Below are 46,577 nucleotides of genomic sequence, written 5' to 3'. Positions count from 1 at the left end.
TCGGCGGGTTGAAGCCTTCGCCCCAACAGTGGTTACCATGGAGCACCCCACGAAAGCCGCAGATCACCGGTCCGGCCTACGCTGCCGCCACCCACATAACTGACTGACAAATCCACAAATTAACTATTTTTTTGTCAGTAAGTGTTGACACCGTCCCCAGAGTCAATTATATTTAACTGGTTAATTAACCGGTTAATTAAAACGATGTTGGTATGTTAACGCAGAAATTGGGGAGATTGACTCATGCAAAAGAAACGCATCTGGTGGGCGGTTGCAGTGCCGCTGGTTTTGATTGTTGTGGCATTGGGATTCGTGATTAATCGCGGTCTGTCGCAGCAGCAACAGGGCACCACCAAAAAGGATATTCACATTGTAACGAGTTTGGATTTTTACGGGGAGATGGCTAAAGGCGTGGCGGGGAAGTACGCTAGCGTGACGGCGGTCATTCAGAACACCAAGGTGGACCCCCACGATTACGAACCCACTTCCGACGTCGCCAAGGAATACGCGGAGGCGGACCTGATTATTTCTAACGGCGGTGGTTACGACAAGTGGAGTAGTCAGTTTGCCAAGCAGAACACGGGGGCGCAGTCGATTAACGTTGCTACTTTGACGGGCTTTAAGACGGGTGGCAACGAACATCTATGGTACAAACCCACCACGCCTAGCAAAGTGGTCAACGCGGTCAAGGCCAAGCTAATCAAGATTGACCCACAGCACCGTCAGCAGTACACCGCCAACGCCAAACGGTACTTGGCGAAGTTCGGTAGCCTCACGAAGCTGCAGCAACAAGCCAAGCAGCAGTTGGCGGGCAAACGGTACCTAGCAACAGAGCCGGTGTATGATAACATGTTAACGGCACTGGGCGCGCAAAGTGACTCCACCGGCTTTGCCGAGGCTGTCGACGCCGAAAATGACCCGACGGCGAACGATATTCGTAAGTGGCAGACCGACGTTCAAAACCACACGGTCCAGTTTGTGATTAACAACCCGCAAAATAGTGGGCGGCTGGTGAAGTCGGCGGTGGCGTACGCCCGGAATCACGGGGTGCCAGTGGTGAACATCACGGAAACCAAGCCCGCTGGCGAAACGTACATCCAGTGGCAGACAAAGGAACTAAAGGCGGTACTCAATACGCTGAAGTAACGCATTAACACGACACGGAGGTCAAAAATGGCAGACACAAAGGTATACGCGGAACGGCTAGCCAACCTGTTAAATGAGGTACGGCGGGTGGTGCCAGAGAATCAGCAGGAAGTCCTTCTGGGCGAAAGTACGGGGCAGGTCACGGGCACGCAGGGGCACGCGTTGATGATGTTGCTGCAAGGACCGCAGACGAACTCGACTTTGGCCAAGGAACTGGACATTTCGGCGGCTGGTGTTACCAAGGCGATGCGTGGACTACAAAAATTGGTGCCTGCCGTCGTGTCGCTGACGCGTGACCCCGATGATGCGCGCAGCAAGCAGTGGTCACTGACCGACTTTGGGCAGCAGCTGGCCGCCGCACACGCGCAGAACCACCAGGATACACTCAAGGCGTACATGGCGGTGCTCAACGATTTTTCCGCGGACGAGCAGGCCGTGATTGGGCAGTTTATCCATAAGCTGACTGTTTGCCTCGACGTGTAGTGTTGATTAGATAAAGATAGAAGGTATTTAAGTGCGTATTCTTACTGGTAAGGACGTCGGTATTCAGTTTGCCGACAACAAGCGCTGGCTCTACCGGCACGTGGACTTCCACCTCGATAGCAGCCAGATTCTCGCGCTCGTGGGCGACAATGGTGTGGGTAAGACCACGCTCATTCGGGCCATCATGGGCCAGCGGGCACTAACGGAGGGGGAATTGGTGCGGGATCACGCCCAAGACCTGCGGATCGGATACGTACCCCAGTATCACGACGATATCGGTGCCTTTCCGCTCCACATCGCCGACTTTGTTGGGCTCAGCTACGACCGCGGGCTCTTGCCGTGGTTACGGCGGAGTGAGAAGGAGCACCTGGAGCACGTACTGAACGAGGCTAACCTCACGGAGATTGCCAACGAACGGATTGACCGCGCGTCCGGTGGTGAGAAGCAGCGGGCCTTTCTCGCTCAGGCAATGATTCAGGACCCGGACGTGCTGATTTTGGACGAGGCCACGGCCAATTTGGACAACGTGGCCAAGTTTGCCCTGATGGACGTTGTTAAGCACTACCGTGACCACCACGACCTGAGCGTCATCATGGTGAGTCATGATTTGGATATCGTGGAACGGTACTCCGATAATTATTTACTGCTGAGCCCGGATGGGGCGGAGTTTGGCCCCATTGCGGACCTGGATACCAGTAAGCTTGAGGAAGGGGGCCGCGACCATGTTTAATTATCCATTTATGCAAAACGCGTACGTCGTTGGTACGCTCATTGCCATCGTCAGCGGCTTCATTGGCGTGTTTGTCGTCGCCCGGAGCATGTCGTTCCTGGCCCACGTGCTGAGTGAAATTGGCTTTGCCGGCGCGTCCTTTGCCCTGTTCATGGGCTGGTCACCGCTGCTGGGGATGCTCGGATTTACCCTCGTGTCGTCAGCCAGCATTGGGCAGCTCGACATGGGCGACGAGCGCCGGAGTGAGTCGACCGTGTCGGCCGTCAGCTCCGTGGCGATTGGGCTGGGGATTGCGTTCCTGGCGCTGTCGCAAAAGAATGCCAGTTCGGCCACCAGCATCCTGTTTGGTTCCATTTTCAGTATCAGTCATGCGAACATCGTGCAGGTGATTATCCTAACGCTGGCGGTGCTCCTGGTGGGCGTCGTATTGTACCGGCCATTGCGCCACGTGGCGTTTGACCACGCGACGGCCGTCGATTCACTGCCGTACGTCAAAATGGTCGATGTGGTCTTTCTGGTGTTGATGGCAACCACGGTGGCGGTCTCCGCGCAGGTGGTCGGCTCGTTGCTGATCTTCATCCTGATGACGTTGCCAGCTAGTGCCGCAATGCGCTGGGGTCGGCGGGTGTCCCACATGATTGGGCTCGCCATTATCTTCGCCTTAGTCGGCGTGTGGGGTGCACTCGCGCTGTCGTACTGGACGAACGTACCGGTCAGCTTCTTCATCGCCATGATTGAGTCCATGATTTACTTCGCCTCTACCGCCGCACGGTAGCGGCAGTTGGTGCTACAATTACGTACAGTTCAAATACGCAAAATTAAACAGGCGGGTTGACCGCCAAAGTAGGAATCGGTGCTCACCACGAGTGCCGATTCCTTTTGTTTGGGCGGCGAGGGCACATAAATTTCGTTCGTGACTTGACGTCGTATACGCAAAAATTGTCGATAAACACTGTTTTACCCCTCCATGTTTGTTATTATCTTGGTATAAGAATGGCTAATGCGAGGTAACTATATTTTTGTGGAGATGTTGGTGATGAAGCGCTGGATTCTAGCGGTGGGCTTAACGTTGATTGTGCTGGGTACGGTCGCTTGTGGCCGGTCGACCGCGCATGTTGCTGTGCCCAAAGCGGCGCCGACCGCGATGGTGCCGTCGACTAGTTATGGTCGTGACAGCACGCAGCGCCAACGGTTGGTCCGTTTTACGCAAGCAAAGATGGTCCGCAAGCAGGGTGTGTACACGAACTACCGTGACACCCAGCAACGGCAAGCATCTGCGGCCACTGGGCACGAGATGCTGAGTGAATCGTCTGGCATGTGGCTGCTTTATCTGGCTGAGGCGCACCGTTGGCGGGACTTCCGCGAATTTTACGGCGTCACCAAGCGGACCTTCTACAAGGATGGGCAGTTCAGCTACCGCTACGACCCCCGGTCCGGCAAGCGCTACGGGGTGAACGCGACGCTTGACGACCTGCGCATTATTCGCGCGTTACTGGCGTACGACCAGTTGCGCGGTACGCACCACTACCGACGCACCGCGGCGACTTTGTACGCACATCTCCGCACCGGCGCGTTGGGCAAAGGCGAGGTGACTAATTATTACGATCCCGCCGCCAAATCCGGCACACGCACCGGCAGCCTGGCTTACTTTGATTTGCAAGTACTGCGTTACTACAGCCGTGAGAATGCCACCACGCGGCGGCAGTACGCCCGGCAACTTCGTGTGGTCAAAGGCGGCTACCTGGGCGACGCGTTTCCGCTGTATGCGGTCGACTACAACTGGCAGACCGGTAAGTATGGTCACCAGAACCTGAACACCACGGAGGCCATGGAAACGTTGCTCCACCTGGCGCAAGTCGGTCAGCTACGGGCGACAACGCGGCGGTGGTTGGTGCAACGCGTGAACCGTGGCGATTTGGCGCTTAGCTACAGTACGGCGGGTGAGGTTGTCAACGCCGGTCAGTCGGCTGGTAGCTACGCGGTGTGCGCGCAGATTTTCCGTGTGCTTCATGACCGCGAGCATTACCAAGCGGCGATGCGGCGGGTGTGGGCCGATCAGGTTACCAAGCCGCAATCACCGCTGTTCGGTGGCATTGGGGATGCCACTACGCAGGACGCATTTTCTTATAACAACTTAGCGGCGTTAGTGGCCGCGTTTCAGTAATCACTAGCGTTGGGGGACGCTAGTTTCACCAAAGGGGGTGTCACCGCGTGCGATTAATGGGGAGTGTATGGTCACGCTTTTGGCGTGGCTTTCAACGATTCGTGTCACCGGGATTGTTCATGGTCATCGTGAGTCTACTGGTTGTGTGCCCATTTTTATTCGGGCCAGTCGTTCACGGCTATGCCGATAACGGTGATTTTTGGCGTGTCATTTATTCTAACGGCATGTACCCGTTTGCCGCTGGTTCCCGTAGCGACTACTTTGCGTACCTCCACCCGCAATACCACATCATGCAGTACTTTAACGAGCATGCGGTGGTGGTGCATTCCTCCCAGACGCTCTTCGTCAAGCTAGCCCAGCTTCTGAACGGCCTGCTGTATAGTCACAAGATTTTCGATATTCGGTTTATGGGCATCGTGAACTTTGCCCTCTACCTCGGTGCGCTGTACTTGTTGACGGTGGCCTTAACGCACCCAGTCCGGGGGATCCGGAGCTACATCATTGCTTTGATGGTGGTGTTTGTTTTTGATGATTCTGCCATCACGTTATATATGAATAGTTTCTTCGCCGAGCCGGGGGGCTTGACGCTTTTGCTGTACGCCGTGGCGGCAATTTTACTGCTGAGCCGCAACGTGTACCGACGCAGGTGGCCCCTCGTGGTGCTCTACTTTGTCAGCAGTGCCCTGATGGTGTTTAACAAGCAACAAAATGCGCCGCTCGCCCTCAGCATGGCGGTGGTCACGCTCGGGTTGCTGTTTATTCCCCAGTGGCGGCGCGTACGGCCATACATACTCGGGGGTATTGCGGCGGTGTTGCTCACCGGCGTGGTCACCTTTGCCTTAATCTCCAAACAGTTTAACGACATTAATATGTACCAGACGTTTACTTACGGCGTGCTGGTGGAACAGCAGCACCCGGGGAAGGCGATTGCTGGCGCCGGCATCAACCGGCAGTACGCGCTGATGCGTAACGGTGCTTACAACCCGCCGGAGTACGCGTCCGTGCTACCAACGAATAAGGCCACCACGAAGCATTTGACCAGCAAGCTCTCGACCGGTTGGGTTGTGGCCTATTACATAAAGCATCCCCAACAATTCATGGCGCTGATGGACGTCACGGCCAAGAACCTCATGGTGGTTCAGGTGGGCGCGGTGGGCGACTACCCGCAATCGGCCGGCGGGTCCGCCCAGCAGCAGGCGCACTACTTCACCGGGATGAGCACGCTGATGCGCGCGTTCTACCCGCGCCGGTTTGCGTTCAACATCCTGCTGGCCGTGGTGTTAATCCTCGTTTTCTCGGTGGGTTTATACGCGGACATCCGGGCGGGGGCAACGGAGGGCGTGCTCCGGTTCATGCTGGTACTCGGGCTCCTGTCGATTCTCATTGGGGTACCCATCGTGTCGGTTATCGGCGATGGTACCGCGGACCTCGCCAAGCACATGTTTTTGGCGCCAATGTCGCTGGAAATTATCCTAGTAATTCTGGTGGCCGACGCGCTGAACGGACGGCTCTGGCACGCGTACCGTGAGGGGGCTGAGCAGGACGTATGAGTAGATTAGTGAGGTTACTCAAAGTAGCACTTGTGAGCGCCGCGGCGGTGGTTGTGGTCGCAACCGTACCACGCACCCCGGTCCATGCGGACACCACGCCCAAAGTCATGTTGGCGTACGATTCCGAGAATGTGTCTGGCGGCCAAACGGGCGACCTGTACGCAGTGGAGCGGTTACTTACGACGGCGGGGGTACGTATTCAGACGGTCAACATCGCCAATTATCGTCGGGGGATGTTGAGCCGTGGTCATTACGACGGTGTGGTCACACTGATTAATTGGCCACAGTTACGGTTAACCAACCAGTCGTTTATGCGGGATCGCGACCAGTTCACCGGTGTGCGCGTTCACTTGGGACCTAACGTGACGGCTAACGAGGCCCAAGCCGCGGGGGTGACACTACGGACGGTTTACCGCCAGCAGTTTATCCTGCATGATGCGCAAAGTAACACCCAGCAACTGTTACCGTTTAGCGCGGACCAGCAGGTGATTACCAGCACAACCGCCGACAGCACCACGCTGGGCACGCTCACGCGGCAGAACGGCACTACACAGTACCCGTTCACCGCCGTTCACGGGCAGACGGCCGTGATGCCCTACTTCACGACTAGCGGTATGAACATCATGCTGGCCGAGGAAATGTTCGCAGCCGTTTGGGGGCGCCACACCACCAGCGCACCGTTACTTACAATCACCGGCGTCACGCCGTACACCAATATGCGGGTGCTACGGCAATTGGCCACCTACCTGCAGAATCGCGGCATCAACTTTGCCGTCAGCGTCGCGGGCGTGTATACCAATACCGACCTGCCGGAGCTCGACCGTTATGCCCGCACACTGCGGGCGGTTGAACTCGCTGGTGGTGTGGTGCTGCTGCACAACCTGGCCGTTGGCGATCCCGGTAATAGTAGCGCGAGCCGGCAAGCCTTGCGGAACCACACGCAGGCGATGGTGACGGCCCTGGCGAACCGTGGCGTACTACCGGTGGGGATGAGCGTCGAGGCGTACTGGAACCAGGACGCCGTGTTACGCACAGACGGATTGGGTCAGCCCCAGACCGTGGTTCTCATGGGGAACGAGCAAACGGTGGTGAACGTTGATCACGACGGTCGCGGCCGCACCTTTGCCAACGCGTACTACGCTTTGCCTGGCCGGAAACTGACGTCGACCAAAATGGGTTCCGCATTGGCAAAGTCGTCGCTCCAATTCGCGCTGCCTACCGCCATTACCTTTGGCCTGCCAGATAGTGGTCGCGGTTTATCTGACCTCGAACGAACGATTAGCCGGTTTAACGGGTCGTGGCAGTCGCCCGACGCTAGTTGGCGGACCCAATTCACGGTGGGTAGCACAACCATTGCGTACAATCACGGTCAGTGGCAGCTTAACGGGCAAGCCCAGAGCATTACCGCCGGTCAAAGTGCTAGTGCTGGTGCGACCACGCCGGCTAAACCCCGCGAGGCTTGGTATAACCGTTACTTCCAACTGCAAAGTACGGTCATGTGGGTGTTCTTTGGCGTGACACTGACCATTATGTTGGTATTTATTGCGGTTGGTCGCAGTATTTACCGGCGCATGTACCGGCGAAAGGGGGACGAACCTCATCACCATTCTTGATGGATTTTTATTCATAGCGATTTTTGCAATTTGGGCGATTCTCATCGTCAACGTGATACTGACAATCGCCGGTTATGCGTACTACCTGAAATGGTCGAGGACGACGCCGCCGACGTTGCCCAGCACGCCCCCCTTTGTCTCAATTATGGTGCCGGCGCATAACGAGGGTATCGTCATTGTCAAAACGGTGCAGGCGTTGCTGGCACTGGACTACCCGGCCGACCGCTACGAAATTATTGTGATTAACGATAACTCGAGCGATAACTCTGCCGACCTACTCAAAGCCTTGCAGCAACTGCACCCGGACCGTAACTTAACGGTGGTTAACACCGACAAGACCAACGGGGGCAAAGGTAAATCCAACGCCCTGAACATCGGGTTACAGCATGCGCGAGGCTCCGTTATTTCAATCTACGATGCCGACAATACGCCCGAGCACGACGCGCTACGGTACCTGGTGGCGGAACTACTCAGCTACGATCACTACGGGGCGGTTATCGGTAAGTTTCGGACCCGGAACAAAAACGCCACCGTCCTCACCCGTTTTATCAACGTGGAGACCCTGTCGTTTCAGTGGATGGCCCAGGCCGGACGCCAGTAGTTGTTCAAACTGTGCACGATTCCGGGAACCAACTACGTCATCCGGCGTGATTTGTTGGAGCAAATCGGTGGGTGGGACGTCAAGGCGCTATCCGAGGATACCGAAATCAGCTTTCAAGTGTACGCGCGGAATTACCGCATTAAGTTTCAGCCGCTGGCAGTCACCTGGGAGCAGGAGCCGCAGACGCTGGACGTTTGGTTTCACCAGCGTACGCGGTGGGTGAAGGGCAACATCTACGTGGTGTTGAAGAACGCCCACAAAATTTTTACCAAGGCGGGCCGGCACATCCGGTTCGACCTCATCTACTTCATGTCGATTTACTTTTTGTTGATGACGTCGCTCATACTGTCGGACTCCGTGTTTGTCCTGTCGGTTGCGGGCGTGGTCCACTCCGACATCAACGGGTTCAGTAATGGCCTCTGGTTGACGGCGGTGCTGGCGTTTGTCATTAGCACCTTTGTGACCATCACGACCGAAAAGAGTGAGATGAAGTTTAGCAACCTATTGGTGATCATTGCCATGTATTTAATCTACAGTCAGATGTGGCTAGTTGTAGCGGCATACGGGATGGTGAATTATGTTCGAGAACAAGTCTTTCATCAACAAGCAAAGTGGTACAAGACAAAGCGTTACAAGTAACTTAATGATGGCCCTGGTGGCGCTAATCGGGGCAATTATGGTGCTGGTGGCACCGGCACATACGGTCCGCGCCGATGACGGTGATCAGACCTACACGCAGAACTTCCAAAACGACACGATGACCCTCTCCGGTAAGTCGGTCACGACGAGCCTGAACTTCACGAAGGAAGATTATTGGGACATCCATAAGGCCCAGTTTAACTTTAGTTTTCAGGTGTCCCAGCTCTCCAATCGGCAAACTTCAGACATTACGTTGAGCCTCAACGGGGTGAAGTTTTACTCGTTCCGGCCCGATAAGACCAGTGGCCTGCAAAGTAAAACCGTGGACCTACCGTTAGACCTGCTGCGGGGTAGCAACGTGCTAACCATCAACGGCCAGATCATCAACCAGGCGGGGCAAACGAGTGATCTAGTGACGACGCCGGCTAACTGGTTAACGCTGAGTAGCGGGGCCAACGTCAACTTTACTTACCACCTCAATGAGGCTAGTGAGGACATCAATTCCTTCTACGCCCACTTTATTGGGATGGATACCATCGTTAATCGGCGGAGTGCCATCGTGATGCCGCATGGTGCCAATGACGCGGAGTTAACCGCCAGTGCCTACGCTTTTGCCGGGGTGGCGCGCGTTATTGTGACAACGGACGGGAAGTTGAACCTGACGCGTTGGGGCAGCAGTATTGCCCAGCAGGCCGATTACCGGCTGGTGGTCGCCCAATATGACCGTTTACCGGCAGACTTGAAGCGTTTCGTCCAAGCCGACCAGGTAACCGCGCAGCGTGCAGTATTGCAAACGGCCACTGACGGGAGCACCCATTATCTGATTGTGACGGCCAGGACGGGCGGCCTACTGAAGAAGGCGGCGCAGTTTGTGGCCAACCAAGAGTTAATGAAGGAAACCACCGGTCCAACCGAGAGCGTGACGGCGCAGACCAGTACGTCAACGTCGGTCCTCCAGTATCAGGGTTCGCGACAACTAACCACGGGTACGGACCGGGTTAGTGGCACCGGGCAGCACACCCTCACGTACGTACTGAGTGTGCCCATCGACCGTACTAACTCGCAGGGCTCGGTTGTCCACCTGCACTTGCGTTACGCGGACAACCTGAACTTCAAGAATTCGTTGGTCACCCTGAAGGTTGGTGACCAAAGTGTGGGCAGTGCCCACCTAGACCGCGCCCGGGCCAACGGAGGCACGTACAATTTCCGCTTGCCGACCAAGCTCACCCTGGGTAATTCGTTCACGGTCAGCGTGGTCTTTAACCTGCAATTGGCGGGGAGTGGTGGTACGACGGATGTGACTACCCCGTGGGCCGAGCTGGACAGTCAGTCGACGGCGGCCATTAAAACCACGCCGCAAAACTCGCTCCTCTTTACCAATTACCCGAGCACCTTTATCAGCAACCAGACGTTTGACAACGTTGTGGTCGTGCGGCCCCGGAGTATGAACGACGATGACCTGGCCGCGCTAACGAACATCATGAACCTGCTTGGTAACTACGCCCAACAGAATACCGGGAGCATTCGTTTTACCACGCAGGTGCCTAGCACCGCGCGGATGAAGCAAAGTAGCGTGATTGCCTTTGGCACGTACCACGATAATGCGTTGGTGCGGAAACTCAACGGGCAGTTGTACTTCCGCTTTGCGCGGGGTGGCAACCGGATTTTGAGTAACGAAAAGTTGAGTATCGAACACCGCTACGGTGCGACGATCGGTACGGCGCAATTGTTGCGGTCCCCGTACAACCAGCAGCGGGCGTTGCTGGTCGCCACGGCGGCGCACAGTAGCGACGTGGTTAATGCCACCACGCAGTTGAGTACCCAGGCGGACGTGTCGGGATACAAGGGCGACGCATTGGTCATCGACCGGGATAATAACCACTACTCGTACTGTTTCAAGAAGAACGCAGCGGCTGACGTGAACGCCGCCAAGAAGCAGAAGCTAACCCGCAACCGGCAGGTGATTATTTACCTGGTCGTAGCGGCGGCCGTCATCGTGGTGGTTGTGGCGATAATGGTCCTGATTTTGCGGAAGAACGGTATGCTACGACGGAAGGAGACCGGCGATGAAAAATAGTGATGGCCGCGCCGCCACGATGAGTGACGTGCTGCTGATGGTGTTTCTGGTGCTGGTTTTCTTCGTTGCCGCAGTCACGGCGGTTACGCACACCGTTTTGTTGGGGGCCGTGTACCTTATCGTGACGGTGGTGTTGATTCTCATTGGCTACTTTTTCGGCACCATTCCGGGCCTCGCCGCCGACCTGTTGTTCCTATTGGGGCAGACGCTATTTATAATCTATCTGGCCGAGATGCAGCGGACGTTCAACGTATGGGTGATGCTGTTCTGGTTGGTGGCGCCGGTGTTGCTGCTGCTGAGTTTTAACGGCATGACGCAGCAATTGCGGATTTTACAGACGGATAATGCCCGGATGCGGGCGGACATGGTGGAGCGGGGTGCGTTGGACGAGCAAACCAACCTGCGGACGATGGTCTCCTACATTCAGGATGTGGGGGTGTTCACCGAGACGAACCGGCGCTTTAACTTGCCGGTCACCACGGTGGTGATTCAGGTCCGCTACTTTACCGACCTGCAACGCATGATGAGCACCGAGCGGGTGGATGAGTTAATCAAAGTAGCGTCGGCTGCAATTAACGACGCTACCCGGGACAACGACATCGTCTACATGCTGGACGATACGAACCCCACGTGGGCGGTGCTACTGTACTCGGATTCGGCGGGCGCGGGTATTGCCGCAACGCGCATTAAGGAACGCTTTGTGGAGGCCACCGCGGCATCGGTCGCGTTACAGAGCGTCGACCTCTCGTTGCGTGCGGGCATCGAACAGTGGGACGGTCAAACGATGCACGACCCGCACGACCTCATGAATGGGGCCATCAAGGAATTGGAGTACGACGTTTAGGGTGTTGATGTTAGCCATGGGGGTGGCAAAATGATCAAAGCAATTAAGGTAATGACGGTGTTTGGTACGCGTCCAGAGGCCATCAAGATGGCGCCCATCGTGCAGGCGTTGCAAAGGAATCCAGCGTTTGTGCCGGTTACGGTCGTTTCGGCCCAACACCGCGAGATGCTCGATCAGGCGCTGCAAGTATTCAATATTCACCCCGACTATGATCTTGATATCATGCGGGCGGGGCAGAGTCTTGCGCAAATCACTAGCCGGGTGCTGCTGGCTCTGGGTGATGTATTGACGCGTGAGCAGCCGGACATCGTGCTGGTTCACGGTGACACCACCACTACCTTTGCGGCGTGCCTAGCTGCGTTCTATCAGCAGGTGCCGGTGGGCCACGTGGAGGCAGGGTTACGGACGTGGGCAAAGTACAATCCGTTTCCGGAGGAGATGAACCGCCAACTGACCGACGTGTTGGCCGACCTCTACTTTGCCCCTACCGCGCAGAGCCGCGATAATTTATTGCTGGAACACCATGCGGCTGCGCATATCTTCGTGACGGGGAATACCGCCATTGATGCACTCCACGAAACGGTGAACGCGCAGTACCACCACGACGTACTGGACAAGATACCCGCTAACCAGCGGATGATCCTGGTCACGATGCACCGGCGTGAGAATCAGGGGGAGCCCATGCGCCGCACCCTGAACGCCATGCTGGACGTACTGCGGGCTCACTCCGACGTGAATATCGTGTATCCGGTGCACTTGAGCCCAGCGGTGCAGCGGGTTGCGCACGCGGTGTTCGACGGTCAGGAGCGGGTACACCTAATTGAGCCGTTAGACGTGGTGGATTTCCACAACCTGGCTGCCCGGAGTTACTTCATTATGAGTGATTCCGGCGGTGTTCAGGAAGAAGCACCGTCACTGGGCAAGCCGGTGCTCGTGCTGCGGGATACCACTGAACGGCCCGAGGGCGTTGCCGCGGGGACCCTGCGGCTGGTTGGAACGGACCCGGACCGGGTGCGCACCGCCATGACGCAGTTACTGGACGACCCGGCGGTGTACAACCAGATGGCTGGGGCCCGTAACCCGTATGGGGATGGGCACGCGACGGAGCGCATTTTGGCGGCCATCCAGTACCACTTTGGGGTGACGGTTACGCGACCCGCTGAATTTAGCTAAAAAGTGCACAATACGCGTCCAGCGGAGATTTGGTCCCGTTGCCGACGCGTATTTTATTATCCCCAGAACACGTTGCTTCCATTATAATGTAAGCCTTTGCAAAACTATCCTGGTAGTGCGATGATTAACTACGTAGACCGTTAACCGTACGTATACGTTTGGGGGTATTGATAATGAAGATAACTGCTGCAGTTGTGGACCACCAGGGCGCCGACTTTGAATTGCGGGACGACGTGGAACTGTGCCCAATGGGTCCTGATGACCTACAAATCCACATGGTCGCCACGGGTATTTGCCACTCGGACGAGGCGCTCCGGGTGGGGGACGCCACGATTGATTACCCGATTGTCCTTGGCCACGAGGGTTCGGGTATTGTCGAGAAGGTTGGCCCCGAGGTGACCCAGTTTCAGCCGGGTGACCACGTGGTGCTCAGTTTCTACGCGTGTGGGCAGTGTGCTAACTGCCTGCGCGGGGTGCCTACCCAGTGTTTGAATTACGCACATAATAATCTGTCTGGTGTCCGGCCCGATGGTTCATCGCACTTTACCCTCGACGGACACCACGTGGCGGATATGTTTGACCAGAGTTCCTTTACCACCACGACCGTTGTTCGGGAGCGGAACGCGGTCAAAGTACCCAGGGAACTCGACCTGCGGATGCTCGGGCCACTGGGTTGTGGCTACGTAACCGGCTCCGGTACCGTGTTGAACACGTTGCAACCACATCCGGGCGACACCATCGCCGTCTTTGGTACCGGCGCGGTCGGCCTGGCCGCCATGATGGCCGGCCGGATCTCGGGTTGCACCAAAGTGATTGCCGTGGACATCGTGGACAGCCGGTTAGCCCTGGCCAAGGAGCTGGGCGCGACGGATACCATCAACAGTCGCAACACGGATGCCGTCCAGGCCATTCGCGATTTGACCGGCGGTTACGGTGTTGACTGGGCCGTCGATACCACCGGCGTGACGGCCGTGATGGAGAGTTCCATTCAGGCCCTGGCGCAGGGTGGTACGACGGCGACCATCGCGGTCACGGCGCACCATATTGACGTCGATACCTGGAACGACCTGTGTACCTCTGACCGGAAGATTGTGGGGGTTAACATGGGCGACTCGATTCCACAAATCGACGTGCCCCGACTGATTAAGTTTTACCAGATGGGGATGTTTGACTTTGATAAGACGGAGAAGTTCTACCCGTTCGACCAGATTAACCAGGCCAACGCGGATTCACGCAGTGGCGATACCATTAAGCCGGTATTGATTATCGATCCCGACTATCAGCCGGGCGCATAAATGCGATAGGGTCAAAGCGGGAGTCGGCGCACACGTGCCGGCTCCCTTTATGTACGTGACAGATTATGACTAACACCAAGATTGTTATGAAATCATCATGTCAGGTGCGTTATACTGGAAACCAATTGACACACCACGTGAAAGGACGTGCATCATGGCGCAAATTTCAATGTTAGTCGTAATGGTTGCGGCGTTAATGATTCCATTATTCATGGCGCGCTTCAAAATCAACGGGATTCCCACCGCGGTCGCCGAGATTGTGGTCGGGATTATTCTAGGCAAAACGGGGTTCGGTTTCGTGACCACCACTGCTGACCTGACGTTTTTGTCGAGCCTCGGGGTGATTGTGCTGATCTTCCTGTCGGGGATGGAAATTAACTTTGACCTCTTCGTACAAAAGCCGCGGCCCAAGCAGGACGGGACGACGGAACGGTCGCCCGTCTTTATGGCCGGCGTCGGCTTTGCCGGTGTTGTGGTCACCGCGTTAATCTTGGGCGTTGCCCTCAAGTTCTTCGGCCTGTTTAGTGACGTAATGCTGGCGACCATCCTGTTTTCGACCGTTGCGTTAGGCGTGGTCATTGCGGCTCTGACCGAGCAGGAGTTGCTCAGCAAGCCGTTGGGGCAGACGATTCTGCTCACCGCGGCACTGGGTGAAATCGTGCCGTTGCTCGCGCTAACCGTCTATTCGACGATTAATGGCGGGCACGCGGCCCGCATCTGGTTAGTGTTGCTGATATTTGTGGCGGCCATTATCCTGTTACGCCGGTTCAAGTCGATTTACCGGTTCTTTGCCCGTATTGACAAGTCCACGACGCAGTTGGACATCCGCCTGGCGTTCTTCCTCATCTTTGTGCTGGTGACCATCGCCGAGAACGTGGGCGCGGAGAACATTCTGGGCGCGTTCCTGGCGGGCATCGTGATGAAGCTCCTCCGGCCGAGTGAGGTGACGCGCGACAAGCTGACGTCCATCGGCTACGGTTTCTTCATTCCCATCTTCTTCATTATGACGGGGGCAAAGTTGAACCTGCGGACCATGATGGGCAATCCGCAGGCGCTGATGTTGATTCCCGTATTTTTCCTGTGCTTCGTGCTGGCCAAAGTGGTGCCGTACGTTATCTACCACCAGCGGTTCAACGCCCGCAACTCGGCCGCAGGTGCCGTGCTGGCGTCAACAACCATTACCTTGGTGATTCCGACGTTAACCATTGCCCGCAACCTGAACGCCATTACTGCCGACCAGTCGGGGGCGTTTACCCTAGCGGCCGTGCTGAGCTGCGTGCTGGCACCGATTGTGTTCAACAAGCTGTACCAACCGCAACCCGAAGACGAGGTCAAGACACGCGTGGTGTTCGTAGGCGCGAACATCCTGACCGTGCCGGTGGCGCAACAGCTGGCAAAGGGGCTGTACGACATTACGATGGTGACCGATTCGGAGAAGAATTTCCGGACGTACAATAGTCAGGTCAACGTCAAGCTATTATCCACATTGGACGAGGACGCCCTCGTGTCGGCGGGGGCCTTTGACGCCGACATTATGGTGCTGGGCTATATGGACGCTGACCGCAACTACCGAATTGCCCGCATGGCGGTGGATCACCAGGTGCCGCGGGTCGTTGCACGGTTTGAAACGCGCGAGGCGGGTAACGAGCGCATCGAGGAATTGGCCGCCGATGGTGTGGAACTGTTTAACACGTTTACCGTGAACGTCAGTTTGTTGCGGGGGATGATTGAGTCGCCGTCGACGTTGAAGCTGCTCACGGACACGGAGGCGGGCCTGTACGAAGTCGAAGTGCACAATCACCGGTACACGGGCAAAACGTTACAGAGCCTGCCGGATATCGGCGCAATTACGGTCAGCCGGATATACCGCAACGGTAACTTTGTGGCCCCGCATGGCGACACGTTAATTGAGCCGAATGACCACCTGATTTTTACGGGTAGCAAGGACGCCGCCCGGGCGCTGCGCAGTGAGTTGGGGGCGCGAAATTAGGGTTTGTTACGCGTGAAACGGTTTTATGATTAAACAGAGACGTCAACACGTAGAGTGTTGGCGTCTTTTGCATTTGAATTAAAGTAATTGATTAATTGTCTGAAAACTAATGATTTTTTGTGTAAAATCGGATAACTTACGCTAATGTAAGCCACGTAACAACCACGATAATGGCCTTAATATCGCGGCATTTATGGAGAAACAAGAGCTTAAAACTTTGCGGTCGGTGCTGTTCAGAAGGACGAGTATTGGGTATAATTTGGTAGTCGTAAACGATTGCATATCGGAATGTTTAGGAGGTGGCATCGTGGAAATAAGTAACAGAAAATTGAGTCGCCTGTTCTCTCCCTCGACTCTAAGAAAGCTTGTCGATGATTCATCGCATTCGTTTATTGACCAGATCAAGCAAGAAAGTGACTCTTTCATAGTTAATGGTGAATTTTTCGATCAGGCATACGCCCTGATGTCTAAGCGATACCGTAATGAGTATTTCTTTAAGAACACACTACTCAACAAGATATTACTAGGGAGGCACAGTGTCCGTACTTCTACTGCAATCAGAGAATTACCAGTGGGTGGATCAATTCTGGATTTTTTGATCATTAATGGTGTCGGTCAGGTATATGAGATCAAGACAGAATTAGATAATCTTGAACGTTTACCAAGTCAAATCATTAGTTACTACCAAGCCTTTAAGTATGTCTCGATTGTTACCGATAAAGCCCATGCGGATGTGCTAAGAAAACGATTACAGGGAACGGATGTCGGCCTGATTGAGTTAACAAATCGGCAGACATTAAGCACGCTAATCGAGCCCCATGAGCATTTGAGTGGTCTTAATCAAACCTCCATGTTCAAAATTTTGCGGAAGCCAGAGTATGAAACTGCGCTTATGGAACATTACAATACTCTGCCTAATGTCAGCCAATTTGACTATTATCGGGCCTGTCAGATGTGGTTCGAGAAAATGGATGTAGAGACTTGTCATCGGTATTTATTGCGGTTTCTAAAAGCAAGAAATACCGTTCGCCAGCATGAGTGTGCGTTTAAAAAAGTGCCAATGAGTATCAAAGAGCTAGTGTACTTTCAAAATTACAAAGAGAATGAGTACAGTAAATTGTTTGCAATGTTGGGTCGGAAATAATGGGGGTTTCTCAAATGTACTATCCATATTTACGTGGAAAGCAGTTCGAATTAATTGCCCTACGCGAAATGATTACTAATGGAACACTAACTGCTTCTATAGTGCCGATTATCGAGCCCGTTAAGGCTAGTAGTACGCTAAAGACGGTGCTTCAGTTGTTTGGGCGGGAATCGCATAGCCTGGCTGTTATTCAAAATCCACAGGCCACCCCGTATACCCCTTTTGCAAATGACGAGGAAGTGGATGAGTTAAAACAAGAGCCTTTTTTTATTCCAGCCGTAATAGGGACATCGCAGGAAGCAGTTGATACCCTAGGTAAATATAACAGCCCTAATTCTATGGTAGTACTACCGAAAACGGTTCATCCAGAGCTTGAATGGGAAAGTCAACCCTTGAATAATGCTCTCAAGGTTATTGCTCCTGATAATCGATCATTTTTGCGCCGTTCACATGGTAGTAGGGTGGTCGTTCTCGATGACGCCTTTACGAAACGGCCTCGCAATGTTGACTACGCTAATAATGAGGATGAGTTCTTTTCGGAAACGCATATGTATTATAGCGAGGATGGATATATTGGCTTCAGCGACTACTCCGTAATTGGCTCCGAGTACATTGATAGTGGCTATGCACCTAGGGCTGTTGCGATTCACATAGTATATTTTCGAGCTGATGGTCAGCTACGTATTCGTCATTTTGTGTCCACTACAAATGATGATATTACCAATGTCGCGGGTAAATTTGCTGAGGCGTTGGAGGCGTTCATGCAGTGGTATCAGTCGCCCGAATTTAATCGCGATCAAAATGATTCCACAGCATTGGTAGAGTTTAAACGCATGTATGATCAGCAACAATACTCGGGCCTCGGAGTAGTAAAAAAACTTTCCATCGAACATCATCTTGAAATTATGGGCAGGTATTTAAACGAGAGGGCGGATTCATGAAATGTTGTGTTGAGTGTTTTCGTGATGAGCAAATTCGTAAATGGATTCGCGCTGTTGGTACAGAGGGTCGATGTGACGTAAGTATAGAACATAAGGACCATTTGAATAAGGTCATTGATCTGGATGCACTTCAAAACGATGTCAATTTTCAAGGCTTTCAGTCTGAATTTATCGAGATTTTTGACTTATATGATACAGGCTCTACCCGCATGGCACAAAAACTATCGACTCACCTTCGTGATCAATGGGGGATTTTTAACCTTAAATCAGATGAAATAGAACTCTTACTGGAACATTTTGCGCCGGATTATTTCAATGAAAACCAGGAAATGCTCCACGGCCTAGTTGTACCGCTATATAGTCTGCATGGCGAGTATCAACAGAATATGGGTATCTTTTCTGGAAAGAGCTGGTCGGAGTTTGAAACTGTAATACGGCAAAAAAATCGTTATCATAACAGTTTAATGGTCACTGAACGATTGGAATATTTTTTGCGACTCTTGGTCACCTCCCTGGAAGCGGACGATACACATTATTTTCGCTCACGAATAATTAATGATACTGACAGATCCAAGAATGGCCTACACGGTATGTCCGCCATCGGCCCCGCTCCTGAAAGGCAATCAAAAGCCGGACGGTTAAATGCTCCGGGGTTTTCATACTTATACTTGGGTAGTGATGTTGGAACGAGTCTGGTTGAAATTAGGGCATCAATTCAGGATATTGTTGCAGTAGGCACATTTAAGTTGAGAAGTCCGATACAGGTTGTTGACCTAGATAAATTGGCTGAATTGAGCCCATTTGCTGGAGTTGATAAAATGTCATATTTGATTAATCGTTCAATTTTAATTGACATTGATAAGGCGATGCGACGTAAAACTGGCCGGAACCGCTCTGAGGTGGATTATGTTCCGACCGAGTATATCAGTGACCTAATAAAGACTATGGGTGTCGATGGTATGGTTTATGCTAGTTCGGTAAGCCCGACTGACGCGGTTGACTTGGTTTTGTTTGACACGAAAAAGGTTGAACTACTTGGGGATATTAAACTATACGAAATTGAGCAAATGAACTTCACCTTTAAAAAGGTTGCTAATGACTAATACTTTCTGGGCTGAGTGGTGATTCGGGAATCAGAGGCATTCCACGCACTATAAAGTAAGAGGCAGGTGCGCAACAACAGTGATTATTTTTTTAGAACTACTATGTCCTAGTTTAATTTTGGCAATGCTTGGGTATATGCCTGTATCAGCTAAACCAGAGTGGCAGGTTATTAGGGTGTTTCTAACATAACGAAGAAGTCAATTTAGAAAGAGTGCTCCGGCCGGTAAATTTGAAAAGCCTACGTTTTTTAGCTCTGAAATCAACACCGTGAGGGTGATGTGATTTGAGAGCCTTTTTTTGTTGTGACCAAAAAGAATTCCGCTGTAATGTTTGGTCGCTTTTTGTTGTCGCTTTTTGTTCGTGGCGATTGATCAAATTTTTTTGGCGTAGTTTCGAAGGTCGCATGATCCTAATTGATGTTGTCACAGTTAGCGGCCCCTGAATCCATGAATGGGGGCGGGGATATAGTGTGAAGGAAGCATGATTTATTGTTATGCACGCATAAAGAGTTGATATCACAGACAGTATCCGTTAATTGCATGGAGTTGTGACCGATATTGGTGGACGCCGCTTGACCAAGACGGAGATATCTTCTGAGATGTTAAGTCAGTGTGGCAAACAAGGGTCGCTATCGACAATCAGCGATTAGTGACCAATAAGAGTACAGGCTACAGCGATAAATTGACTGTTACGTTATTCTACGGTTGAATTTTCTTCTAAAATCAAGACCATTTTTGCAGGGAGAGATGACAATCTATACTCCACACCAGCCATTAAGCTGAATTAGCGCATTCAGTTCTCAACTAATTTGAGAGCTTTTTTCGGGCAAAGCTACTAAAGTGAACTGGGTCAAGTGGCATGTGAGTATTGTTCATTTATTGACAGTGTAGATTGAACAACTTTACGCTAATGTTTTATGTGTCTATTGAGTAATGGTAAGTGCCACGAGAGGGAGACTGTTAGTATTAATTAGATAATCGTAGCATAAATAAAAGCGTAAGTACTTGCCTTATGACTTGGACGCATGTCGGTTAATATTGACCGATTTGATGGGCAATAGCAAATTTCTTTATGTTTTTAAAAAGGGATTTCAATAACTATCTCATAATCGTGGTTACACTGCTGAATATGTATCTATATAGTTATTGAAATCCCTGTCATTTAATCCAACACTTAATAATTTTTTGTTGCGTTATTGATTTGGCCAGGTTATGCTTTAAATAAGCCAAACGACAAAAGCAATAACGTTTGCTAATGACGCATGGTGGAGTAATTATATTTATGGGTTGTGTTACTGGTGAAGGCCATAACCTTCAAACGATGCAGATGTTACTTGATTCACAATACTATAAGATGGGTACGAATACCCACAAGGAGGAAATCGATATGCATAATCAACACTTAGATGTTACACGAACGAATTTCAAGATGTTCAAGGCCGGGCGCCGCTGGGTTTTCGCATGTGCAGTATTCTTTTCAGTACTTGGTGCATCGGCATTCGCATCATCCGAAACTGTTAGCGCCGACACTGTAGATACTCCTGCAGCTGCAGTTGTTACCAATAGCGGTAACGAAGCAACTAGCAGCGCTGCAAGTGACCAATCAACTGAAACTACTGCTACTTCATCAGCCGCACCGACCACTGAAACAGCATCTTCCGCAACGAGTGATGCTAGTTCAGCTCCAGCAAAGACGGCTGAAGCTGCCACGGTGGAGGCCACGGACACAACAAGTTCTTCTTCTGCCAGCGACTTGAAAGCGCTTAACGGTGATGCTGCTGCAACTCCTGCTACATCTGCAGCATCAGAAACATCAAGTGCAGCGTCAACGACCGACGCACCTGCTGACACGGCAACCGAGACTACAACCGCTTCAGCAACCACAGAAAATTCAGATGTACAAAACTCAGAAAAGAGTAGTGACGTTGTTGCTGAAACTGCTGTAGTTGAATCAGCAGCTACTAGTGAAACTACGAAGGTAGACGCTGTGGCCGCTCCAGCTCCTGCCGCAGATGAGGCTGTTATGGCCCCACTTGCAGTGGCTGCTGATCCTGAAGGTGGTATTGGTGGTTCATTCTTTGCCAATGGTACTATCACCGCTAGCGGATCCGGAGTAAATGGCCTTAAGAAGAACGCTGACGGGACGTATACCGGTGTTATTACCTTGGACTACAGTGGTTCAACGATTGGGCTTGATGCCACGACGTCTAAATATGTAATTAAGGTGCCTGCAGAATTATCACCTTTAATTCTTCAAGCAGATAAGAGTGATATCACCGGTACGTTTACGGGTGGAATTCTTGGAACACCACACGAATACACCGCCAGTGATTTCACCATTACACAGGATACTGACGGTTCAGCCATCATTACTTTCAGCAACCCGGCAATGCTCACCGTTGCCTACGCTCCCGTTGATATCACTGTCAACTTAAACGTCGGCGATATGGTTAACAAGTCTGGTATGGTCATTGACCCTTCAGACTCCAACTACTCCTTCGATGGGGCTGTGGTTCTGCCAACTTCAATTATTGACTGGGACGTATTCTCAAACTGGGCATCAACTACCGCATTGCAGACTAACCACCTGATGCCTGCTGAGGTGTCTCAAGGCATTCAAAAACCGTACGTGGTTCAACCGGTTGAAGACAACGATACTGTTGTGAGTGGTACCGGTGTCCCTGGAGCTTCTGTGAAGGTTTACAACGAAGACCGGATGACAACACTGGGTATCGGCACGGTTAACTCTAACGGCTACTACAGTGTAACGATTCCACTGCAAAAGCAAGGAACGGTACTCAACGTTACTCAGACGACGGCCGAAGATGGTGAAAGTGACGCAACTACAGTTACGGTTCGCCACGCACCAGTTGAACTGCAGCAACCAACTATCAGTCCGCTATATTCTGGTGAGACTACGGTTTCAGGGGCTGCTAACAATGCTCCAGGAACTCAGATTACGATTACTGATCAGAGTCAAAATGCTCTAGGCTATGGTTACACCGACGCCAACGGACTCTACAGCATCAATATTAATCGTGCACTACGCGCCGGTGAGATTATCAGTGCTGTTGCCTCGAATGGTACGGATAAGAGTGCTCCAGCCGAAAGAGGAGTTCTGGAAACAACAGAAGTTTCCATTGCCGCTCCACATATCAATGATGTGTACGCCGATCAAACAATTGTTACTGGTACCGGCCAAACTGCTGGTGACACGATTACCATCGAAAATTCTGCTCGCCAGGTCATCGGTACTGGTACGGTTAATAGCGATCGCACTTGGAATGTCGGAGTTAACACTATCCTCGAAGAAGGCGACATCATTTACGCCATCGAAAGCGATAACAAGGGCAACGCTAGCCCGGATACAGCCGCGGCTGTTAAAGCTCAGCAAACCGTTACGATTCTCGCTCCAACCGTAACAACGCCAGTTTACAACACCGCAGAGACTGTTCATGGTCAAGGGCACACAGCCAACAACACCATCCGGATCACGGACAACCAAGGTAACGTGATCGGTACTGGGTTGGTTGGTAGTAACCTCAACTACGTGGTCGCATTAACTCGGGCACTGAACACTGGCGAAATCATCTCCGTTGTGGAAACTGACGGTAAGAACACCAGCTCAGCAACCAATGTGACCGTGACTACGCAGACGGCAACTGAAATTCATGCACCAGCGATTGATCGTCCAGTGTACACTACTGATACGACGCTCAAAGGGACAGGGTCAACTGCCGGGAATACAATTGAAATCACGGATTCAAATGATAACGTTGTTGGAACTGGAACCGTTAACACGGACAAGACCTTTACGGTTGAGCTTAATCGCCCACTAATTGAAAATGAATACCTCCTTGTAACTGAAGGTAACGGTACCGTCACAAGTAATCCTGCAGTGGCAGTAGTTACTAAGGAAACAGTGACAACCATTCATGCACCAGCCCTAGATCGCCCAGTGTACACTACTGACACTACAGTTACTGGTACCGGGTCAACTGCCGGCAACACGGTAACAATTGTTGATCAGAATGGCGATACGCTTGGTACGGCCACGGTTGGTAATGATCTTAAATTCACCGTGCCACTGAATAGAGCATTAGTAGAAGGTGATGACCTGCTGGCTACTGAAACAAACGGCACAGTTACAAGTAACCCATCAGTGGCGGTTGTTGAAAAACCAGCGGTTACGGAGATTCATGCACCTGCATTAGATCGCCCAGTGTACACTACTGATACGACAGTAACGGGTAAAGGTTCAACTGCTGGTAACACAATCAGCCTTACTGACCAGAACGGAGCCTCCCTTGGTACCGCCACGGTTAACGATGACCTCACCTTTACAGTTGAATTGACTCGCGCACTGAAGGAAGGCGACGATATTCTTGCTACTGAAAGTAACGGTACTGTTACTAGTAACCCATCAGTAGCAGTGGTTGAAACTCAAGTGACTACTGAGCTTCATGCGCCAGCCTTAGATCGTCCAGTATACGCAAACGCCACAACTGTTACGGGTAAAGGCACGACTGCTGGCAACACGATTAACATTACCGATCAAGATGGTAAGACTGTAGGTACAGCGAAAGTGAATAATGATTTGACTTTCAGCGTACCGCTCAATCGTCAATTGAAGGAAGGCGATGATCTTCTCGCTACTGAAACTGACGGAAATAAGACTAGCAATCCATCTGTTGCAGTTGTACAGGCTGTACCGTCAATCAAGGCACCAACCATCAATGACCTAACCGAAGGAGATACGACGGTTACAGGTACTGGCTCCACACCAGGCAACACTATCATTGTTATCGATAATGCTGGTAACACCATTGGAACTGGCAAAGTTGACGATAATGGCAAGTACAATGTAGCGGTTGACCAACCACTGGTTGGAGGGGATACTATCGCTGTTGAAGAGTCAAATGGTACGCTAACTAGCGCACCAGCAAGTAAGACAGTTAAGGATAAGGAAACGACACCCACTGAGCTTGCCAAACCGACTATTGATCTTACCAGTGTTACTGATGGATCTTCTACCGTAACAGGAACAGTAACAGGAACTGGAGTTGCTGGCAATACCGTCACTGTTAAGAACTCTAGTGGTACAACACTAGGTACAGGAATCGTTGACGACGGCGGTAGCTATAGTGTTCTATTGAATACAAAGCTTAAACCAGGCGACAAAATCTCAGTTACTCAAAGTAAGGGGACTACCGAAAGCCCGGCAGCGAATGCAACTGTACCAACCGCAACAGAAACCACTCTACCTAAGCCTACCAGTGATGGGGTAAGAGGTGGAGCTACACAAATTATTGTTAATGCAGGTCAAAACTCGGAAGGTGGTTATAATGTAGGTAATTTAATCCGAGTTACGAATGGTGACGGGGTTGTAATAGCCGAAGAAGAAATTCCCGCTGATGGTGTTGTTACTATTGATTTACCTGATCAGGCAGTCAAGGGTACTGCATACGCGATTGCGGAAACAAATGCAGATAGGACCGTAAGTTCGCCTTCGTCTATTGTTGTAGTTTCTTAATCGTTATACCTGAATAAAATAGAGAGGCACTCCGCACTGAAGAGCTCAGTACGGAGTGCTTTTTTGAATTATTATACATTTTTCTAAGTGTACTTAGAAAACCGAAATTCCGTCGTACTTTTTACCCGTACTCAGGAGTAATTTCTAAAACGTCGAATTATTTTAAATTGTTGGTGGCGCTTCTTTACGACCAATAGTAAGGCCAATAGAGGTTAATTAAAAGATTTTTTAACTGTCATGTTTTTCTTGATTTTTGGAAAAAGTGGACAGTCAAAAGTTTACGGATAATCCAGTATTCAGCTCCGATTCGGCGTATTATATAGTTATAATTGTCTCATTTTGTGTATTTATACAATTTGTGACTCAAGTGAGGGGGGCGAGGACGTTTATGTACTACGATTTTATGTTGAACTCTGGGGATAGTGCGTGCCTAAGTATCTTGATGCTGCTTGCCAAGGAACCATCGCACAAGGCCAAACGTGAAAGCATTAGTGAGAAATTGGGACTTACTAACTATCACCTTAATAAATACCTTGTGATTATGAATGAGGATTTGGCTACGGTTTCTGAAAACGAACCAAGTTTCATTGATGAAACTACGAAGGGAACCTTTGTCGGCCATAACATTACAACTTTTATTAATCAAAAAATCTATCTATTGTACTTACGGCGATCAAATTTATTTCCTGCCTATGAATTTCGGGCGTTCTATGATCAACAGGACATTAAGATTAGTGTTTATGCACGTGAACATTTCCAAACAGAGTCTACGTTCTACAAAAACGACCGCAAGCTAAAGAAGGAATTAGATGACCATGACTATTACTTGATTGCAGGTGTTAATCAGGATCCTGAGTTTATTTCTCGATTACGGCTTTTTCAGTTTTACTACACAACATTTACTGGTATTGAGAAACCTTTGCCGCAACTAAACCTGATAAGTGATGAGTTGTGTGCTCGACTGGAAGGGCTTTTCCCCGGTGAACTTAACCCGACTCAAGTCGTCAAGTTAGAAACATTGCTCAAGGTTTGGATTCTTCGTCAGCAAAACCACCGATTTATTCAATCTGAATTGCTAGACGATAATTTGAGAGACAGAACTTATCAAACGGTGTACGAAACGTTACAAGACGGTCTAAAAGATCGGCTTCATATAGATACGGCAGAAGCTGATTATATCTTTAGTTTCCTGTTAACCCAAGGCTTCTTAGGATTAAATGATGTTCAGTATGTTGAGCATAACTTTCCGACGGCCACTACTATTTCTAAGAAGTTTGTAGAGATGGTACTCGCAAAAGAGGTTCTAACAGAAAGAACAGATATCCACAGTACTGACTTATACAACCAACTACTTTCAGTAAACCTTCAATTCACAACCTTTTATGTTGAGCCAACGACATTTATTAGTCCGGAACAGGTAACTTTTTTCCGGGATCTTTACCCTACGTTTGACCTAATCATTCGTGATTTCTTGGGGGCGTTGAAACATATGATTTCATTCGATCTAAGTGAACGAATGATTGTTAATTTGTACTTCTCGTACATGTTTTGTTTGATCAACAGTATTCCAACGACGAGTATGAAAGATCGTGTTTTCATTTGCGTTGATTTTTCTGAGGGCCAACTATATACAAACTATGTGATTAAATCATTGAAAGCATTTAATCATGCCCATATCGTGATTCAAAAAAACATAACGGATGATACTGATATCTACATTTCAGATTTTCATTCCATGGAAGTTAGTGCACCACAGGTTATCTGGTTGGATCCACCAACATCGCAAGACTGGTCTGAACTTGCCGACTTAATTTTGGAGATTAAGCATAGGCGCCTGGGTCAATTGTTCCCAAATTATAAGTGGCAAAATGGATAGTATTAACTATTCGGAAAGAAGGCGTTTCGTATGAATTCACCAAGCAAACCTACAAATCAACGTTCATCAGCTGCTTTTTATGGTGTGGGAACAGCATTGGGAGTGATTGTTGCCACTACTATGTTTTTTTCAAATAATTTTAGCTTTTCTACTGTTATTGCCAGCACCACAATCCAAAATGACAATGAAAATCAAAATAGCTCCGATCAATTTGATACCTCAAAAATTGAGTTAGGCACAGGGGATTATGCTTTTCAATCCACAGATGATAGTGTGGTCCAAATTAATGGTAACAGTTCTAATAGTTCTTTTGTTACGAATGTTAAAAACGTGAATGGTAGCGTTATATACAGTGAATCCAGTCAGTTCATTTCTATTTATAATACCGGCGAAGATTTAAGTGGTGCAACATACACTATTACCAACACTAGTAATAGCGCTGTAATTACTAGTGGACGCTTTACACAAGTTAATGTTGGTGGTAACTCGTACTATGCATTGTGCTTGCCAAGCTCAGTTATTCAGGCTGGATTTGATGCTGCACAAACTAGTCAAGGCAAGCTACACATCAATATTACTAATGGCTCCACAAAGACATCGTATCTAACAACTCTTAATATTAAAACCATGTCTAGTACTGCGTCTATCCAATTACCAACAGTGGCGGATACGGAAGATGATCAAAAGGCAAGTACCCATTTTAAAGATCAGACGGGAACAATTATTGATGCCAATAATCAAAAAATTGGGAGCGTGTTCTTAGGCAGTAGTGATATTACTGTTGCTCAGGATGGAACTGATCCAAAAGAGTACACTTATTCCCTTAGCAACTCTGGAGTAGAAAAAGTTAATACGGCTCTTAATACGATTAATCAGAAGGCACTGACTTCTGGTGGTTTGTACTATACTGCTGACACATCTGACACAGGGAAGATTAGTCTTACACCAGCTGCACCGGCCAAAGCGACTCTGGCTATTAAATATGTGGATGACCAGGGCAAAACTGTTAAGACAGATACAGTAAGCGGAAATATTGGTGATAAGGGAAGCTACGCTGCCAAAGCACCTACTGGTTATGCCTTAGCTGATGGTCAGAGTCAGGCTAGCTCCTACACACTAGCCAACTCAACTAATCAGTTGACTATCAAACTCAAGAAAGTTGTGCAGCCTCAGGCTACGTCGTTAACAATTAACTATACTAATACTAATGGTGTCTTGGTTAAAACCGATACAGTAAAAGGCAACGTTGGCGAACAAGGCACCTATACTACCAGTACTCCAAATGGATATGATTTGGCAAAAGGACAGAATAAAACTGTTCCATACACTTTATCGAGCTCAAATAAGCCAATTAATATACAAGTTAACCAGACATCGAATAAAAAGCCAGTAACGCAGAAAATTGATTACGTTGATGAAAATGGAAAAACTATAAAAACAGATACTATCAATGGACTGACAGGTGATTCTGGATCATACAACCTTGTTGTACCATCAGGATACAGGTTAGTTAACAATAACCAAACTCACATTGCGTACACTCTTACTACAAGCGGAACTCCATTATCGGTTGCAATAGAATCAATTACAACGAAATCGTCCGTAGTTAACAACAACCGTGATCATTTGACCACTGCATTCCCAATTATCCCGAGCCACGGTGCTGCTAATTCACAAAAGCAACTTACGGAGTCAAACACGACCATGCGTTCAAAGGGACATCTGTCAACAGCCACGATTATGTATGTTGATGGCGCGACGGGTAGGACTTTAGGTACAGAAATTTTAACCGGTAAAATTGGAGAACGAATAATTTTCGATACCTACAAACAAATAGTTAGTCTTCAACGCGAGGGTTACTATATTGTCCGTGATGACACTATGCGTTTCACTGCAGCCTACTTTACCAATGTACCAATAACTTACCAAGTAGTGCTAGAGCAACAGAGATTGACGAAAGATGATGCTGGTGTGGGACAAACACCACGAACGTCTGACACCACCAGAAAGCATACTAAGCAGTCTGAACCGATTACTAATGCAAGCAGTCATCATAACCATGACGGACACAAACGACGGACTAACCGTACGAAGAAGCAAGATCACAATGAACCAGTCATATTTGACAAGGAAATTGACGCTATCCTCGCATCATCTGGTCGAGGTGGCGGGAATGATGAACCGGACATATCAGAATTGGGTAAATTCTTTATCAGCCTTTCCGGAACCATCAATTTTGGCATCCGAAATAATTAGAACCATTCAGCCGACATGGACTTGTTGGCTGAATGGTTCTTTTGCTATGCTTCTAGTTCGTGTTTAACCCGGTAAACTAACGTATTACTACAACCAGTCGCATGCATAATATCCGTAAGACGTTCATGGTTGGTCACCATTTGTTGAATTTGAAGGTATTTATGCCTGCGTTCTGGATCCTCGCTGTCAGCCGTGTAGAGTTTCTGACCACCGTGGAAGGCACCCCGCTTTTTTGCCAGTTCAATTCCTTGTCGCTGACGTTCTTTGATCTGAGCGCGTTCTTCAGCAGCAAAATACGTCTTCAAAGACACGATTATATCCTCTAGTAGATGACGAGTATTAATGTTTGACACCTCCTCAAACCGTGGCATGTCCAGAACCACTAATTTGGCTCGCTTTACAGATATTCTAAGCATTAGTTGTGACAGCTGCTCAGTGTCGCGACTAAGGCGGTCTAGGCTGATTACAACTAGTTCATCGCCTTCTTTGAGATGCGCCATTGCCGCCGCTAGTTTTGGGCGATCCTGTTCAACACCCGAAACCTTTTCCATAAAAATACAGTCTACCTCTGCATCATGTAGCCTAACCAATTGACGTTCAAGATTTTGATCTCTACTACTAACTCGCGCGTACCCGTACCTCATTATGTAACCTCCTAAATATATATTATTCAGGCTACATCATTTCGGTTTTCTAAGTACACTTAGAAAACTTGTATAATTACATTTCTGCAATCGACTTTTAATGCTTGGTAGTGCTCCTAAATTCAACAGGGTTTTTAGGAGGAGAAGATATGTCAAAACAGGTTATACATGCTCATGACAAATTAGTCGGAGACATGGTCGATCGAAAAAAACATTTCAAGCTTTACAAATCCGGAAAGCAATGGCTGATCGCCGGGGCTGTTGTAGCAAGTCTTACGGGGCTGGGATTCACCTTGAGCGATGGTAATGTCGTTAAAGCCGACACAGTTGATGATTCCGGGGCCGCTGTACAAACCAGCGATGATACGACATCTTCTGCAAGTCTGCAGAAGAAAAATGTAGTACTTAGTCAAAGCAATAGTGCAGCAGATGACACGCAAACAGCCACTACTAACAAGGGTAGTGCTGCACCGTCAAGTGCCAGTTCGTCAAAAACCGACTCGCAAGCAACGAGTCCACAAACACAGTCCAGTGCTGCCTCTAATGCACCGCAGTCTGCACCGGTAGATACAACTAACGCTAAGCCTGTTGCAAGCAGCGCAGCTCAATCAAGTGTTGCCTCTGCATCAGATACAGTTAAGTCTGCAACAACATCTGATGATAATGATAGTGCTCAGCCGATGGCTAACGCAACGCAACCGAATAATACTGACTCTGATGTCCTCAGTAGTCAAAATAATGCAATAACAAAAAACACAGAAACTCACGAAAATGTCGATTCGGCAAAATCATCTACTTCATTAGCTTCAGCTGATATTCAAGATTTAACTAAAGCTATCGGATTGACTGATGCTAAAGCGACACTTGATGGCAATCAAATCACTCTCACTGACTATAGTGGTGACGATCTTTCAAGTACCGATAAAGCTTTAGTTACGTCATATGCCAATTCTAATGGTTTGCAGGCCAGTTATGCACGGGTTGATGCTAAGGCCGTAAAACCTGGGCTTCCAGAATCCACAGGAGGCGTTACCTACACTGATCTTGGGGTTGATGCTGATGGTAATTACGTTTTTGAAGAACAAGCAGATGATCCTACCGATCTAACAGAATTAACTAATTGGTTTTCTGTTAGATCAAAAGTAGGCCAAGAAAATGGGCAAGTAACCAGTGATTTGAGTCAGGCCCAGGTCGGCGTCTTTTTCAGTCACGTTCAATACAATGGTGCAAATAGTACACTTATGAAAGTGTATCCCGATTCCAAAATTGTCGTATTAATGATGAAGGGTGAAGCATTTACCCGTTTTTACTTGGGCTCAAAAATGGTTGTTCAGGCCAACAACAACACATTTGAGAAGAATGACGACGGAACTCTAAAAATAGCCAGTAACGGGGAATACATTCCAGTTGATTCAGCTTCATTAAAGCCATTGACAACAATAGCCGCGGATGCGGTAAAAGCGGGCGGAAGTGCAGTTTACGGATATGAACTAACACCCGAGGAGACAACCGCAATTATTCGAGCTTTGGCCTTTGCAGCGGATAATGGTTTAAATAATCAGGTTCAAGGATCAGATGGCGCTGCACCTGGGAATTCTGCTGGCCTGTATGCCTCTACTAATGGATTTACTGATGACTTAACCTCAAATCAAACCACAGCAACCTATAAAACACTTGATGCTCCAATTAATTCTACCGGCGTAGACTTCGCTGCTAGTGCTAAGGTTCAGATTCAGCGTGTTGATGCTGATGGGAACCCCACTGATAAAGATGGAAACACCGTGGCTGCTGACGATCCGGCATCAATAGTTTTCACAACTGACGTTTCAGTTGAAGGTGGTAAATTGAACAACACCGGGCTGAATGAACTAAGCGCTACAGCAGCTGACTTTCAAGATGATAGTCAAGATGATTTAGCAGAAAAGGATATTAACGTCAGTGATGCTTTGACTACAGCACTTAAAGGTGACGGTACAACTACGTATAAATTAGTTGATACTCAAGCAACTCCTGTTGATGACACCAATCAAAAAGAAGGGTTTTACGATGTTAATGATGATGGAACAGCTAAAATTGCTCTGGACTATAAAACAGCCAAGTCATTGACCAAAACGCCCACCTTGACTTACACGATTACAAAAAACATTGAAACGCCAGTAGCTGATTCTTATATGGTTAACTACGTTGATGAGGATGAAGACAATCGAAAAATTATTCAGGTCAAAGTGATGGTTGATCCAGGTAATCCCCACGCAGTGTATGGAACAACTACCGGCAATGTTGTTAATGATGATGGATCACTTGCACCCGAGATGGGTGTTTCAAGTGCACTTTTTAAAAACTACAACTTCGATTCAAGCAAGATGAGTGAGACCTATCCGGATGGTACTGTCGAACAGGGGGAATCCGATGGACGGTTTGAATTGATCAGAAACACTGAAGCGGGTGCCACATACACAATTCAGTTAACTCACAAGATTACACCAGGCGAAGCAAATGCAACTCAGACCATTAATTATGTTTATGCTGATGGATCACCGGCCTCAAAATCGACCACAACTAGTGTACCGTTTACTATTCAAACGGACGAAGTATTAAAGGCTGCCGGGCAAGATACTTATACCAAAAAAGATGGTACAGTCCTGCAGCAAGTCACTTATACAAACACGAATAATCAGGAAGAATTTGATGCGGTTACCGCACCTACTATCGAAAACGCAACGCCGGATAAACCAAACATTCCAGCTATTAGCACAACTGACGACAATGGTATTCCTACAGATAACACCGAAACCATCACGTATACACCTAATAATCGAACTCCAGTAACTAACCCTAGCGATACTGATCTCAAGAAGATGGTTACTGAAACGGTCAACTACGTAGATGCTAGTGGCGCCACGATTAGTTCCATTAAGGATATTGATAATGTAACCTTCTACCGTACAGCAACAGCCAAAGAAGATGGAAGCAACGATTGGAATTATACTGATTGGACAACTCAACCTAGTGGTGTTTCACAATCAGATGCTGATAAGGAAGGTGTCATTGAAGCGCTGAACCCTGGCTATTTAGCAAGTCCAGAAGGATTCACTTCTAAGTACCTCCGCACTGATGTTGATGGCACACAAAAAGGCACAACCAATACCGACGTTACGTTGGAAGGTACTGATAACAATACTGAAGTTGTACGGACAATTCAGCAAACACCAGTTACCTACACACCAACGAACAACCCGAACAACCTGGAATTAACGCACAAGGTCACTGAAACTGATACTTACGGTGATCCTGTTGGTACCACCTCAACAAAGACCGTCGCAAGTTTCTATCGGACAGCAACGCTTAAGTCTAACGATGCTGATCCATCTAAGGATGATAGTTATGACTACACAGCTTGGACAACTAACGAAAACGGTGTCGCAACGACAGGTGACACATCGGTAACTGTTGGTTCGGCTGAGGATAAGACCCCTACTGGCTACACAGTTAAGGCCACAACCCAGGTTGATGATGCAGCAGCAACCAATGACAATGCTGACGTCACGGTTACTGAAGCAAACGACACGATCAAGCGAAACTTCAACTACGATAAGATGACTGGAACAGTCAACGTTCACTACGTCTACCAGGGTGCAACTGGCGTTAAGTTACAAAAGGATGATATGATCACTGGCGACTACGGTTACGATTATGTACCAGACCTAGACAATGATATAGATAACTTTACGAAGTATGGTGACGGTACGACTGCAGTTACTGATTTGGATGGTAACGAATTAGATGATGCCGATGGCGCACTTAACACGTCGAAGCTACACTTTGTGGGTATTGATGACAACTACGGTTACATGGTCAATGGTATTGCCGATGATACTGGTGTTGACGCCGAATTCGGCACAACCGGACAAGACGTTTGGTTGATCTTTGATGCTGAACCAAAGGCTGGCGAATCAGCTTACGATGTTTGGCATAAGACTCACCAAGGAACTGAAGTCGACTTCTTACAATCATTGAAGGGTAAAGATGGTAAGAGCCCAGTCGTTAATGCGGTTAAATATACGAACGCAGACGGCACGACCGGGACGCAACTGACCATTCGTCAATATAGTGATGACGGCACGAAGTCAACTGATCAAGTGGTTGATATTCCTGATGGTAAGACGCCGACGCTACAAGAACAAACGGATAAAGACGGTAAGGTTACTGGTTACATCATTATGCTTGATGGCAAGCCCGTTGGTGAGGTTAAGAACGGGACTGATGGCATCAACGGTATCAATGGTACTAATGGCGATACGATTCAAACCCGCAAGTATACTGACAACGATGGTAACGAACACACCCTCATCGTCACAATTAGCGGCACGGATGGTTCAATCCACACGCAGATTATTGACGACGGTAAGGATGGTACTAACGGAACCAACGGCGATACAATCCAAACGCGGAAGTATACCGATAACAATGGTAATGAACACACTGCCATTGTGACAATTAGTGGTAAAGATGGTTCAATTCACACCCAGATTGTCGATGACGGGAAAGACGGTACCAACGGAACTAACGGCGATACGATCCAAACGCGGAAGTACACCGACAATGATGGCAACAAGCACACGCTCATCGTCACAATTAGTGGTGCTGATGGTTCAATCCATACCCAGATTGTTGATGATGGTAAAGACGGTGTCACGCCAGTTATTACACCGACAGATAAACTCGATGGTGACGGTAACGTCATTGGTACTACGATTACGATCACAACGCCAGGCTCTGGTAAGGATCCAGAAACATTTGACGTCCTGAATGGTCAAGATGGTAAGACCCCAACCGTTAAGGACAACGGCGATGGCACCTTCACCTTTTATATTGACGGCAAGCCTGTAGGCACGGTGAAGAATGGTGTTGACGGTAAGACCCCAACCATTACGCCGTTGAACGGTACTGATGGTAAAGTTCTTGGCTACACGCTGACAATTGACGGCCAGACTCCGGTTACCGTATTGAACGGTAAGGACGGTATCAACGGAACCAATGGGACTAACGGAACGAATGGTACCAACGGCACAACGCCTATTATTACCACAACACCAACGTTGGACGGTGACGGTAAGGTCATCGGCACAACACTGACTATCACAACGCCAGGCTCCGAGAAGGATCCACAAGTGGTTAATGTTACTAATGGTACTGACGGTGTCGATGGTAAGACACCAAAGGTCACTGACAACGGTAATGGTACCTACACCTTCACAATTGACGGCACACCAGTTGCCACGGTTAAGGATGGTAAAGACGGCATTAACGGCACTAATGGCTCTGTTGTCACGACCGAAACAGTCAAGGATCCTAGTGGTAAAGTCATTGGTTACACGCTACTCATTGACGGTAAGGATTCCGGCACAGTGCTCAACGGCGCCGATGGTAAAAATGGCACTGACGGTAAGAATGGTATCGACGGCGTTTCACCAGTCATCACACCAGAAAAAGACGACGACGGCAACGTTATCGGCTACATGATTACCATGAACGGCGTTGAAACCGGTGAAATTAAGAATGGTAAGGATGGCGTCGATGGTAAGACACCTGAAATCACACCTACTACTGACGGTGACGGCAATGTTACTGGCTACACCATCACAATCGATGGTAAGCCAGGTGTCACCATTAAGAATGGCGTTGATGGTAAGGATGGCATTACGCCGGTCATTACCACTGCGCCAACGACCGATGGTGATGGCAACGTTACTGGCACTAAGATCACAATTACCACACCAGGTTCCAATAAGGATCCACAAGTCATCAACGTCACTAACGGTGTTGATGGTAAAACGCCAGAAGTTACTGACAACGGCGATGGTACCTTTACCCTGACGATTGATGGCAAGCCAGTTGCCACTGTCAAAAATGGTAAGGACGGTAAAGATGGTGTTGACGGTAAGACGCCAACCATCACGCCGCTAACTGGCACTGATGGGACGATTCTTGGTTACACCATGACGATTGACGGTCAAACTCCTGTTACTGTGATGAACGGTAAGGATGGGACCGACGGCAAGGATGGTAAAAACGGCGCAACACCAGTTATAACTCCAGAAACTGACGGTGACGGTCACGTGACGGGCTACACAATCACGCTGAACGGTGTGGACATGGGTGAAGTCAAGAACGGGACGAATGGTGCCGATGGTAAGGACGGCTCAGTCATCACTACCGAGGAAGCCAAGGATCCTAGTGGTAACGTTATTGGTTACACGCTGTTAATTGATGGCAAGCCTTCCGGGACAGTCTACAACGGCTTGAACGGGAAAGACGGTGTCGATGGTAAGGATGGCGTTGACGGTGTTTCGCCAGTCATTACGCCTGAAACTGACGCCGATGGACACGTTACTGGTTACGTCATTACCCTGAACGGTGTAAAGACCGGTGAAATTAAGAACGGTGTTGATGGTGCCGACGGTAAAACGCCTGAAGTTACCCCAACCACTGATGGCAACGGCAATATCACTGGTTACACCATCAGTATTGATGGCAAGATACTGGGAACCGTTAAGAACGGTACCGATGGTAAGGACGGTGTTGATGGTAAAGATGGTGTAACACCAATTATCACAACGACACCTGAGGTTGATGGTGAAGGCAATGTAATTGGTACTACCCTAGTTATCACGACTCCAGGTTCTAGCCAAGCACCACAGGTCATCAATGTGGCTAATGGTAAGGACGGCAAAGATGGTGTCGATGGTAAAACACCTGAAGTCACTGATAACGGTGATGGCACCTACACCCTAACCATTGATGGTAAGCCAGTTGCCACTGTCAAAGATGGTAAGGACGGTAAAGATGGTGTTGACGGTAAAACGCCAACCATTACCCCAATTACTGATACTGACGGTACGGTGCTCGGCTACACGTTGACAATTGACGGCCAGAACCCTATCACCGTGATGAACGGTAAGGACGGCAAAGACGGTAAGGACGGTGCTACACCAGTCATTACGCCTGAAACTGACGGCAACGGGAACACGACTGGCTACACGATCACACTGAATGGTGTGGACATGGGCGAGGTCAAGAACGGTACCGATGGTAAGGACGGTTCAACCGTCACTACTACTGAAGTTAAAGATCCTAGTGGCAAGGTCATCGGTTACACCATCCTTATTGATGGTAAGCCTTCCGGTACGGTGCTGAATGGGATCGACGGCAAGGACGGTAAAGATGGCGTGGACGGCACCTCACCAGCTATTACACCAGTCACGGACGGTAACGGTAACGTTACTGGTTACGCTATTACAATTGATGGCAAACCAGCCGGTGAAATTAAGAACGGTACCGATGGTAAGACACCTGAATTCACGCCAATCACTGATGAAAATGGCAAGACTACGGGTTACACCATCACCATTGATGGTAAGACAGTCGGTACTGTGCACAACGGTAAAGACGGCGTGGACGGCAAGACGCCGATTATCTCCACTACGCCAGATGTTGATTCTGATGGTAAAACCATTGGCACCATCATCACTATCACGACACCAGGCTCTGAAGACCCAACACAGGTCATCACGGTGCACAACGGTAAAGATGGGAACGATGGTAAGACGCCAGAAGTCACTGATAATGGTGATGGCACCATCACGATTCATATCGATGGTCAAACTGATAAGACCATTCGGGTCAAAGGTGACAAAGGCGATAAGGGCGACAATGGTCAAGACGCCAAAATTACTGATCATTACACTGACGAGGACGGCAACACGGTACTTGTCTTCGCTGATGGCACTGAAGTTAAGGTTGCCAAGGGTGATAAAGGTGACAAGGGTGACGACGGTAAAGATGCCACAATCACCGACCATTATACCGATGAGGATGGCAACACGGTCATCGTCTTCAGCGATGGTTCCAAGGTCAAGGTTGCTAAAGGCAATGATGGCAAGGACGGCGCTGATGGTAAGGATGCTAAGGTTACCGATCATTACACTGACCAAGACGGCAACACGGTACTCGTCTTCGGTGACGGCACCAAGGTTACGGTTGCTAAGGGTGATAAAGGCGATAAAGGTGACAAGGGTGACGACGGCAAGGACGCTGAAATCGTTTCTGAAACTAAGAACGGTGATGGCAGTATTGTCCTAGTCTTCGGTGACGGCAAGACCTTGACGATCCCAGCCGGTTCCAACGGCTCGGATGGTAGCAACGGTTCTGACGGTGCCTCTGGTAATACACCTGACATCAATATCAACAACAACAATAACAATAACAACAATAATTCGAACAACGGTGGCAACATCAACATCAATACTGATGGCGATGATGGCAACAAGGGTTCTGATGGTGCATCGGGTGATACTAACACGACTACGACCGGAGGCTCAAAGACCACCAACACTACTGACAACGGTGGTGGTTCGGATAAAGGTACTGGCACGACGATCACTAATGAAGGCGGTGACGGTGGTAATGCCACGAACGGCAATAACACTCAAACCAACAATAATGGTGGTGGCAGCAATGGTACCGACGGTAGTAACGGTGCCGATGGCAACAACGGTACTGATGGTGACAACAATGGGGCGCCAGACACTGACAACAACGGCGGCGTAGATGGCGGCAACAATAACACGACCGACAATGGTGGCAATGGCGGTGACCACACCACTACTACAACTGACAACGGCGGTAACGGCGGTGATCACACAACTACCACAACCGATAACGGCGGCAACGGTGGCGATCACACCACTACTACAACCGACAATGGTGGTAACGGTGGTGATCACACAACTACGACGACCGACAACGGCGGTAACGGTGGTAGCAAGACTGGTACCGATGGTGGTTCGCCACGTGGCACGCTGCCAAACACCGGGAACTTTGGTGGTAACGGCGGTAACAACAACGGTACTGACGGTGCAACGACGGTCGGTCTGGCCTACAACGGTAACAACAATGGTAATGGCGGTAACACCACTACGACCAGCACCATGACCTCTGCCGGACGCGTGGTTGCCTCTGGAGCTATGACTGGCAACGCAGTTGCGGCCCGGACACTGCCACAAACCGGTGATGATTCGGACAATGAATTTGTTGTTCTGGGTCTTGGATTAACCGCAGCGGCTGCTTCCATGGCTTACGCCTTTGCTAGTCGCAAACGTCGTGAAGACGACGATGGCGAGGGTCTGTACTAGAAATAGGGTTACTTTCCACCCGATGAATGTTTTCTGACAGAGATCCCCCCTCAATCGAAAATATATGATGTACCAGACAGCTCGCTACAGACTTCGCGGTAAGAACTAGGCAGACTGCACAGCTGAATCAATGGCTGTGCAGTTTGTCGTACATAGGGACTTTGATCCCACATATAGCTTCACTAATTCATAGTCCGGAACTTAATTCCGGACACATACATATAGCTCGTTGAGGGCTAAACAATCACTACTTTGGAGGAGAGCACATGAACAAACGCATTAGCATCATCTTACCCGTGAACAACGTTGAGGAGAGCGACCTGAGTATCCCCATCTCGTCGATCAACAACCAGATTGGCATTGATTTTCATGATGTCGAGTTGCTACTAATTGATAATGGCCCCTATAAATTGGAACATCCAGAATTCTTTGACCTATTCCGCAACGTTGACCTGCGTTACCTGATTACGGATCAGGTAATGGAGAGTAATAGTGCCATCCAGTTCGGCATTGACGCGGCCCAGGGCGATTACGTGACCATTCTGGAACCAAATAATCAGTTGCACCAAGCCCCAACACTACAAGGCTACTTCACGATGAGTGATGCCCACCCGGATGCAGATTCGATCAATGGGATTGTTACCACTCAGTACTTTGATAAGCAGCGGGTGGCCCACTATCAAGTTGGCCGGATGGTCCAGAGTATCGCTGGTCGCTGGATCAAGCGCAGTTTCTTGCAAGACAATCAGATCCGGTTCAAGGACGACTTTGGGCCCTACGCCGAAGAATACGTGAGTCGGTTGGTGAACAAGCTCTCGAACGACGCTGTCGATTTAGACGACTACGGGGTCATGAAGTTTATGAGCCGGGCATTGCCAAATAATAATGCGCTACAGGCGCCAATTAACGTGACCTGGATGAAGATGATGTCACTGTACTTCCAGCAATTACAGAATGCCGACCAAGTGGCCTACATGAACGAATTCGCGAAGTTCACTATCCGCTTTTACACGCAGCTGAAATCGGTACCGGTTGCCGACCGGTCGAGTCTCCAAAGCATCATGAAGACGATTGTTGGTACCAACGCACTAGCCTGGGCGCCTACCCTGGCCTACGTGAAGCAGGTGCGGGCCAAGGATCAATCACCCGCCGCGCCATGGAATGCCGAAGCGCAGCAGTTTGATAACTATCTGAATGGCCTGAGTCAACATTTGAATGCATATGGCCTACAGATGAACATTAACCAAGAGAGGAGCTGATTCCCATGCAGAAGCAAGTTTCCATCATCGTGCCGTTTCATGGCGAGACCGAAGCCCAACTAGGGATTTGCTTGTCGTCCATTAACAATCAGATTGGTATCGATTTTAAACAGGTCGAGGTTATCTTGATTGGCGATGGTGGCCTAAAGGTTGATGATCAAGATCCCTTTCCCTACCTCGCTAATTTAGATATCAAAATTTACGAGTACGACGTCGTTAAAGGCCCTGGTTTTGCCCGCTCGATGGGCATGTTTATGGCTACCGGCAAGTACTTTATGTTTGTGGACGCCGATGATCAGCTACATTACGTGGGCGCGTTACTGGACTTCTTTAATGCCATTAAACATGGAGACCATCAGGTAATTATTGGCCGTTATATTAACCAAATACGCAATGATCAGGGTGATTTTAAGTACTACACCCACGGCTATAACGATTGGAATGTGGCCTACGCCAAATGGTTTAATCGCGATTACCTAGATTCAATCAAGCTGTCATGGAGTGAACGTCTGCAAGTACACGAAGACACTTACTTTGTCAGCACGGCCTGTGAATTGGCAACAGATATTGCGACCTTCAATCCCATTGTCTACACCCACTTGTGGAACGAGCATTCTATCACTCACGAGGATGACGGTCAAAAAGTTCACCGCCAACTAGATCAATGGGTATTCGCAAAACGTCTGTATCTCGGCAAGATTGCGAAGTACCGGCCAGAGAACCTTACGGCCGATTACTTGGACTACATGGCCGACATTTACCTGCGGTATCAAGCATCCCCACCGCTCGACGCTCAAGCCTTCCGGAAGGAACACAACCAGCTATTCTTTGAATTTGCCGATCAGTGGGAACAAATCAAAGATAATATGCCAGATGCCGTCAATGCACGGATTCAGGGCAATATCCGCTATCGTTCCTTCACCACCAAGGGCTTGGGTAAATTTATCGAGTCACAAGATGCTGTACTACAAGAACATGCCGCCCAGGTACGATAGGTAGTTTCCTAGAGGGCAGCATATCCTGAAGAAAGGAGGTGCCCGGTCATGAGCAGTAAGGATGGTAATTTAGAAACAGCACTACGTCCATCGATGCTTGCTGATCTCACTGACCAACAGTTTGGAGAGTTAACAGTCAAGCAACGTTTGGGATTGGACGATGGGGGCATTCAGATATGGTTATGTCAGTGTTCGTGTGGGCAAACGGTCATCATTACGCAAACGCACCTACTTAGTGGCAAAACAAAGCACTGTGCTTCAGCCGTGCACCATAAGCGTCTGATTAACCTAACGGGACGACGATTTGGCCGCCTAACGGTGCTCCGCCAGGCCCCACAGACATCATCTAGTGGGAATGCACGCTGGCTCTGCAAGTGTGATTGTGGTAATTATACCGAAGTTGATAGTTACAACTTGCGCCATGGCGTTACCAAGAGCTGCGGATGTTTGCGGATCGAGAACTCACGAAAATTGACGCAGCATAATGACGGATTTAGGAAACACATGGGTAATGTACAAGCATTGAAGAATGATGAAGGAATTTATATCAGCTCGGTAAATCTATCGAAACGTAACCACACAGGCGTCATTGGGGTCTCTTATGACAAAAGCAGTGACCGCTGGGTGGCTCGGCTGAGGTTTCACAGCCGGTACGTTTTAAACAAGACCTGCAAGACATTCGAAGAGGCCGCAGAGTTGCGCCACGCTGCTGAACGACAGTATTTGGGGAAAAGTAATTAATGGGTTTGTCGGAATTAGGCAAGTATGTAGGACGATCTTTGGAGGAACAGCTATGGTTAAAGCGATCGATATGACCGGCCGTAAATTTGGCCGACTAACGGTACTGCGTCGGGGTGGATTAGCCGTTAACGGGAATGCAATGTGGGTTTGCCAATGTGAATGCGGCAACGTTTGTACAGTCAATAGTTACAACTTACGGCGTGGCGTAACTAAAAGTTGTGGGTGCTTGGCCCGTGAATTATCACGGAAGCGATTGATTAAACAAAAGCAAGAATGGCAAGCCAACCACCAGAACTTTATGCACGACGCAGCATCTTACCACCAGATTCGTGCGAACAACCAGACTGGTGTGGTGGGTGTTTCTAGAATGACCGACTCCAATCTCTGGTGTGCGCGACTCATGGTGCACGGCAAGTTGGTGTTGAATCGAGTCTTTTATCACTTCACGGACGCTGTAGAGGCTCGCATGGCGGCCGAGCGCGAGTACCTGCCGGCCAAGGCTTGGCAGTTTGTAGTCTTTGAGCACACACCACGACAGCAAACACGTCACGTTGTCATCAACGATGGCTATGGCGTGCAGTAATAGTTAAGTAATGGATTGGGTAGCGGGTTGGTATTACTACGAAAAGTTGATGATGGTGTCTAACGCCATCAAGCAGGAGTGAACGCTTATGAGCGAGCAAGACCACACAGCGTTGGAAACTGTGAGGAAAGATTTGGGGAACTGGCGAACTTTTCGCCGCATGATCAGGCTACCTGGGCGGGTTCCAGTGGGTTTGATTTACGTCGTGACCGTGATTTTGGGTGCATTGTTATTGGGTAAACTGCTCCTATTGAATCACACGATGGAAGTCGCGGTGTTACAGGTGTTGTTATTAGTTGGCGTAGCGTTAGTTGATCAACCGGTAATGCTGGGGATGTGGTTGTACGCCGTGTTGGCGTTCATCTGTTTATTAATTGTGTCGGTTACCCTCTACTGGTGGCGGCACCGCCAGATTGCCCGTCTGTATCGGGATTGGGTTGACGGCACCAATACCGTCGATGTCGTGTACTTGGAACCATTAGTAGGTGATTTAGTGTTGGTTTACACAGCCAAAACCGTTCCCACAGCGGTGTTACCAGTCGCATTAGCCCGTGAGGCGGATGAGATTAATACTTCACGGTTGGCGTTTCGGCTTAACTGGCAGCGAACGTTGCAATCAATCTCAGCCAGGCAATTTATTAGCCGTGATGATATTTTGGCACGTGTCATTAGCGTGACTCGGCCCTTTGGCGCGGTCGCACCAGTTGATGTGACCACGAGTAACGTACAACATTACGTTGGTTTGATGAACGTCGCGGGTGGTCAAGTCACTTTGGCTGTGGGGATTCAATGGCATAATCGCACCGTCTTTTTTAAGGCGCATCGGCACGTAAAAATGGCACGGTTAGTGGTCAAAGCGGCAGAGGGCCGGACTAACGTGTAGGGGGACTAGTGGTCGAATTAACAGGGTACTGAGATAAGTTAACATACCGGACAGTTGGGGACTGAACGGTATTCGGTGGGGAGGCTACAGTTCGGCGTACTGTAGAAAAAAAGTGGGGGATGTTGATTGCAATGTTGGGGATGAAGCGGCAGCTGGAGTTTAATCAAGTGCGGGTACGCGCACAGTTCCGCCAGTGGTCAGCAAGATTGATGCGGTTGGGTATCAGTGAACAAGCGGTTAGCCAGTGGTCGGATGCCTGGATGGAGGCCTTCAGGGTGGCCGCGGCGATTACCAACCGTCAATTAGACGCGGGACGTGTTACGGGTCGACAAGATAACACACGGCAGTTGCTACGGACAACCCTGAGCTTTGACGAATTCTCTGTGTATTTTTTATTTAACGTCGACCGTATTCGGCACTATCTAATTCAAACGCAGCGAAGTATCGATACTTTACCGGCGTATTTATTACGGCAGTTGGTTGGTAGGGTGCCAATATCTGAAAGCCAGTTGGTCAACTTTGGCAACGGCCCCATTATCGCAATTGACTGGGCTGCTGGTGATTCACAGTTACTCATGGTGAGTGGGTTTCAGACGATGGCGGACTGCATGGATCAAAGCGAAATGCCGTTGTATTGCCTTAGCTTTAGCGAGGTGCTTGCCAGTGGTGCGTTACAAACCGAATATGAAAAGTGTATGTACCTATTTTTGGGCCAGGCCGCGTTGTGGCAACGTAGTAACGACGTCGATATGGTCGAGCGGGTGTTAACCGGAACGTACGCGGCGGATGTGCTGAAAAATTTGGGGGCATAGCGGGAGTCTCCGGCAGGTAAAGGTACGGAATAGACGGTTTTAGCAATGGATGAGTTTCATCCCCAAAATAAAGCGGGCTATCAATAAGCACATACTTGCAAGTGCTCGTTGATAGCCCGCTTTAGACGCAAAAAAATGGCACCACTAAGTCAAACTTTTTGGTGTGGCTGAGTAAGCGAGTTCGGTTACAACACCGGCCCGGCTGACAATTAAACCTGACGCTGTTAACAACAAAACTTCCTCACCCCCGTTCACTTTGCCCGCGCGGAATGTTACATTGGGGTAAACGACGTGAAGGGGCTTACATTATGGGTAACAAAATTGCAAGTATTACGGTGGATTCGCAGCGGTTACCGCTGGCGGAGCCGTTTACCACGGCGCAGCACACCGTAACGCAGCTGGAAGCAATGGTCGTACGCATTCAGTTGGATAACGGGCTGACCGGTATTGGCGCGTCGAGTCCGAACGCCATCGTGACGGGCGACACGATGGGCACCATGCAGTCGGCGGTTCGTGAGGGGATCACGCCGACGATTATTGGTGCGGACATCGATGACTGGGAGGCCCTGCTAGCGTTGGTACAAAGCAGCATCCGCAACAACTCGGCGGCCAAGGCGGCGGTGGAAATTGCTTTGTACCACCTCCGTTCCCAGCAGTTCGACACCTCGCTCGTCCAGCTGCTGGGCGGCTCTGGGGTGACCATTCAGACTGACTACACGATTGGTATCGCGGACACGGAGCACATGGTGGCCAAGGCCCGCACGTTGGCGGACAAGGGCTTTGCGGCGTTCAAAATCAAAGTTGGGGGCGCCGACCTCGACACGGACCTTGAACGGGTGCGGGCAATCGCCAACGCTGTCGGCGGCTTAACGCCGCTTCGCCTGGACGCCAACCAGGGTTGGACGCCCAAGCAGGCCATCCACGCCATTAACCGTTTTGCGGACCTGGATCTAAACATTCAGTTTGTGGAGCAACCCGTGCGTGCTGATGATTTGGACGGTTTGGCCCACGTTACGGCCAATGTTGGCCTACCGGTGATGGCGGATGAGGCGGTGCACACTTACCGTGATGCTTTGCGGTTGGTTAACATGCACGCGTGCGACCTCATCAACATTAAACTGATGAAGACAGGTGGCTTATCGCAGGCAACCAAGATTGCAGAGTTGTGCGCGGGCTACGGAATTGACTGTATGGTCGGCTGTATGATTGAGGCGCCGATCAGCTTGGCGGCCGCCGTCGCCTTTGCCTCCGCGCACGCCAACGTGCAGTACGTCGACCTGGACGCGGCGTACATGATTGCGCCCGACGCCGACGTGCAGACGCCGGGTTACGCGGTGGACGGCAGTTACCTCACGCCCATCACGGTCGACGATTAGCGTTCGGGCGGTGGGTGCAAAGTAAGCCGGGGGAACGCCGTCACGTGGGTGTACGTGACGATGTTACCCGGTAAATGGCGATTCCCGGCCTACGAAAATGGACCAGCAGAAACCCCTGAGTACGGGATTTTCTCTGGTCCATTTTGCGTTGGTAGAGTTGCCGCTACTTTGCGCTGGTTAGTATGTTTGGGCGTCGAAGCGGTTGTAATACCAGAGGTAGTAGCGCATGGTTTCCTCGCTGAAGGAAATCTTGGTGACACTGGTGTTGTCCGGTTCGGGGATGCTCATGGGTTCGGTGCTCTTGGTGGCGACGAGCGTGGCGGCTTTGATGGTAAACCCGTGGGACACCACGATGATGTTGTCGGTCGGATGGCTAGCGGCCATGTCGTGCATGAAGTCGTTGACGCGGGCGTTGACGTGGGCAAACGTCTCCCCGTCGTGGGCGAGCTGCGCATAGTCGGGGAGCACGTCGTGGAGGAGGGGATCGAAGACGGAGGGGTGCTCAGCCTCAAGCTGGGCGTTAGGTTGGCCGTCCCAGGAGCCGTAAGAAATTTCCAGCAGGCGCTTGTCGGTGGTGAGCGGTAGGCGCGCCGTGTCGTTGAGAATTAGCGCCGTCTCGCGGGTACGGTCGAGGGGACTGATAATGATCTGGTCGGCAAAGCTGATATCGAATTGTCGGTGCAGGTGTTCTGCTTGGGCCTCACCGACGCTGTTTAGGTGGGTCATATCGTCGTTAATGGTACCTTGTTTAAGGCCGAGCGCATTGGCGACGGTTTGTCCGTGGCGGACGAAGTAAAAGGTGGTCATGAGGTCCTCGTTTCTGAACTGTACGTTATTTGTTGGGCATATTATCGCATACCGCGTTGATGGTTGTCAGCTACGGATTAATATTTTGGGAGTTGGCGGTTCTGGCCGGTGCGGGTGCCGTGGGG

Annotated in this window: 28 protein-coding genes and 1 pseudogene; 27 read left to right on the top strand and 2 right to left on the bottom strand. The window is 49.7% G+C overall.

The features are described 5' to 3' along the window. Nucleotides 1-243: 243 nt before the first annotated feature. The 19 genes and pseudogenes from LPA02S_RS01720 to LPA02S_RS01630 all read left to right on the top strand — a co-directional run bounded on the left by LPA02S_RS01720 (nucleotide 244) and on the right by LPA02S_RS01630 (nucleotide 29,158). Nucleotides 244-1,146 carry a metal ABC transporter solute-binding protein, Zn/Mn family gene (locus LPA02S_RS01720; RefSeq protein ID WP_054650160.1) on the top strand — a complete coding sequence of 301 codons (903 nt, stop codon included), beginning with the start codon at nucleotides 244-246 and terminating at the stop codon, nucleotides 1,144-1,146. Nucleotides 1,147-1,173: 27 nt separating this feature from the next. Beyond that, the gene (locus tag LPA02S_RS01715) at nucleotides 1,174-1,629 is read left to right on the top strand and encodes a MarR family winged helix-turn-helix transcriptional regulator (protein WP_054650158.1); all 456 of its coding nucleotides are present in this window, start codon (nucleotides 1,174-1,176) and stop codon (nucleotides 1,627-1,629) included. 31 nt (nucleotides 1,630-1,660) lie between these two features. Then, nucleotides 1,661-2,359 carry a metal ABC transporter ATP-binding protein gene (locus tag LPA02S_RS01710; protein ID WP_054650156.1) on the top strand — a complete coding sequence of 233 codons (699 nt, stop codon included), beginning with the start codon at nucleotides 1,661-1,663 and terminating at the stop codon, nucleotides 2,357-2,359. After that, nucleotides 2,352-3,134, top strand: a complete 783-nt coding sequence (locus LPA02S_RS01705; protein WP_054650154.1) for a metal ABC transporter permease — start codon at nucleotides 2,352-2,354, stop codon at nucleotides 3,132-3,134. The genes LPA02S_RS01710 and LPA02S_RS01705 overlap by 8 nt, the downstream gene beginning before the upstream one ends. A gap of 261 nt (nucleotides 3,135-3,395) precedes the next feature. Next, complete coding sequence (locus LPA02S_RS01700; RefSeq protein WP_225350274.1) at nucleotides 3,396-4,523, top strand: glycosyl hydrolase family 8; 1,128 nt, start codon at nucleotides 3,396-3,398, stop codon at nucleotides 4,521-4,523. A gap of 56 nt (nucleotides 4,524-4,579) precedes the next feature. Further along, nucleotides 4,580-6,073, top strand: coding sequence for a glycan biosynthesis hexose transferase WsfD (wsfD, locus tag LPA02S_RS01695; RefSeq protein ID WP_225354973.1), 1,494 nt, complete (start codon nucleotides 4,580-4,582; stop codon nucleotides 6,071-6,073). Next, nucleotides 6,070-7,686: a hypothetical protein gene (locus LPA02S_RS01690; protein WP_056957060.1), complete on the top strand. Its 1,617-nt coding sequence runs from the start codon at nucleotides 6,070-6,072 to the stop codon at nucleotides 7,684-7,686. Before wsfD ends, LPA02S_RS01690 begins: the two co-directional genes overlap by 4 nt. Further along, nucleotides 7,673-8,926 (top strand): annotated as a pseudogene (locus LPA02S_RS01685) (glycosyltransferase family 2 protein). The gene LPA02S_RS01690 and the pseudogene LPA02S_RS01685 overlap by 14 nt, the downstream one beginning before the upstream one ends. Continuing rightward, nucleotides 8,865-11,003 (top strand): cellulose biosynthesis cyclic di-GMP-binding regulatory protein BcsB, encoded by a 2,139-nt coding sequence (locus LPA02S_RS01680; protein WP_156470977.1) that lies wholly within the window; start codon nucleotides 8,865-8,867, stop codon nucleotides 11,001-11,003. Before LPA02S_RS01685 ends, LPA02S_RS01680 begins: the two are co-directional and overlap by 62 nt. Then, nucleotides 10,993-11,847: a hypothetical protein gene (locus LPA02S_RS01675; protein ID WP_054650142.1), complete on the top strand. Its 855-nt coding sequence runs from the start codon at nucleotides 10,993-10,995 to the stop codon at nucleotides 11,845-11,847. The genes LPA02S_RS01680 and LPA02S_RS01675 overlap by 11 nt, the downstream gene beginning before the upstream one ends. 33 nt (nucleotides 11,848-11,880) lie before the next feature. Beyond that, on the top strand, nucleotides 11,881-13,020 hold the full coding sequence (gene wecB / locus LPA02S_RS01670) for a non-hydrolyzing UDP-N-acetylglucosamine 2-epimerase (protein ID WP_056957077.1): 1,140 nt from the start codon (nucleotides 11,881-11,883) through the stop codon (nucleotides 13,018-13,020). A gap of 173 nt (nucleotides 13,021-13,193) precedes the next feature. Then, nucleotides 13,194-14,315, top strand: a complete 1,122-nt coding sequence (locus LPA02S_RS01665; RefSeq protein WP_056957062.1) for an NAD(P)-dependent alcohol dehydrogenase — start codon at nucleotides 13,194-13,196, stop codon at nucleotides 14,313-14,315. A gap of 154 nt (nucleotides 14,316-14,469) precedes the next feature. Then, entirely contained in the window at nucleotides 14,470-16,305 is a 1,836-nt protein-coding gene (locus LPA02S_RS01660) for a monovalent cation:proton antiporter family protein (protein WP_056957063.1), read from the top strand. A gap of 307 nt (nucleotides 16,306-16,612) precedes the next feature. Then, on the top strand, nucleotides 16,613-17,449 hold the full coding sequence (locus LPA02S_RS01655) for a sce7726 family protein (RefSeq protein ID WP_056957064.1): 837 nt from the start codon (nucleotides 16,613-16,615) through the stop codon (nucleotides 17,447-17,449). Between the two features lie 14 nt (nucleotides 17,450-17,463). Next, nucleotides 17,464-18,390: a sce7725 family protein gene (locus tag LPA02S_RS01650; RefSeq protein ID WP_056957065.1), complete on the top strand. Its 927-nt coding sequence runs from the start codon at nucleotides 17,464-17,466 to the stop codon at nucleotides 18,388-18,390. Beyond that, nucleotides 18,387-19,493, top strand: coding sequence for an RES family NAD+ phosphorylase (locus LPA02S_RS01645; RefSeq protein WP_056957066.1), 1,107 nt, complete (start codon nucleotides 18,387-18,389; stop codon nucleotides 19,491-19,493). Before LPA02S_RS01650 ends, LPA02S_RS01645 begins: the two co-directional genes overlap by 4 nt. Before the next feature lie 1,387 nt (nucleotides 19,494-20,880). Further along, the gene (locus LPA02S_RS01640; RefSeq protein ID WP_162256050.1) at nucleotides 20,881-25,026 is read left to right on the top strand and encodes an Ig-like domain-containing protein; all 4,146 of its coding nucleotides are present in this window, start codon (nucleotides 20,881-20,883) and stop codon (nucleotides 25,024-25,026) included. Nucleotides 25,027-25,414: 388 nt separating this feature from the next. Then, nucleotides 25,415-26,902 (top strand): hypothetical protein, encoded by a 1,488-nt coding sequence (locus tag LPA02S_RS01635; protein WP_056957068.1) that lies wholly within the window; start codon nucleotides 25,415-25,417, stop codon nucleotides 26,900-26,902. 30 nt (nucleotides 26,903-26,932) lie between these two features. Next, nucleotides 26,933-29,158, top strand: a complete 2,226-nt coding sequence (locus tag LPA02S_RS01630) for a mucin-binding protein (protein ID WP_056957069.1) — start codon at nucleotides 26,933-26,935, stop codon at nucleotides 29,156-29,158. A gap of 44 nt (nucleotides 29,159-29,202) precedes the next feature. Here LPA02S_RS01630 and LPA02S_RS01625 read toward each other — a convergent pair whose 3' ends face one another. Further along, nucleotides 29,203-29,802 (bottom strand): recombinase family protein, encoded by a 600-nt coding sequence (locus LPA02S_RS01625; RefSeq protein WP_056957070.1) that lies wholly within the window; start codon nucleotides 29,800-29,802, stop codon nucleotides 29,203-29,205. A gap of 149 nt (nucleotides 29,803-29,951) precedes the next feature. Between LPA02S_RS01625 and LPA02S_RS01620 the strand changes: the two genes are divergently transcribed. The 8 genes from LPA02S_RS01620 to LPA02S_RS01585 all read left to right on the top strand — a co-directional run bounded on the left by LPA02S_RS01620 (nucleotide 29,952) and on the right by LPA02S_RS01585 (nucleotide 45,645). Further along, nucleotides 29,952-38,996, top strand: a complete 9,045-nt coding sequence (locus LPA02S_RS01620) for a mucin-binding protein (RefSeq protein ID WP_056957071.1) — start codon at nucleotides 29,952-29,954, stop codon at nucleotides 38,994-38,996. Nucleotides 38,997-39,262: 266 nt separating this feature from the next. After that, nucleotides 39,263-40,255, top strand: a complete 993-nt coding sequence (locus LPA02S_RS01615) for a glycosyltransferase (RefSeq protein ID WP_054650110.1) — start codon at nucleotides 39,263-39,265, stop codon at nucleotides 40,253-40,255. Nucleotides 40,256-40,260: 5 nt separating this feature from the next. Further along, nucleotides 40,261-41,250 (top strand): glycosyltransferase family 2 protein, encoded by a 990-nt coding sequence (locus LPA02S_RS01610; protein ID WP_056957072.1) that lies wholly within the window; start codon nucleotides 40,261-40,263, stop codon nucleotides 41,248-41,250. 48 nt (nucleotides 41,251-41,298) lie between these two features. Continuing rightward, nucleotides 41,299-41,991 (top strand): AP2 domain-containing protein, encoded by a 693-nt coding sequence (locus LPA02S_RS01605; RefSeq protein ID WP_054650106.1) that lies wholly within the window; start codon nucleotides 41,299-41,301, stop codon nucleotides 41,989-41,991. A gap of 253 nt (nucleotides 41,992-42,244) precedes the next feature. Continuing rightward, nucleotides 42,245-42,574, top strand: a complete 330-nt coding sequence (locus LPA02S_RS11600; protein WP_156302095.1) for a hypothetical protein — start codon at nucleotides 42,245-42,247, stop codon at nucleotides 42,572-42,574. An 88-nt stretch (nucleotides 42,575-42,662) separates the two neighbouring features. Beyond that, nucleotides 42,663-43,457, top strand: a complete 795-nt coding sequence (locus LPA02S_RS01595) for a hypothetical protein (protein WP_056957073.1) — start codon at nucleotides 42,663-42,665, stop codon at nucleotides 43,455-43,457. 119 nt (nucleotides 43,458-43,576) lie between these two features. Further along, entirely contained in the window at nucleotides 43,577-44,269 is a 693-nt protein-coding gene (locus tag LPA02S_RS01590; protein ID WP_056957074.1) for a hypothetical protein, read from the top strand. 308 nt (nucleotides 44,270-44,577) lie between these two features. Continuing rightward, the gene (locus LPA02S_RS01585) at nucleotides 44,578-45,645 is read left to right on the top strand and encodes a dipeptide epimerase (protein WP_056957075.1); all 1,068 of its coding nucleotides are present in this window, start codon (nucleotides 44,578-44,580) and stop codon (nucleotides 45,643-45,645) included. Nucleotides 45,646-45,822: 177 nt separating this feature from the next. Here the strand turns inward: LPA02S_RS01585 and LPA02S_RS01580 are convergent, their stop codons facing one another. Further along, entirely contained in the window at nucleotides 45,823-46,452 is a 630-nt protein-coding gene (locus LPA02S_RS01580) for a histidine phosphatase family protein (RefSeq protein WP_054650091.1), read from the bottom strand. Nucleotides 46,453-46,577: the final 125 nt, after the last annotated feature.

Source organism: Lacticaseibacillus pantheris DSM 15945 = JCM 12539 = NBRC 106106, assembly GCF_001591865.1.
Taxonomy (GTDB): Bacteria; Bacillota; Bacilli; order Lactobacillales; family Lactobacillaceae; genus Lacticaseibacillus; species Lacticaseibacillus pantheris.
The sequence above is the reverse complement of the archived record's forward strand: the minus strand, read 5'-3'. Positions and strand labels throughout refer to the sequence as shown.

Bases quoted from the DNA above. Each gene is read 5' to 3' on its own strand.
- LPA02S_RS01605 (WP_054650106.1), top strand. From the start codon at position 41,299: ATGAGCAGTAAGGATGGTAATTTAGAAACAGCACTACGTCCATCGATG.
- LPA02S_RS01580 (WP_054650091.1), bottom strand. From the start codon at position 46,452: ATGACCACCTTTTACTTCGTCCGCCACGGACAAACCGTCGCCAATGCG.
- LPA02S_RS01590 (WP_056957074.1), top strand. From the start codon at position 43,577: ATGTTGATTGCAATGTTGGGGATGAAGCGGCAGCTGGAGTTTAATCAA.
- LPA02S_RS01690 (WP_056957060.1), top strand. From the start codon at position 6,070: ATGAGTAGATTAGTGAGGTTACTCAAAGTAGCACTTGTGAGCGCCGCG.
- LPA02S_RS01660 (WP_056957063.1), top strand. From the start codon at position 14,470: ATGGCGCAAATTTCAATGTTAGTCGTAATGGTTGCGGCGTTAATGATT.
- LPA02S_RS01615 (WP_054650110.1), top strand. From the start codon at position 39,263: ATGAACAAACGCATTAGCATCATCTTACCCGTGAACAACGTTGAGGAG.
- LPA02S_RS01645 (WP_056957066.1), top strand. From the start codon at position 18,387: ATGAAATGTTGTGTTGAGTGTTTTCGTGATGAGCAAATTCGTAAATGG.
- LPA02S_RS01595 (WP_056957073.1), top strand. From the start codon at position 42,663: ATGAGCGAGCAAGACCACACAGCGTTGGAAACTGTGAGGAAAGATTTG.
- wsfD (WP_225354973.1), top strand. From the start codon at position 4,580: ATGGGGAGTGTATGGTCACGCTTTTGGCGTGGCTTTCAACGATTCGTG.
- LPA02S_RS01585 (WP_056957075.1), top strand. From the start codon at position 44,578: ATGGGTAACAAAATTGCAAGTATTACGGTGGATTCGCAGCGGTTACCG.
- LPA02S_RS01610 (WP_056957072.1), top strand. From the start codon at position 40,261: ATGCAGAAGCAAGTTTCCATCATCGTGCCGTTTCATGGCGAGACCGAA.
- LPA02S_RS01620 (WP_056957071.1), top strand. From the start codon at position 29,952: ATGTCAAAACAGGTTATACATGCTCATGACAAATTAGTCGGAGACATG.
- LPA02S_RS01715 (WP_054650158.1), top strand. From the start codon at position 1,174: ATGGCAGACACAAAGGTATACGCGGAACGGCTAGCCAACCTGTTAAAT.
- LPA02S_RS01720 (WP_054650160.1), top strand. From the start codon at position 244: ATGCAAAAGAAACGCATCTGGTGGGCGGTTGCAGTGCCGCTGGTTTTG.
- LPA02S_RS01680 (WP_156470977.1), top strand. From the start codon at position 8,865: ATGTTCGAGAACAAGTCTTTCATCAACAAGCAAAGTGGTACAAGACAA.
- LPA02S_RS01705 (WP_054650154.1), top strand. From the start codon at position 2,352: ATGTTTAATTATCCATTTATGCAAAACGCGTACGTCGTTGGTACGCTC.
- LPA02S_RS01635 (WP_056957068.1), top strand. From the start codon at position 25,415: ATGTACTACGATTTTATGTTGAACTCTGGGGATAGTGCGTGCCTAAGT.
- LPA02S_RS01630 (WP_056957069.1), top strand. From the start codon at position 26,933: ATGAATTCACCAAGCAAACCTACAAATCAACGTTCATCAGCTGCTTTT.
- LPA02S_RS01665 (WP_056957062.1), top strand. From the start codon at position 13,194: ATGAAGATAACTGCTGCAGTTGTGGACCACCAGGGCGCCGACTTTGAA.
- LPA02S_RS01625 (WP_056957070.1), bottom strand. From the start codon at position 29,802: ATGAGGTACGGGTACGCGCGAGTTAGTAGTAGAGATCAAAATCTTGAA.
- LPA02S_RS01700 (WP_225350274.1), top strand. From the start codon at position 3,396: ATGAAGCGCTGGATTCTAGCGGTGGGCTTAACGTTGATTGTGCTGGGT.
- LPA02S_RS01675 (WP_054650142.1), top strand. From the start codon at position 10,993: ATGAAAAATAGTGATGGCCGCGCCGCCACGATGAGTGACGTGCTGCTG.
- LPA02S_RS01640 (WP_162256050.1), top strand. From the start codon at position 20,881: ATGCATAATCAACACTTAGATGTTACACGAACGAATTTCAAGATGTTC.
- LPA02S_RS01650 (WP_056957065.1), top strand. From the start codon at position 17,464: ATGTACTATCCATATTTACGTGGAAAGCAGTTCGAATTAATTGCCCTA.